We start from the raw sequence: 57,671 nt of genomic DNA on the forward strand, positions 1-57,671 counted from the left end.
GCGGCATCAAGCTGTACCGTAATGTTCTGGCATATGGCGTTAGGGCTAACGTTGTCCTCAACGGTCACAGTCGCGTTACAGGAATCAGTGTTCCCGTTGTTATCGGTTACAGTAAGCTCCACGGTGTTGTCGCCTACGTTAGCACAAGTAAAGTCGGTAACGTCAAGCGCAAGGGAGGCGATACCACAATTGTCGTTAGAGCCGTTGTCAACCTGAGCAGCGGTGATGGACGCATTACCTGCGGCATCAAGCTGTACCGTAATGTTCTGGCATATGGCGTTAGGGCTAACGTTGTCCTCAACGGTCACAGTCGCGTTACAGGAATCCGTATTGCCATTGTTATCGGTTACAGTAAGCTCCACGGTGTTGTCGCCTACGTTAGCACAAGTAAAGTCGGTAACGTCAAGCGCAAGGGAGGCGATACCACAATTGTCGTTAGAGCCGTTGTCAACCTGAGCAGCGGTGATGGACGCATTACCTGCGGCATCAAGCTGTACCGTAATATTCTGGCATATGGCGTTAGGGCTAACGTTGTCCTCAACGGTCACAGTCGCGTTACAGGAATCCGTATTGCCATTGTTATCGGTTACAGTAAGCTCCACGGTGTTGTTGCCAATGTTAGCACAAGTAAAGTCGGTAACATCAAGCGCAAGGGAGGCGATACCACAATTGTCGTTAGAGCCGTTGTCAATTTGAGCAGCGGTGATGGATGCATTACCTGCGGCATCAAGCTGTACCGTAATGTTCTGGCATATGGCGTTAGGGCTAATGTTGTCCTCAACGGTCACGGTGGCGCTACAGGAATCAGTGTTCCCGTTGTTATCGGTTACAGTAAGCTCCACGGTGTTGTCGCCAATGTTAGCACAAGTAAAGTCGGTAACATCAAGCGCAAGGGAGGCGATACCACAATTGTCGTTAGAGCCGTTGTCAATTTGAGCAGCGGTGATGGATGCATTACCTGCGGCATCAAGCTGTACCGTAATGTTCTGGCATATGGCGTTAGGGTTTATGTTGTCCTCAACGGTCACGGTGGCGTTACAAGAATCCGTATTGCCATTGTTATCGGTTACAGTAAGCTCCACGGTGTTGTCGCCAATGTTAGCACAAGTAAAGTCGGTAACATCAAGCGCAAGGGAGGCGATACCACAATTGTCGTTAGAGCCGTTGTCAACCTGAGCAGCGGTGATGGACGCATTACCTGCGGCATCAAGCTGTACCGTAATGTTCTGGCATATGGCGTTAGGGCTAACGTTGTCCTCAACGGTCACGGTAGCGTTACAAGAATCCGTATTGCCATTGTTATCGGTTACAATAAGCTCCACGGTGTTGTCGCCTACGTTAGCACAAGTAAAGTCGGTAACATCAAGCGCAAGGGAGGCGATGCCACAATTGTCGTTAGAGCCGTTGTCAATCTGAGCAGCGGTGATGGACGCATTACCTGCGGCATCAAGCTGTACCGTAATATTTTGGCAGATAGCGGTGGGAGGTATTGCATCAGCACCATCTGTTAGTGTAGTATTAACAGTTGTAGAACAACCTAAGCTATCTAAAATATTTATGGTATATGAACCAGCGGTAAGATTAGGGAAGGTTCCTGAAGGCTGATAATTACTGCCTCCATCAATTGAATATGAATATGGAGGAGTTCCATTAATTCCTTCAACAACAATTTCACCATTATTTCCGCCAACACAATCTGCATTTGTTTGCGAGATGATATTACCATCTAAAACGCTTGATAGTGTAATAGTATTAGAGTTTTCTGTAACATTTGGTAGTATACATCCAGTACCATAAGTACCTGTATATGTTAACGTAGCCGTAAAGTCACCTTGAAAAGGTGGAGTCCCTGTATAATTAAACGTTCCATTAAGAGTATTTGAGGTTCCAATTGAATTGCCATCCAAAAAGAATTCCCAAGCATAAGAATCTGCCATTGAAGAACAGCCACCTTGATTTACTGTGCTTGAATAGTCAATACTTGCACAGCCATTTTGTGTAATAGTAGGATTAATTTCAGGACATGGCAAACAAACAGTTGGGTTATTAAAAGTTATAGATGCGGTATTACAAGATGAATCTTGATAGTTAATGGTTGAAGCCCCAGAAGGATTAACACCACAAACAGTTGGTGTTCCTTCTATTGTATAATTGAGGGTAATTGTTTCGTTCGATACACTATTCACATCCCATGATAATGTTTGTCCAGAAACAGATCCACTTCCCTTGCTAGCGACTATTGAGCCAGGAACTACTGAATATCCTGTTTGGATAATATCTGTAACTAGCGCCTGACTTGGTAATTGAGTTGCCGCCGCAACTAGCTGCCCAAGAATAGTATTGTAAATGCCAGTAAGGTCAGCATTATTTTCAGTTGTAAAAGCACCAGCATTTTGCATCTGGTTTAGAGTACTTACACCTATAGTTTGTGTAGCACCATTAATGGCCCCAATTAAACCAATAGTAAAGAAGTTTTGATTATATACTTCTCCAGCAACAGTAGTAGTCCATGAGTTTTGTGCTGCTTGAATTGCATCTGTTTGGCAATTCGTAACGGTTGTTATAGAAGAGCAAAAGTTCAAATCGTTATCATAGGTAGGTACACCATCAGACAATAAAATAATACTTCTACTGGTTTTGCAATCAAAAGTACCATTATTGGTCAGTTCGTTATCGGCAACGATAACAGCTTGTTCTGTGTTTGTGAAACTTATAAAACCACTTGTTGGTATCGTTGATATGTTGTTTATCGCAGTTATTAAGTCTCCTTGACCACTACTATCGGTTAATGGTTCGTCTAAAGAGGCTGTAGTCCCAAAAGAAACAATGGCAACTCTATTTAAACCTGTTGGGTTGTTGGCAGGCAAGAAGAATTGATTTATAAAGTCAATAGCAGCATCCTGTGCATATTCAATAGGTAATGGCGTAGCGGGGTTACCATCATCATCATCCATACTACCAGATCTATCAATTACTAGAATAACCTCTTGCGGTTGAGTAGGCGGATCGCCAATTACCTCTAATGTAATATCAAATTGATTACAATTAGTTGGATTATCAACGGCATATTTATTTACTATAACTTCTTGCGAGTACAGAGAGTTTAGGGATATAATAAAACACAATACAAATAGTAGTTGTAATGGATTTTTTTTGTTGATTCTATGAAATAGTAATGGATTTTTCATAAAGCTTTTTTTAAAGTCTTTAAATAATGAGTAACAGAAGGTTTAAACTATTCTTCAGATGGATTAGTTATATACACACTTAAAACAGTTTTAGCGCTACTTGAGCTACAATTTTCAGATTTAGCACTAACTTCTAAGCAACTCCATGAATAGTAAGGTGTTCCATTTGGTACGTTTACTTTAACATAAAATTTTTGGGATCCTCCTCCATTAATAGTTATTGTTGTATCTGATGATTTTGAAGTAAGATTATCTGGCAATATAATAGAAAGATCTAATTCAGGATTTATACTAGCCTCTTTGGAAGTAATATTATTACTTTTTTTACAAGACTGTTTTGTTTTATCAACATTAACAGTATAAGTTTTAGTAGTACTAGATGTATTCTTTAAAATTAAATTGAAGAAAGCGCCATTCTCTCCAACAGATTTTATATTCCTATTTTTTTCTACAGTTAGTTCTGCATTACAACCAGTATTGTTTTGTGAAAAGCCTTTGTTGTTGCCAGCAAAGAAACTAATGAAACATATTAATAGTATTAATGTTTTTCTCATGATTACGTTTAGTTATCTTATTTAATATTTCTTTCAATTTTGACTGTACAAATCAAACATATGCTACACAAGGCCAATAGGCCTAAAGTGTAAAACAAAAATCGTAACGTTTTTGAGGGAAAAACAGAGAGAAGTAATTATGGTTTTGTAAACCGTATTACTATTTGAAGTTTGATTTGGGGTCATTTTCTCAAGTTTATAGGTATCACAAATAGACATATAACTTCAATGTTTTTCAAAAAAAAATGTTAAACCACGCTTTTATTCGACAAAGAGATTTATACTGTTTTCTTATCGGTATTATATACCATTCATCGGTCAAAATGGTGCTGTATTTAATGTTTCATACTCAAGATTCATTTTTATGTTGTTTTTTGTTAATTTACATTAGTTTAATTTAGCAAATAAATTGAATTTTATCGATAAAAACAACATTTTATCGAACAAAAATGCTTTTAATCGAAAACAAATGAAAAAACTTATTTTAATAAGACATGCAAAATCATCTTGGAAATATGATGTTACAGACCATGAAAGACCCTTAAAAACAAGAGGGATAAACGATGCTAATCTTATTGCGGATTACTTAAAGTCTTTAAATTTGAATGTAGACCATGTATTAGTTAGTGATGCTACACGTACTAAACTTACCGCTGGCATAATATTGCCAGCATTAAAAATTCCTGAAAACATAATATCTTTTAAGCACAAACTATATGATTTTTCAGGAGAATCCTTAATAGAAGTCATAAAAAGCGCTAATGATGCTATAAACACTCTTATGGTTTTTGGCCATAACCATGCTATTACGGCGTTTGTAAATACGTTTGGCGATAGGTATATAGAAAATGTACCCACGTGTGGCGTTGTTATCATAGAGTTTAAAGAAAGAAAGTGGTCTCAAATTAATCCAGGTAAAACAGCACACACTATATTTCCAAGAGATTTAAAAGTGTAAATTATAAAGTATATTTCTTTTAATTAAATACTATTATTGAGGTTTAAAATCTCAATGTTTAACCAAATTTTAATGAATTGTAGAATTATTTTTCAGTCTAAATAGAATATATTTGTTGGTATAATAATTTTTAGAAAATGACCAAAGCAGAAATTGCAGAACATAGATATATAAATAGAGAAATAAGCTGGTTACAATTTAATGCAAGGGTTTTACAAGAGGCAACCGATATAAGCGTACCACTCATAGAAAGATTAAGGTTTCTTGGTATCTTTTCTAACAATTTAGATGAATTTTTTAAAGTAAGATATGCTACCGTAAAGCGTATAGTTGAAGCAGGTAAAGGCGGTAAAAACGAACTTGGAGGAATTAGGGCTAAAGAGTTGCTAGAAATTATTACTAAAATAGTAATAGATCAACAGGCTGAAAGCTTAAGGGTTTTAGATGAAATTGATAAGTCCTTACGAGAAGAGGATATTTTCGTTATAAATGAGTCTGATCTTAACGAGAATCAAAAAGCATTTGTTAGAGATTATTATTTCCAGAATATAAGTACAGCATTAGTAACTATTATTTTAAATGATTTGGTGGTACTGCCCAATCTTAAAGATAGTGCTGCCTATTTAGCTGTAAAAATGCAAATGAATGATGGTACAAAACAGTTTGCCCTTGTTGAAATACCAAAAACTGTAGATCGTTTTGTTGTGCTTCCTAAAGAAGACGACAAAAACTATATTATTATGGTAGATGATTTGTTAAGGTATTGTTTGAGTGATATTTTTAATATTTTCGACTATAAATCTGTCTCTGCACACATGATTAAAATTACCAGGGATGGTGAGTTGGATTTTGATAGTGACTTAAGTAAGAGTTTTATTGAAAAAATCTCCGATAGTGTGAAACATAGAGAAGTGGGAGAACCTGTTCGCTTTGTATATGATAAAACCATAGATACAGATACCCTAGAATATCTAATGGAAAAAATGGGTATAGATAATACCGATAGTATAATTCCAGGAGGCAGATATCATAATAAAAGAGATTATATGGGCTTTCCTAGTTTGGGAAGAACAGATTTACTATACGATAAAATAGCTCCTTTAGAAGTTAAAGGCTTGAGCTTACAAACAAGTATTTTCGATGCTATTTCTAAAAAAGACTACATGGTACATGCGCCATACCATACATTTTCTTATGTAGTGAAGTTTTTAAGAGAAGCAGCTCTAGATCCTAAAGTAAAAACTATAAAAATCACCATTTACAGGCTAGCACAAATTTCTCATGTTGCCAGCTCTTTAATAAACGCAGCCATAAACGGTAAAACGGTTACAGTATCTATAGAACTCCGTGCACGGTTTGATGAGCGAGCAAACATTCGCTATGCACAACAAATGAAGAAAGAGGGAGTTAACCTTATTTTTGGCGTACCTGGGCTTAAAGTACACAGTAAAATGTGTGTAATAGAAAGAGAAGAAGGAAAGAAGTTAAAGCGTTATGGTTTTATTAGTACAGGTAATTTTAACGAATCAACAGCAAAAATTTATACAGACTACACACTTTTTACTTCAAAACAACCTATTTTAAAGGAAGTAAACAAAGTATTTAATTTTTTCGAAACAAATTATAGAATTTATGATTACAAGCATTTAATCGTCTCGCCACATTACACTAAAAAGGCTTTTTTTAAGCTTATAGACCAACAAATTGAAGCCAGTAAAAATGGTACAGGTGGATATATGAGGCTAAAAATGAACAGCCTTTCTAGCTACGAAATGGTAGATAAACTATATGAAGCTAGTTGTGCGGGAGTAAAAATAGATATGATTGTTAGAGGGATTTGTTGTTTAATTCCTGGTGTTAAGGGTATGAGCGAAAATATTAACGTTATAAGTATTGTAGATAAGTTTTTAGAGCATCCAAGAGTGTATATTTTTGGTAAAGATGAAAATTCCAAAATATACATTTCCTCTGCCGACTGGATGACACGAAATATAGAAAATAGAGTAGAGGTAAGTTGTCCTATTTACAGTGAAGAATTAAAACAAGAAATAATCGATAACTTCAATATTTGTTGGAAAGACAATGTAAAGGCTAGATTAATAAACACCGAAAACGAAAACGAATACCGTATTGATGATAATCCAAAAGTAAGATCGCAAATTGCGTTGTACGATTATTATTTAGACAAGCTAAACAATTAATATGCTCTCAATAAAAAAATATGCAGCAATAGACATTGGATCAAATGCTGTAAGACTTTTAATTTCTAATGTTATAGAACAAAAGGATAAGCCTGTTGTTTTTAAAAAAAATTCTTTAGTTAGGGTGCCTATTCGCTTGGGAGCAGATGTTTTTATAAAAGGTCGTATTTCAAAAGAAAACACACAACGCATGCTAGATACCATGCTAGCTTTTAAGTTGCTTATGAAATCTCATAAAGTAGTTAAGTACAAAGCTTGTGCTACATCTGCAATGCGCGAATCTAAAAACGGCAGCGATGTAGTTGATGCCATTTTAGAACACTCTGGTATAAGTATCGATATAATTGATGGAGAAGAAGAAGCAGCAATTATAGCTGCTACAGACTTGAATAAATTTATAGATCCTGAAAAAGTGTATTTGTACGTTGACGTTGGTGGCGGCAGTACAGAGTTTTCGGTAATTAACAAGGGGCAACAAATAGCGTCTCGCTCTTTTAAAATTGGTACAGTACGTTTATTGAACGACATGGTTAAAAAAGAAGCATGGTCTGAACTTAACCAATGGATAAAAGAAAATACCAGCGAATACGATAAAATAAGCGTTATTGGTTCTGGTGGAAACATAAATAAAATATTTAAGGTTTCTGGAAAAGCTTTAGGCAAACCATTAACATACTTTTATTTAACTACATACTACAATACTTTGCAAAGTTATTCTTATGAAGAAAGAATTACAGAGTTAGCCTTAAACCAAGATAGAGCCGATGTTATTATTCCTGCAATGCGTATTTATTTATTTGCTATGAAATGGAGTGGTGCAAAGCATATTTATGTGCCTAAAATAGGGCTTGCCGATGGTATTATAAAAAGCATATATTTTAATACCGTTTCTAGTAATACACAGTAAAATTCTGCAATTCAACTACAATATCTACTGTATTTTAAATTTATAATATATATTCGTGAACGTATATTTAGTATATAGAATATAAACCCAAAACTATTTAAAATGAAAAGATTAGCACTTATAGCTTTTTTACTTAGCCTATCGTTTCAAGGATTTTCTCAGGCCGGCACTTATGGTGTTCGTGCCGGTTATACCATATCTAATTTAGATTTTAAAGAAACGCCTACCGTGGTAAACGAGCATAGAAACAGTTTTTATATTGGTTTTTATGGCGATTTTAGATTGTCAAATGCAATTTCGGTAGTGCCAGAGCTTCAATTTTCCCCTGAAGGAGCAAATGATGAAGATTTACATTTAGACTTAATACAAATGCCAATATTTTTTAAATTTAGATTGAATGAAAAATGGCGATTAGGTGCAGGACCACAAGTTGCATTAAAGTCTCATAAAGCTAATGATAGCATGAGAAATTTCCATTACTCAGCTATTGGAGGTTTAGAATATAAATTCAACCAAATGTTTTTTATGGATTTACGCTATAGCTATGGTTTATCCAATATATTTGATGATAATTTAGGCGTTGAAGCTATAAATACCAACATTCAATTTGGTATTGGATATCAATTTTAACCGTGAATTGCCTCTGAAGTTCCTAAATTAGACATTATTTTTGCTTCATAATCAAGAAGTTGCTGCCATTTAGTATCAACTTCTTTTTTATTACCATATTGTCTGGCAAAACCTAAAAACATGGTATAATGGTTGGCTTCACTTACCATTAAGTTTCTGTAAAAGGTACGTAGTTCCTCATCTTCCAGTTCTTCAGATAATAACCTAAAGCGCTCACAGCTTCTAGCTTCAATTAAAGCAGCGTATAATAGTCTGTGCACCAACTGCGTTGTTCTGCTACCTCCTTTAGGAAAAAATTTCATGAGTTCTATTACATATTCGTCTTTGCGATCTCTCCCTAAAGTCCAACCACGTTCAATAATTTTGTCGTGAACCATTTTAAAATGACTAATTTCTTCCTTTACCAAGGCTGTCATCTCCTGTACCAAATCGGTATATTCTGGGAAACTTACAATTAAAGAAATCGCTGTACTCGTTGCTTTTTGCTCACAAAACGCATGATCGGTTAGTATTTCTTCAATATTTTTTTCTACAATATTTACCCAACGTGGGTCTGTTGGCAATTTAAGTCCTAGCATCTTCTATTTCTTTAAAGTTAGAATTTCCGTATTCATCAATAATTATTTTGTAGTAACTACTGTAGCTACTTTTTGGAACGACATTAGAGGTAATTAATACCACTTTATTTAGTTTTAAAGAAGCTAATTCGTCTACACTAATACCATTGTTAAGATATTGCTGTATGTTAAATTTTTCTCGAATATGATATTCTGAAAACGCATTATTGATTATATTTCTATAAATAAGTTTATCGTTTTTATAAACTGTAATTTCAGAGTCTATTCTCCTAAATTTTAGAGTTTCGTCAAACAAATTAGATGTTGTATGGTCTATCAATTTATTCATATTCGTAAAATTTTTAATCTTTACGCGATAGCCATTGCTTAAAATAGTGTCATTTTCAACTTCAGCATACGTTTCTGGAAATATCTTATTAGTTTTTACAGCATGTTTAGCGTTTCTAAATGTTTCAATCGATTCTTTTAAAGCCTCTTTTTTGCTCATTCTCCCATCGCAACTTAATATTGCAACACAACCAATACATAGTAAAAGTAGAAGGTGTTTCATAATTAAATATCTAAATCGAAAGTTTTTCGCAATGCTTCAATAGCTGCATTTTTCTCCTTTAATTTCTCGAATTTTTCACGGGTTGTATACGCATATTTTTTACTTTTTTCCTCGTTAACGGTTATAGAAAGGTTAATCTCAAAATTATTAAGAGATTTTCTTAAATAGCCCATTAATTCATATTGCTGACGCTCTAATTCTATTTTGTTTGTTTCGTTAGGAAACACTAAATGTATGGTAGTGCCTTTAACTTTAGGTATATCTATAGCCAGAATGGATGCTAAATTGTGCTTACCTTGTTCTTGTGTTTTATTTGTAAATTTATTCCAGTAAGTAATTAATTCTTTTTCGGTAAAAGGTTCTTTAGGTAAATCTTCCTCATCAACAACAACATCTATTTTTCTTGTTTCGTGCTCTTTTTTTTCTTTTATACTTTTTAAGGACAGTCCGGAAGTACGCTTTGTGTCTGCCTTTAATTCAATTTTTGGAGGTTCATTTACTTGAAACTTTTGAATTACCTCGGCTTTTCCAGAAACTGTTGTTTTTTCTAAGGAATCTTCTTTATTAATTTGGGGAACAGTAGTTTCAACTGTTAAAGGTTTGTTTACGGGAATAGGGGTAATACCCTTTTTTTGAAAGTAAGATGCAGGAATTATGAAACGTTTATTGTTTTTTTTTTCTCCATCATAAGTGATAGAGGCAAGTTGCATAAGGCATAATTCAACCAATAAGCGTTGATTTTTACTGGTTTTGTATTTGAGGTCGCACTCGTTTGCCATTTCTATACCCTGTAATAGAAATTCTTGAGAGGCTTTTTTGGATTGCTCTAAATATTTTTGCTTTATTTGGTCGCCAACCTCTAAAAGCTCTATTGTGCTTTGTGTTTTGCTTACCAGTAAATCTCTAAAGTGTGATGCTAAACCAGCAATATAGTGGTGCCCATCAAAGCCTTTGGAGAGGGTGTTATTAAACTGTAGTAACAGTTCTGGAATTTTATTATCTAAGATAAAATCTGTACTTGTAAAATAAGTTTCGTAGTCTAATACGTTTAAGTTTTCGGTAACTGCTTGTCGTGTAAGGTTTTTTCCAGAAAAACTTACCACACGGTCAAAAATCGATAATGCATCACGCATTGCACCATCTGCTTTTTGGGCAATAATATGGAGTGCATCATCTTCGGCAGTTATACTTTGTTCTTCAGCGATATATTTTAAGTATTCTTTGGCATCTTTTACAGTAATGCGCTTAAAATCAAAAATTTGGCAACGCGATAAAATAGTGGGGATTATTTTATGCTTTTCGGTAGTTGCAAGTATAAAAATGCAGTGTTTAGGTGGTTCTTCTAGGGTTTTTAAAAATGCATTAAACGCCGCTTGTGAGAGCATATGTACCTCATCAATAATGTATACTTTATATTTCCCTACTTGTGGTGGTATGCGAACTTGGTCGGTGAGGTTTCTAATATCATCAACCGAGTTGTTTGATGCTGCATCTAGTTCAAAAATATTAAAGGCAAAATCTTCATCTTCAGTTTCTGAACCATCACTATTAATCATTTTCGCTAAAATACGGGCACAGGTAGTTTTGCCAACACCACGCGGACCAGTAAATAACAAGGCCTGTGCTAAATGATTATTTTCAATGGCATTTAAAAGCGTATTTGTAATAGCCTGTTGCCCCACAACATCCTTAAAGGTTTGTGGTCGGTACTTTCTGGCTGATACTACAAAGTGTTCCATGGCATTTACTTAGAAAACAAATTTAATTATATACATTCAAAATTCAGAATTCAGAATTCAGAATTTGATAGGAGTTATTAACAAAAACTAACGATACGCTTTATTTTACATTGTTATATAAATATCGAACTTCGTTTAATAATCGTTAGACTTCATTAAAAACTCAAGCTTATCTTAAGCGTTAAACTAAACTTCAAGAAGAAAGTCGTGTTATTTTATCATAACTAAGTTAGCAAATACACCTGTATTAAGGATTGAGGTCACGAAGCTTCGGGATTAAAGCTCCCTTATGTAGTAAGGAGCGACTTCCAAAAGCCTAACCCGATAGGGGAGGACGTCCAATTTTATTATTATTTATGTTTTTACATTTTAGTAGTTGTATCTTTGCATTTGAGTAAATCGCCTTATCGCTTTTTTGCTGAATTTATTTCAGTATTTACCAATGTAGTCTACAACTATCTTGAAAAAGGTACTGAAACAAGTTCAGCACTAAGGAGGAAAGTCCGAACACCGTAGTGCAACATAGTGGTTAATAGCCACCGGCCGAAAGGTTAGGAAAAGTGCAACAGAAAGAATGTACGGGTAATGCCGTAGTGAAATCAGGTAAACTCTATGTGGTGCAATGCCATGTATACCAGCGTTTGAAGGCGGCACGTTTGATTGCTGGAGGGTAGGCAGCTAGAGTGTTTTGGTAACAAAGCACCGAGATAAATGATAAGGGCTTTTTATTTTAAGAATTCTTTTCTTAAATAAAAAAGGTACAGAATTCGGCTTATAGATTTGCTTTATTATAATAAACCCTTCCTGATGTTTTTTAGGAAGGGTTTATCGTTAAAAATGGTTGGTTCTAATTAAATAATTAATCTTCTTTAGGAGCATAAGATAAGTCTGGTCGCATTTCGCCAACATATTCTTCCATTCTAGAGGCGTAATTCATAACTTGACTAAATGCTTCCCAACGCTCTTCGAATGAGCCTAATACCTTTTCGTTTTCTTTTCCTGTTGTTGCAAAATCTACCTCATCTTTTGCAGATGCGGAAACTAAATAATAATGTTCCATTTGCCCAAAACCATCATGATATACTCTGTAATAGGCTTCAGAGTTCTTTTTTTCGTAAAGTGCCTTTACAGCTTTCATGCCATCTCTAACAGCTTTCGCATTTTCAGGTGTGTAGTAAATATAAAACCATCTTCTATAATTGTGGTCTTCTGGAATGGTTATATCATCTGGCATATACGATAGTTCTTTGTCGTTCACTATAATATAAGACCCATGGGAATCGTAGCATTTATCAAACTCTTTAAACATTGCCCCAAATTTATCTCCCATAGCGTCTGCCATTGCTGCCATTGGGTTTTCATCTAATTCGGCCATATTTTTTATGGGAGTAATGTAGAAATACTTAAAATCGTTGCTGGAGGCAGTAACCCAGGTTGTATTTGGTTGATGTTCTAAAGCGGCTTCGTGGAATTCTTTAGCAATTTTTTCATATTGCATAAGTTTTGAAGGTTTTACATTGTCTTGGTGTACTAAATAGGCTTGTTGTGCATAAACTTGTACCGAGAAGCATACAATTACAATAAACGCTAAAATTGGTTTGATGTGTTTCATTTTTTATGGTTTTAAAAAGTTAGTATTCAAATTAAACCATAAGCAAGTGCAAAAAAGTTTTCCTTTTTTGAAAGAAAATGAGAAGTAAATTATAGAGCCTGGGACTCTTAGAGAGATTTCTAAAGTACTGAAAAAAAAGCAATTAATAATTAACTTTTGTTAATTTTTTGCTTTAATAAAAAAACTGAACACACAACCACCATAATTTTTTTGGTGTGAAAAGTTGGGTAGCTCTGAAAGATTGGTATGTTTGGAGTGTTCTATAATTAACATACCATCGTCGAGCAATAACGTGTTTTTAAATACGAGTTCTGGTATTTTACCAAACTCATCTAAAGAGAAATTGTAGGGTGGGTCTGCAAATATAATATTTGCTTTTATGTTAGAATGTTCTAAGAACTTAAAAACATCGCTCTTTATAGTTTCTATGGGCATTTTAAAGGTTTGCGCAGTTTGGTTGATAAATTTAACACAATTAAAATTTTGGTCTACACAGATAATGGATTTTGTACCTCTAGATGCAAATTCGTAGCTTATGTTACCGGTTCCTGCAAATAAATCTAAAACAGAAAGTTCATCAAAATAATAATGGTTGTTTAAAATATTAAACAACGATTCTTTTGCCATATCTGTAGTAGGGCGTACTGGCAAATTTTTTGGTGCTACTATCTTTCTACTTTTGTATTGTCCTGAAATTATTCGCATTAAAAGCTATGTGCTATAATATAGTTGGAGTGGTTAGACTCTGTATCGTTAATCAATCTGTTTCTACTTACTCCAAAAGAGATATTTCTAATGTAGGTGTATGCCATTTTATACAAACTATCGTCTTTACTAATATTTCCTATTAATACAACGTTAATATGCTCTGGGTTGTAATTAAGTTGCTCTAAGGTAAATAATAAATAATAAATAAAGTCTTCGGCATTTTTATATTCAAAGGTGTTGTAAAGTTTAAGTTTGCCAGAGTTTACAGCAACAATTTCAAAATGTTGTTCGCTTACATGTACATATACTTTATTAACGCTACTGTTTTTTTCGTTTTTTAATATTTCGTCTATTAAAATGGTGGAAAAATGCTTAAATGTAAATTCGCCAAATGCATCGTAAATAAAATTGTTAATATTTACGTAGGGTACATAAACATTTACGCTTTCATTATTATCTAAAGTATCATAATTTATATAGTCAGACTTTAATATTTTAGAGTTAAATTTTAAATAATCTGCTAAATAATCTTTATTAAATAAAGGCTTTGGTACTAGTGTAGATAAATCGTTTTCATGAATTACCAATATATCATTAAATGTTTTTTGTAAATATTCCCTAGTATCAAAATAATGCATTAGTCGTTCTAAGGCAACAAACGGATTTACTTTTTTGTTAAACGGAATATACTCAAAGTTTTCAAAAGTATTAGTATTAATATTTAGGATACAAAAAGAAAGTCCACTCAAACTAATTTGAATGGACAGTTTTTGATTGGTAATTGTATCTAAATTTTTAGTCTTTTTTAGTGCCATAAGTTTTCGGCCAGTTTCCTATAGTTTTTACTTCTTCCATAGAACCCACTTTAATTTCGTCGCCATTAACACCTTCAACCGAAACTACTTCATTTTCTTGCATTACTAAATCTTTTGGCTGGTCGAATAAAACTACTGATTTTTTCACTGAGGCTTCAAAAACAGGAATATTAATATCGTTTTGTTCTAGGAACCCAGCTTGTAGTTTAAATTTGGCGCCTTCTTCACCTACAGGAACATTCATCATGTTTTTGTATTTGTCTGAGCCTTTAAACAGGGAATCTTTTACAGACCTAAATCCAAGGGTATCGATAATTACAATATCTTTAAACGTTTCAACCCCTCCGTAACGTCTTGTTAATTCTTCATCTACAACACTAGAATCCCTACGTTGTGTTAATGTGAATTGTGCCGTATCTATAAATTTTACAAGGTTATCCCAGTTTCCAGCAAATTTTCCAGTAACAGTTCTATGTGCTAACTGCGCATCTCTAATGTCTTCTAAACTTTTTATTACCTTAGCATAGCGCTTTTCTTTTTCCTGATTGAAAAGAATAGGGTTATAAATAGACATAAAAGTTTGATAGCCTAAAAAGCCAATTAAAACCCAAAGGGCAATCATTAAAACAGGTTTTAATTTTGAAGGTATAAATTTATCAACTAGCTTAACTAAAGCAATGGTTAGTAATATTACACCAACTACAACGAGAATTACTGTTAACATAGTATTTTAATTTGTTATAAGTTTAATAATGGTATTCAGCAAATCTACAATTTTTTTTTAATGGTTAAAACTATCTTAATAAAAATCATTTCTATATTTGAATAATTTATAAACCGTTTTGCAATTTAATGACCTCAGCAGAATTTTATTCTCTAGTAAAGCAGCATTTTCCGTTTCAACCTACTTTAAAGCAAGACATTGTTTTACAGCAACTTTCGCAGTATATTTTTAGTAAAACCCCTAATTCTATTTATTTGCTTAAAGGTTATGCGGGTACTGGTAAAACAACTATTGTTAGTACGATTGTTAATAACTTATGGAAAGCAAAAATGAGTGCAGTGTTATTGGCACCAACGGGTAGAGCCGCAAAGGTAATTTCTAATTATTCCAAAAAGGAAGCTTTTACAATCCACAAAAAGATTTATTTTCCAAAAAAAAGTTCTGGTGGCGGCGTTAAGTTTGTATTGCAACCAAACAAACATAAAAATACAATTTTTATAGTAGATGAGGCTTCTATGATTCCTGATACTCCTGGTGATTCTAAGCTTTTTGAAAACGGCTCCCTGCTAGACGATTTAATGCAATATGTGTATTCTGGACATAAATGTAAATTATTACTTATTGGCGATACTGCGCAACTGCCTCCGGTAAAATTAGATGTTAGTCCTGCTTTAGATGAAAATAAACTTGCACTAAACTACAATAAAGAGGTTACTAAAATGGAGTTGGATGAAGTAGTGCGACAAGAGCAAGACTCTGGAATTTTAGTAAATGCTACGACATTGAGGGAGACATTGGCAAGTGATTTTTTTGACACCTTTAAGTTTGAATTAAAAGGTTTTAAAGATATTGTAAGGTTAATAGACGGCTATGAAATTATGGATGCTATTAATGATGCCTACAGTAGTTTAGGCAACGAAGAAACCGCCATAATTGTACGTAGTAACAAACGGGCCAATATGTACAATCAGCAAATTAGAAGTAGAATTTTGTTTAATGAGAACGAATTATCCTCTGGTGATTACCTCATGGTGGTAAAGAATAATTATTTTTGGATTAAGCCTACAACTGAAGCTGGCTTTATTGCAAATGGCGACATTATTGAAATTCTGGAAATATTTAACATTATAGAATTATATGGATTTCGCTTCGCGGAAGTAAAAGTACGTATGGTAGATTACCCAAGAATGCGACCATTTGAAACAGTACTGCTTTTAGACACTATTGATGCAGAAACACCATCTTTGTCCTACGAAGATTCCAACCGGTTGTACCAAGAGGTTATGAAGGATTATGAAAACGAAACCAGTAATTACAAAAAATTTCTTAAAGTAAAGAACAATAAACACTTTAATGCGCTACAGGTTAAGTTTTCTTATGCAATAACTTGTCATAAATCCCAAGGCGGCCAATGGCATACCGTTTTTGTAGAACAACCTTATTTACCTAACGGAATAGATGTTGATTACCTACGTTGGTTGTATACCGCTGTAACAAGAGCTAAAGAACAACTGTACCTCATTGGGTTTAAAGACGATTTTTTTGAAGAATAATTAGGCGTACAGTGGCAGTTTGCTACAAATTAATGTTAGCTTTTTTAATTGAAGCCATAACTTAACAGACCTGTAAATTTTTAGAGTTGTATAACTTAATGTTTGTGTAATCAACTTTTTAGATTAATTTGTAACTTGTTAGGCAAACAAAACCTAAACTATTAATATTAAATATGTCACCAGAAACAGTACTTAGTATTTGCTTAGGCATTGGTTTATCCGCTTCGGTAGGGTTTCGTGTGTTTTTACCTTTGTTTGCCCTTAGTTTAGCAGCGTATTTTAATGTTTGGGAACTTAACGAATCTTGGCAGTGGGTGGGCAGTGTGCCAGCACTTATTACCTTAGGTGTAGCTACAATAGTAGAAATTTTTGCTTATTTTATTCCTTATGTAGATAATTTATTAGACAGTATTGCGGTACCATTGGCCGCTATAGCTGGTACTGCGGTAATGCTTTCTACGGTTGCAGATTTAAATGAAGTTACCACTTGGGCCTTAGCCATAATTGCTGGTGGCGGTACCGCAGCAGCCATTGCAGGTACTTCTGGTACAACACGTTTAGCTTCTACGGCAACTACAGGTGGCATTGCAAACCCCGTTGTCTCAACTATAGAAACGGGTACTTCTGTAATCATGTCCACACTTTCTATTTTTGTACCAATTATAGCTATTGTTTTGGTAGTTATTATCTTAATCATCATTTTTAAATTATTTATTCGTTTCAAACGAAAGAAAGCGCCAATTGGATAAATATTTGGTATTTTTGAACCTTAAATTACAACCGCTAGATGAAAATAATCTCAATGATTCCTGCACGTTACAGTGCTACTAGATTTCCAGGTAAATTAATGCAAGACTTGGGCGGTAAAACGGTTATTCTTAGAACTTACGAAGCCACAGTTGCAACTAAACTGTTTGATGATGTTATTGTAGTAACAGACAGCGACATTATATATAACGAGATTACAAGCAATGGAGGTAAGGCAATGATGAGCAAAAAGCAACACGACTGCGGTAGCGATAGAATTGCCGAAGCTGTTGAAAACTTAGATGTTGATGTGGTAATAAATGTTCAAGGAGACGAACCCTTTACCGATGAAGTATCATTAAGCAAGCTAATAGATGTTTTTAAAGCAGATGCCAAAAAGGAAGTAGATTTAGCGTCTCTAATGGTGCATATTAAAGATGAAAACGAGATTAATAATCCAAATACGGTTAAGGTTGTTTTAGACCAGTATAATTTTGCATTGTATTTCTCCCGAAGCCCCATCCCGTTTCGTAGAGACAAAACTGTAGATGTTAAATATTACAAGCATAAAGGCGTATATGCTTTTAGAAAAGAAGCACTTTTAGACTTTTATAGATGGCCAATGTTGCCATTAGAAGCATCAGAAAAGCTAGAGCAACTTAGATATTTAGAATACGGTAAGCGTATTAAAATGGTTGAAACCAATGTTGAGGGTGTTGAAATTGATACGCCAGAAGATTTAGAACGTGCAAAAAAACTATGGAAATAGCCTACACTGATCTTGCTTCGTTAACTATTACAAACAATTAAGTGGAAATAAACTATAACAACATAAAAGTAATTGGTTTTGATGCCGATGATACGCTTTGGGTAAACGAAACCTATTTTCGTGAAGCAGAACAGGAGTTTGCTAAATTATTGTCAGAGTTTGAAACCCCTAACAAAATAGATCAAGAACTATTTAAGAAAGAAATAGGAAACTTGCCTTTATATGGTTATGGCGTTAAGGCTTTTACTTTATCTATGGTAGAAAGCGCTTTAGAACTGTCAAATTACACCATCTCTAATAAAACTATCCAAAAAATATTAAATATTGGTAAAAATATGCTAAACGCTCCAGTAGAGCTGCTTGATGGTGTAGAAGAGGTTTTAGAAAAATTATCTAAAAAGTACAGGCTTATTCTAGCAACCAAGGGCGATTTACTAGACCAAGAGCGTAAATTAGAAAAATCTGGTTTAACCTCATACTTTCACCACATTGAAGTATTAAGCGACAAGCAAGACACTAATTATTCAAAACTATTGAATCACTTAGATATTAATCCATCAGAATTTTTAATGATTGGCAATTCTTTAAAATCTGATGTTTTACCATTAATAAACATTAAGGCAAATGCTATACATGTGCCGTTCCATACCACTTGGGCGCACGAATTGGTAACCGAAAAGGAAACTAATGGTAAACAGTATAAAACAATAAAAACCCTGAGAGACCTTTTAAAAATAGTGCCATAGTTTTACAGGCACTCTTATAAAAGTTTCATAATAATTTAAATACGTAAAAATAAAATAATACTATTTTTACATTTTGTAAAAGAAAATACACTGCATGAGTTATAAAAACTTTCCAATGGTACCAAGAGTTATTTTTGGTAGAGGTAGTTTCAATCAGTTAAGTGAATTGTTGGCCCCAAATCGCTTAAGCAATAATGCGCCATTTATTTTTTTGGTAGATGATGTGTTTAGAACAAACGTAAACATTACTTCTAGAATACCTATTGCTTATCAGGATAAAATAATACTAGTATCTACAGCCGAAGAGCCTAAAACATCCCAAGTAGACGAACTGGTAGAGGATATTATTTTAACATCAAAAGAAAGACCCTCTGGAATAATTGGTATTGGAGGGGGCTCTATTTTAGATTTAGCTAAAGCAGTTGCCATTATGTTAACAAACGAAGGTAATGCTGAAGATTACCAAGGCTGGGATTTGGTTAAAAATAAGGCGCTATACCATGTGGGTATACCTACAATTTCTGGAACAGGAGCAGAGGTTTCCAGAACTACAGTTTTAACAGGCCCTAAGCGAAAACTAGGAATAAATTCAGATTTTACACCTTTCGATCAGGTAGTTTTAGACCCAGAGCTCACTAATGGCGCACCAAAAGACCAGTGGTTTTACACTGGTATGGATTGTTTTATTCATTGTGTGGAATCGCTAAATGGCACATATTTAAATGCGTTTAGTAAAACTTATGGCGATACAGCTTACGGCTTATGCAAAGAAATATATTTAGACGGCAATTTAACCAAAAAAGAAGCGCAAGATAAATTAATGATGGCCTCATGGCATGGAGGTATGAGTATTGCATACTCTCAGGTAGGTGTGGCACATGCAATGAGTTATGGTTTGTCTTACTTATTGGGCACAAAGCACGGTATAGGTAATTGCATTGTGTTTAATCATCTAGAGGAGTTTTACCCAAACGATGTTAAGCTGTTTAAAGAAATGTTGGAAAAGCATAACATTAATATGCCCGTAGGTATTTGTAAGGATTTAAGTAAAAAAGACTTCGATACTATGATAGACGTGGCTTTAGGGCTAGAACCTTTATGGGAAAATGCTATTGGTAAAAACTGGAAAAAAACCATAACTCGAAAAAAACTTAAGGAACTTTATTCAAAAATGTAGTATGATACGTTGGCTCGCTAAATTCATTTATTTTAAGGTATTGGGTTGGCAGGTAGACGGGTATTATAAAACGCTACAAAACGATATTAAAAAAGCTGTAATAATAGCTGCACCACACACTAGCTGGCACGATTTTTACATTGGTGTTTTAGTAAGAACTGTATTAGGGATTAAAGTAAATTTTATAGGAAAAAAAGAGTTGTTTGTTTTTCCGTTCGGATATTTTTTTAGAGCCTTGGGTGGTAGGCCTATAGATAGGAAAAACAACCAAAATAAAGTGGAAGCCATTGCAAAGTTGTTTGAAGAAAATGACACCTTTAGAATAGCTTTAGCACCAGAAGGCACAAGAAAAAGAGTAGAGGAATGGCGTACTGGCTTCTACTACATAGCCAAAGCAGCTAAAGTGCCAATAATAATGTTTACTTTAGATTTTGAAAATAAACGTAATACATTTTCTAAACCGTTTTACACTACTGATGACGTAACGTCAGACTTCAAACAATTACATGCATTTTATAAAGGTGTTAAAGGAAAAATCCCTGAATACTCGTAGTAAATTCTAAAATGGCACGGGTTTTGCGTATAAATAAGTGCTGGTTCATGAAACATAAAGTAAACAATTAGTTGTCCCTAAAAAGAAACATAAACCGCCTCATAATAAAAAAGCTACTTCAATTGAAGTAGCTTTTTTAGTTTGTAAAAACGTAAGTTCTTATTTCAGCTCTTTCAATCCATTATCAATTAGAGTTCTTAAATGTTCCTTATGTGCTCTAGAGGCTATATTTCCTGATGGAGCAGCCATTGTTCTAATACGTTTTAAGTTATAAAGAGCCATAGATTTTGCATTGTGCGTGTATTTGGTACTTATTTTACCCGTTAGCATATCCAGTAACATTTCTGTGTATTCTAATTGTAGGTTCTGTCTAAACGAATTAACGCTACCGCTAATATCAGCTTTAAAAATAGCATTGTTTAAATCTGTCATCATAGAGGAAAGCTTATAATCGTTACCATAAAGTTCAGAATCTGTAATTCTTTGTAAGGTGTTGTAATGTAATAGGTGACTAAGCACGCGTTTTTGGTAGTCTAAAACCTGATTATGAATTTTTGGATCTTCTGGAGATCTAAAATTAAAACCTCTACGTTGGCTCGCTAAATAATTGTATAGTTCATTTGGTGCTTCAAAGGCATTTGGTGCAAAAACATATTTGCTTAGAGCGTTCATAGCTTTTTTCTGATCTTCTAAACTCACAGGTGTATAAGGTTGGTTTGCATCAGTTTGTCCAGCCATGGCTCTATCAACATAAACCCCGCCAATAAACCTTGAAATTGTATTTGCAGCACTACCTTTTTGTCCTGTTAAAATAAAGTATACACGTTTTAGCTCTTCATAAGAATCACCTTCTTTTGCGAAATTAGTTTTAATGTCCTTTAAAAGTTGGTCAGATAATTCTATTCTATCAATAGACCATTCTATTTGTTCGTTAGATTGGTCTGATACATTTACTCTAGGGTCTATTGCTTTTCCCGGACTTCGCATGTCATCTGCATCGTTTCCAAAAATGTGTTCTGGTTTTGTAGATTCATTCAACAAGGCTTGTCTTTCGCTTTCAGATTTAAATGGCTTATATCCCAATTGAATAGCCCAAACATCGTAAGGGCCAACGGCAACATCGTCATATTGTCCTTGTTTGCTTCTATCTTTAGTAACATTTAATGCAGCATAATCCATAACTGAGGCAGTTAAACACTTTCCTTCAATAAAACTAGCGTCATTTAATTGCGCCCTAGAGAAAAGTTGACTAGCCTTCATGTTGTGGTTTAAACCTAAAGTATGGCCAACTTCATGCATTATCAAAGCCGTCATAGATTCTTTTTTAATACGCTCCATTTCCAAATCAGATGCCCCAGTGGCTGTAACAACAGCATTAGCAAACATAAGTTCTTGGTGTAATTCGTGCCCAAGGCTACAATACTTAAAATCTTCATTAATAGTCATGCTAGCATTATTGTAGATTTTATCGTAAAGTACTCTATTAGTAAAATGTACATACTCTAACATTATATCAGCTCCTAGTATTTGTCCTGTTCTAGGGTTTACAAAGCTAGGGCCATAACCTCCAAACGGTGGGCGAGGTGATGAGGTCCAACGTAAAACATTATATCTAATATCTCCTGCATCCCAATCGGCATCATCTGGCTGTATTTTTACTACCATTGCATTTTTAAAACCTGCTTTTTCAAACGCCTTGTTCCATTGTAAAACTCCGTTTTTTATAGTTTCTCTCCATTGTATAGGTGTAGTGTTTTCAATCCACCAAGTTATGGGTTCTACGGGTTCAGATAATTCAGCATTAGGATCTTTTTTCTTTAAATGCCATCTATGAATTAAATCTCTGTAGGCTGTAGTTTTTGTACTTGTTTGGTCATCTACTTGTCTTGTAAAATAGCCAACTCTAGGGTCGTCAAACCTAACCTCATAATCATTATCGGGCATTGCTATTAAACTGTGGTTTACTTTTATACTAACATTTCTGCCATCGGTTACAGCATTAGAGCCACGATTTAGCACAGAAGGACTAGAATACACATATTCAGCAGTAATATTAACATTGTCAGGATAGTTTTTAATAGCATTAACTTTGGTTTTGTTTTTATCTAAACTACCTAACGAGAACGATGTTGGTGAACTACCAGGAAATCTTGGAGGTTTTATTTGTCCAAATGTTTCTTTTAAAAATAAATCGCTTGCCTTTATAAGATATAGCCCCTTTTTAGAATCGTGAGCCTCAATTTTTAAACTAGCTATATTTCCGTTAGAAATATTAGCATCTTTAGCTTTTGAAAGCGGGCTGTTAGGATCAAAGTAAAACGACGTATTCTGTTTAATAAATTCAATTTTATTAAAGTGTTTTGTAATTTTTATAACCTGGGTAGGGTTGTAAGCGCCTCTAAATCTACCAGCTTCTAAAACGCCGTCTGCTATTTGCGCAAAGTGGATAAATTCTTTATTTAAATCGCTTTCTGATATAAGCATTTGAAGATCGCCAGTAATAGTATCTTGGTAAATTGTAAAAAGGCCATCCATTTTTTTGCTCGATTTGGTTAAAGCTGCAATGGTCTTTTTTTCTGATGCTTTCTTTACAGGAGCAGCGGTTTCGGTTTTGTCTTTCTTTTTCTTGTCTTTCTTCCTGTTTTGTGCATCGGTATTTAGGGGCATTACGAAAATAGCAACTAAAAGCAATAAAAGAGCTCTTAATCGCCAGATGGAAATTGTCTTCATAAAATTTTTTTAAGATGAATGAATTGTTTTTTGATTTAAAAATTAATGTTGCTAAAGTTAAGTATTAATTAGTTTTTAATTATAAATCAAAATGTTAAATGACGTTAAATTGAATAAAAATAGGTGTAATACTATCTTTTATTAATTTTTTAGAAGCAATAAATGGTTAAAGGGTTTTAATTTGAAAGGAGAAAAATGTTTGTAGATGTGCCCTCATGAAGTGTATATAGCATTACTGCTTAAAACGCCAAGTTCTAGTGCTTATTTTTTCAGTATCAGGAAAATCCTTTGGCAATTTTTGTGTAACTTTCCCAGTGGCTGCCCATTCTGCTCCGCGTTGCAGTGTGGTTATAAAACCTACAGATTCCATTGAATAATCCATGTGTCCTAATGTGGTATGAAATGTTCTGCCTTTTCCGTATTTAACTGTTAAGAGTATAGGTTCATGCCTTTGGGTTCTTTTTTCGCCATATTCTGAACTTGAATAAGCCGTAGCTAAAATTGTCATATTTTTAGCAGGGCCTCTTAAACGTTCGTAAAGTTCGTCTTTACCGTGTAACCATTCTATTGGTAAACCTTTCATAATTGGGTGTTCTGGAGTACGGGTTTTTACAATAAAATTATGCTGAGCGCCGTGTGAGGCACATATACCATCAGAAGTGTCTTTCACTATTTTATTATCATTATTGTAATACACATATGGGCCATTTTCCTTAGTTCTACCACCCCATCCGCCAAGACCAATAATTTCATTATATGCTTCCCAATTACCCCAAGCATTATTAGCAGCATGAACGGTTACAAAGCCACCGCCATTTTTTATATAATTGATAAAATTTGTTTTGGTTTGTTCTGGCCATTCAGAGGATTTCCATCCTAAATTGCTAACTACAACATCGTAATCGCTAAAATTTGGACTAAAATCTGGATCAAATTTAGGGGCATCTAGAAGTATTCTCTCTGTGCCATCTTTTAAAGGAAATATGTTAATGAGTTCTTTAACATCATCGGTTTCTTTTATTGTATTGTGATGCGGCCCAATCCAATTGAATTTTTTTCTAGCAATGTCTACAGTAAATAAGCCTGTTTGTTCTAGATAGTCCTTCATCATAAACGTACTTTTTGGCCAAATACCATGGCTGTTTTCACCATCAATTATTAAAGCCTTTAGTTTTGGTTTAACTTCGGTTTTTTCAGCTAGTTTAGATTTGCAATTTAAAAGCGTGAGGATGCAACAAAAAAAAATGCTTAAGAGGTAAGACTTCATAAAAAATGGCTTGATAATATTTTCGTTAAGATAAATAAAACTTACGAAACTGAATAAATGAAATGCAAGCAGCAAAGTATAATAAACGAAACTTTTAAGTGTATTGTTAAATGTTGCCTAAAATTTTATCCATAACCCAACTGGTGTGTAACGCTGTTTTTCCAGTTGAGGGGTGTTTAAAATTTTGTAATAACAATTCGTCTCGCATACCTTTTACATGATACAACTGTACGTGTTTAGGGTGGTCTATAACAAGTTGTTCTTCTGCCTGTGGTGTTTTTAAATAAATGGGATTTTCGTTAAAAACTGAGAATTTAATATGGCCTTTGCTTCCAATTATCTTAACACCGTCTATATGTGCATTGCTTCCAAAATGCCAACTTGCAGAACCTGTAATATTGTTTTTATGTATCCAAGATGCAGTTATGGCATCATGTGCATCATAAAGGTGCTGTTGGTTGGTGCAAAACCCATTGGCATCTTTAAATTCGCCTAATAAAAACGCAAACAAGTCTAATCCGTGGCTTGCCAAATCATCAAAATAACCACCCGGTGCAACTTTAGCATCGGTACGCCAGTTATAAGTTTTATTTAAATCTAGAGTATTTGGAGGTTTACAGAACGTCCAATTAATATGGCGAATTTCTCCAATTTCATGGTTTTCTAACCAAGACTTTACTTTTAAAAAACGAGGCAACGACCGCCTGTAATAAGCAACAAACAATGGTATATTTCTTTTTTCGAAAGCTAGTTGAATAGCCAAACTATCTTTATAGCTTGGTGTTAAGGGTTTTTCTATACAACATGGTTTGCCTGCTTCGGCTACTTTTAGAGCATATGCTTTATGACTATCAGGGGGAGTGGCTATATAAACAGCGTCAACATTTTTATCATTTATTAAGGATTCTGCATCGTTGTAATAGGTATCTATATTATGTCGTTTGGCATAATCTTCAGCTTTTTCTAAATTTCGTCGCATTACTGCGGTAACTTCAAAGCCTTCGGTTAACTGGTATGCGGGGCCACTTTTAACTTCTGTTACACTGCCACAGCCAATAAATCCCCATTTTATTATCTTCATATTGTTCTTGTTAATAGCAAAGTATCAAATATAACTTACTTCGTATTTTTTAAAAAATATTAGGCATAAAAAAACCACCTAACTAGGTGGTTTTATAGACATATCTTTTGTTTTATTAAAAGCGATAGCGAATACTTAATGCTATATCAAAATCCAAATCGTCTCTGTAATCTCCAAAACCGAATTCTGGTCTTGCATCAATGGCGAGTTGAAGAGGGATATCAAAGTTGTATTCAATACCAATATCTCCTGCGGCAAAAATAAAGGTTTCGCTGTCATCTCCAGATGGAAAAGGTCTATCAAAGCTGTAAGACCCAAGACCACCACCAACACCAGCGTACCAGTTAAAATTTCCATCTAGTAGCCACACCCATTGGTATAGACCTGCTAGTTTAAAACCGTCGTAACCATTGCCACTTCTTAAACCCAAATCTAGTTCTAATCTATTATTATCCCCTAATGCACGTTGATAAGAAATCTCAGCACCAAAGCCGTCACTATCGCCTAAACGAAGCCCTATAGCGTTATCTGAAATTTGTTGAGCGTTTGATGTGATGGTAAATCCTACTAAAGCTACTGCCAATACAAATAATTTTTTCATAAGTTTTTAGTTTTAATTTGATTAATGAATATACGATCTTATTATTAAAAAAAGATCGTGTTTGTTATTCTGTACAACTTTACAAAAATAACGCCAAAAATGTATTTATATTTATCGCTTTAAAGCAATTCGTAACTTAATCCATGCAAAATCAATTAAAAACCTTACAATCAAAGTTATCAGGTGAATTATTTTTTGATGATTTAGTAAAATCTATTTATGCCACAGATGCCTCCGTATATCGCATGTTGCCCTTGGCGGTAGCCTACCCTAAAACTACCAATGATATTAAGGTGTTGATTGAATTTGCAAAAGCCCACAAAACATCCTTAATTCCTAGAACTGCTGGAACTTCCTTAGCGGGACAATGTGTTGGAAAAGGCATTGTGGTTGATGTTTCTAAATACTTCACAAAAATTATAGCTATTGATGAAAAGGCCAAAACCGTAACGGTACAACCGGGTGTTGTTCGAGATGCATTAAATAACTACTTAAAACCGTACGGGTTGTTCTTTGGTCCAAATACGTCAACGTCAAACCGGTGTATGATTGGTGGCATGGTCGGTAATAATTCTTCAGGCACAACGTCTATAAAATATGGCGTTACCCGCGACAAGATTGTAGCACTACAAACCATTTTAAGCGATGGGAGCGAAGTTGTTTTTGAAGCGTTAACAGCTAGTGAGTTTGAAGAAAAATTAAATTTAAGCACTTTAGAAGGTAAAATTTATAATACCATTTACAAGGAGTTAAACGATAAAAGCGTTCAAAATGCAATAAGAGAAAAGTTTCCAAAACCCGAAATACACAGAAGGAATACAGGTTATGCCATAGATGAATTGATAAAAGCCGATGTGTTTTCAGCTTCATCTGAAAAATTTAACATGTGCAAGTTATTGTCTGGGAGCGAAGGTACTTTGGCGTTTACAACACAAATCACACTGCAGCTTGATGATTTACCGCCAGAACATAGGGTAATGGTAGCTGCACATTTTGATAGTATTGAAAAATGCTTACAAGCTGTAGTTCCAGCAATGCAACATAATTTGTTTACTTGCGAAATGATGGATAAAACCATTTTAGATTGCACAAAACGAAACAAAACCCAGCAAGAAAATAGGCAGTTTTTAGTAGAGGATCCTGAAGCTATTTTAATGTGTGAAGTTAGATCTAAAACCCTACAGGATGCTAAAGCACAATCGCAATTGCTAATAGAAACTCTAGAAAATTCTGGATTAAGTTATGCAAACCCTATATTGGCAGGCAATGATATAGATAAAGCAAATAATTTACGAAGCGCAGGACTTGGGCTTTTAGGTAATATTATTGGTGATGAAAAATCTGCTGCTTGTATTGAAGATACTGCCGTATCGTTAACAGATTTGGAGAATTACATCTCGGAGTTTACCGCCTTAATGAAAGGTTACAACCAAAAAGCCATTTATTATGCACATGCCGGGGCAGGAGAATTGCATTTACGCCCTATTTTAAATTTAAAGAAAAAAGAAGGCGTAGCCCTTTTTAGAAAAATAACGACCGATGTTGCGCATTTAGTAAAAAAATACAACGGATCGTTTAGTGGGGAACATGGCGATGGTATAGTGCGCGCGGAGTTTATTCCTTTAATGATAGGTGAAAATAATTATGGCATATTAAAACGCATAAAACAGGTTTTTGATCCTAATACTATTTTTAACCCTGGCAAAATTGTGGATGCATTTCCAATGGACGCGTCCTTACGTTATGAAGCCGATAGGGAAGAACCACAAATAGCAACGATGCTGGATTTTTCTAAATCCCAAGGAATTTTACGAGAAGCTGAAAAGTGTAATGGATCTGGCGACTGTAGAAAATTTCCAGAATTTGGTGGCACCATGTGCCCAAGTTATAGGGCTACCCGAAACGAAAAAGATACCACGAGAGCTAGAGCCAACGCACTACGTGAGTTTTTAACCAATAGTGAGAAATCTAATAAATTTAACCACAAAGCACTCAAAGAGGTTTTCGATTTATGTTTAAGCTGTAAAGCCTGTTCTAGCGAGTGCCCAAGTAGTGTAGATGTGGCAAGTTTAAAAGCAGAGTTTCTATACCAATATCAAAAAGCAAATGGTGTTTCATTTAGAACTAAATTATTTGCTTACAACAACACATTTAATAATGTTGGCAGTAAATTTCCAAAACTCACAAACTTTGTGTTTTCCAACAGAATTACAGCATCAATTTTAAAGACATCTTTTGGAATAGCTAAAGAACGCAGTTTGCCAAAACTATCAAATAAAAGTTTAAATAATATTATTAAAAGTATTGGTTCAGAGGGTGTTAAAAATTTAAAAATAAAAACTGTCTACTTGTTTAATGATGAGTTTACTAACCATTTGGATACCTCAATTGGTGTTGATGCTTTAAAACTACTAAAAGCCTTAAACTATGATGTTGTGGTACTAAACCATTCAGAATCTGGACGTGCATTTTTATCTAAAGGGTTGTTGGAACAAGCAAAGACATTAGCGAACAAAAATGTTGATGTCTTTAAAACTAAAATTTCAGAAAGCACACCATTAATTGGCATTGAGCCATCGGCCATTTTAACGTTTAAGGATGAATATTTAAAACTAGCCGACGATAAAGCTTCGGCAGAACAAATAGCAGCATATACTTTTCTAATTGAAGAATTTCTTCAAAACGAAATTGAACTAGGCCATATAAAGCCGGAACAATTTACCTTAGAAGCAAAAGAGGTTAAATTTCACGGGCATTGCCATCAAAAAGCAATGCGTAACCAGCTCTCTAGTTTTTCAATTTTAAATTTGCCTAAAAATTATAAAGTTACCATTATCCCTAGTGGCTGTTGTGGTATGGCAGGTAGTTTTGGATACGAAAAAGAACATTACAATGTGAGTATGCAAGTTGGTGAACAAACCTTGTTTCCAGCTGTTAGAAAAGCTAAGAAAGAGACCATTATTGCTGCCAATGGCACAAGTTGTAGGCATCAAATAAAAGACGGTACAGGACGAGTAGCGAAACATCCAGTAACTATTTTAAGGGAAGCGCTTGTTCAGTAGGCTGTTGGCAGAAACAGTATGCAATAATTGGGTATAACTGTGATTTTTCAGTGTGTTTTGTGAGTCTTTTTCTGAGAATCCCTGTTTTTCCAACTGATTATCAGTATCATAGCAAACCCTATTTCTGTTTCTTATCCACAATAGTTATTGCTGCAATTAAGTCTTTAAGTTCCATTTCTTTTATCTGTTCATCAGCAAAGAAGGGTGATAATTTGTCATTATTGTAATTATAGATTTTCCAACGTTTAAACTGATATTCCAAGGCGGTAAAATTTTCTATCCAGTCTCCAGAATTCAAATACATGGTTTTACCATTTTTATTTTCTCTAAATTCCATTTTTGGTTGGTGAATGTGTCCACAAACCACATAATCATAACCATTCTCAATAGCTAAATCTGTAATTACTTTTTCGTAATCATCAATAAATTTTACAGCTCCTTTTACGCTATCCTTTATTTTTTTTGAGAGCGAATAACGTTCTCTCCCTAGTTTTTCTAAAAACCAATTGGTAAATCGGTTTAGTAAAATTAGTAAATCGTAACCGTAACCACCTAATTTGGCTATCCATTTTGCATTTTGCACAGAAATATCAAAAACGTCACCGTGAAAAAACCATGCCTTTTTGCCATCTAAATTTAAAACCAACTTATCTACTATAGAAATATTACCAATGCTGGTATCGCTAAACTTTCGTAACATTTCGTCGTGGTTGCCAGTAATATAAATAACTTCAACGCCGTTAGCCGCAAAATCCATTATCTTTTTAATAACTTTTAAATGCGATTTAGGAAAATACCGTTTACTAAATTGCCAAATATCTATAATATCGCCGTTTAGTATTAACTTCCTGGGGTTTATGCTATTTAAGTATGTTAGCAATTGTATAGCATTACAGCCATAAGTGCCCAAGTGTACATCAGAGATTACGGCAATTTCAACTTTGCGCTTTGTTTTCAAAATAATATAAGTAGTTTGTAAGTTCGCATGTTTTTGGCACTACAAATAACCACTATTACTATTAAGTAATTATTAATGTTTAATTAATTAATTATGAGCATATTGTTATGTTAATGTTATGAAATAATACAGGTAACAAATAATTTTAACTTTAATTTGATTTTATAGAAATTAGCGTATTTAAAGGCTAAAGTTTATTTTAGCAAAAAATTAAAAAAATGGCTGGAAATTCCTTTGGTAGACTATTTAATCTTACCACTTATGGAGAATCGCACGGACCTGCTCTGGGTGGCGTAATAGATGGTTGTCCATCTGGTATTACTTTAGATTTAGATGAAATTCAAAACGAACTTAATCGAAGAAAACCAGGGCAATCTTCCATTGTAACACAACGTAAAGAACCAGATACCGTAACGTTTTATTCTGGGATTTTTGAAGGTGTAACTACCGGAACTTCCATAGGATTTGTTATAGAAAACACCAATCAAAAGTCTCACGACTATTCGCATATTAAAGACACCTACCGCCCAAGTCATGCCGATTATACATACGACAAAAAATATGGCGTAAGAGATTATCGTGGTGGTGGTCGTAGTTCTGCGCGCGAAACCGCGTGTAGGGTAGTGGCAGGCGCTGTTGCAAAACAAATGCTAAAGGGTATTGAGATAAAAGCATACGTGTCTAGCGTTGGTACAATAAAGCTAAATAAACCGCATACAGAATTAGACCTAACACAAATAGAAGCTAACATAGTTCGTTGCCCAGACCAAGATATGGCCACTAAAATGGAGCAATATATTAAAGAAGTACGCAGCAAAGGCGATACTGTTGGCGGTGTAGTAAGTTGTGTTATTAAAAATGTACCGGTTGGTTTAGGAGAACCAGTTTTCGATAAATTACACGCCGAATTAGGGAAAGCCATGTTATCAATAAACGCTGTAAAAGGTTTTGAATATGGTAGCGGTTTTCATGGCAGTACCATGTACGGTAGCGACCATAACGACGCTTTTAATACCGATGGTTCAACCAAAACCAACTATTCTGGAGGCATACAAGGCGGAATTAGCAATGGTATGGATATTTATTTTAATGTGGCATTTAAGCCCGTTGCAACCCTTATCCAGAAATACGAAACTATCGATAAAAAAGGTGATATTGTAGAAATGCAAGGTAAGGGGCGTCACGACCCATGTGTTGTTCCAAGGGCGGTACCTATTGTAGAAGCTATGGCAGCGTTGGTAATTGCAGATTTTTACCTTATTAATAAATTGTATTCTTAGTTTTTAAGGAGCTATTTCCCGCTTTCTGCTATATCTTTTTTGTGCTAATTATATTTAAGTATGTCCTATGGTATAATGCCTAAGATGGAGTTTTGGGTAATACTAAGTTGTAGATTCTACACAAAAAAGGATGCCGCTTCAATCGGGGCTAAACTATCAGCTAACTTTTAGTAAGTTCCGTAGTTACAAAACTCCTTTAAAAACAAAAGTCCACTTTGTAACTATTAAGATTTATAGTATTTCAGCACATTAGTTTTAAAAATTGAACTTATTTTTAAAACTTAAAGTTCTATCGGGCAGTTATGATTAAACTTCTTATAATCTTTATAAAAAAGCTAAAAGTATTTTTAAGCAAAAAACTTAGCCATTACAATGTTACTTTACCATATGCAATAGCCTTGGTTTTAGCGTTATTAATAGGTGTTTTTGGAATAAACATTTTTGTAGAATTAACAGAGGTATTGTCTACAGAAACCTTGTCAAACTACGATACAAAAATTACTAGTGCAGTACTGTCGCACCGTTCTACATCTCTAACTAAATATTTTACTTTTATAACCCATGTAGGCGATGTGTATGGCTATTTGGTAGTGCTTATATTAAGTGCTATAATCTCCCTAGTTGTTTTTAAGCGATGGAAATACATGGTGCAAATTACCCTGGTTTTGTTTCTTTCTGCGCTTTCCAACGTAGTTTTAAAACGTGTTATTAATAGAGCCAGACCAGATTTAGAGCATTTAGTAGCTGTAGAAACATTAAGTTATCCTAGTGGTCATGCAATGTCGGCTATGGCTTTTTACGGTTTTTTAATTTATTTGTTTTACAGGTTTAAAATGAACAGATATATAAAAATTGGTACTATACTAGTATTAGCCTTTTTAATATTAAGCATAGGTGTAAGTCGTATTTATTTGGGTGTTCATTACCCTTCAGATATTTTAGGTGGATTTATAGCTGGCGCCATTTGGGTTGTTTTCTGTATTGTGCTTTTTAATCTCATTGAGGTTTTTAGAAGCGACCCAAAAACACCAAACAATATTTAGCTTGTATTTTTTACAAACTTTCAAAATGTGTATCTTGTCCGCATAATACTAAAGAAACAACTCTTTTTTTTTTTTTGAGAAGTTACAAAAGGCTTATGAAGAAATTAGCATTGCATTGGAAGATTATAATAGGAATGGTTCTTGGAATCATTTTTGGTTTTATTATGAATAGTATAAATGGCGGAAAAGGTTTTGTAACAGACTGGATTGCGCCATTTGGTACCATATTCATTAATCTTCTAAAACTTATTGCTGTACCTTTAATTTTAGCATCTTTAATTAAAGGAATTTCAGACTTAAAAGACATATCAAAAATAAAATCGATGGGTCTGCGAACCATAGGTATTTACATAGGTACAACCTTAGTAGCTATTGTTATTGGGTTAAGCATTGTAAATTTTATAAAACCAGGTGAAGGTATGCCGCAAGATACCATTGAAAAAATTAAGGAAAAGTATGAAAACGATGCAGGTGTAACTGATAAATTAACAAAAGCAGCAGCCCAAAAGGATGCTGGCCCACTACAAGCTTTAGTTGATATTTTTCCAAGTAATATATTTAAAGCATTTGCAGAAGCATCTATGTTACAAGTAATATTTTTTGCACTCTTTGTTGGCATTTGTTTGTTGTTAATAGGGGAAAAAAGTGCAGAACCCCTTGTAAAGTTCTTTGATTCGTTGAACGAAGTCGTAATGAAAATGGTAGATTTAATTATGCTTTTTGCACCATACGCTGTTTTTGCGTTATTGGCTAACGTAATTATTGCTTTTGATGATACGGAAATACTAATTAAATTACTTTTTTATGCCTTTTGTGTTGTAGGTGGTTTAATGCTTATGATTGGTTTTTATTTAAGCCTAGTATGGTTTTATACAAAAAAATCGCCGCTTTGGTTTTTAAAGGAAATAAGTCCTGCGCAACTGTTGGCGTTTTCAACAAGTAGTAGTGCTGCAACATTACCGGTAACCATGGAGCGCGTTGAAGAGCATTTGGGTGTAGATAAAGAAGTATCTGGGTTTGTACTGCCAGTAGGTGCTACGGTTAATATGGATGGAACTAGTTTGTACCAAGGTATTGCTGCGGTATTTATTATGCAAGTTATTTGGCCAGAAGGTTTAACGTTTACCAATCAGTTAGTAATTGTTGCCACGGCACTATTAGCCTCTATTGGTAGTGCGGCTGTACCTAGTGCCGGTATGGTTATGTTGGTTATAGTTTTAGAATCTATTGGGTTTCCTGCAGAATTATTACCTATTGGTCTTGCATTAATTTTTGCGGTAGATAGACCTTTAGATATGTGCAGAACCGTTGTAAACGTAACTGGTGATGCTACTGTATCTATGTTAGTTGCTAAGTCTTTAGATAAACTCCACGACCCAAAACCCAAAGAATGGGATGATAATTATGATGCTGTTAAATAGCACTTGCCTTGGCAGCTAATTGCGTTAGGGATTGTAGTGGAAAGCCCACAGCGAGGAACGAGCGAGGACTTGTAGCGTAAAGCCCGACGCCGAGGATAGGAGGCGTAACGCCAAAAAAGAACCTGTAATAGATTTTGGGGTGTACTTAAAATCGTTTAAATTTATAACAACCGAAAAACTACAATATGAATATTTGTTTCATAATGTATCCTTGGGAAGAGATTGACCCAGATAACGATACAACTTTAGCCCTAATAAAAGAATGTGTAAAACGTAAGCATGGTGTTGCCATGTGTGTGCCAGCTGCTTTAACAATTCGCAATAGTGTAACTACTGCTAATTGTTCAGTTATAAACCGCATGGACAAAACACCATCGTCTTTAAAATCGTTTTACAATAAAGTTAAGATAAGGGAGGAAATGTTGCCCCTTGCAGGGTTTGATGTTATTTTTTTTAGGGCAAATCCGCCATTAGATCCCATTATGCTTAATTTTTTAGATTCTGTAAAGGATGATGTGTTTATTATGAATTCTCTAGAAGGTATGCGGGAAGCCAATAACAAGCTGTATACGGCAGCTTTTGGAGACGCGCATAGCAATATTATTCCTGCTACACATGTATCGAAAAGTAAGCGTTATTTAATTAAGCAGATTAAGGAATCTAAAGCTGATAAAATGATTTTAAAACCATTAAATGGTTTTGGAGGGTCTGGTGTTATACTTATCGAGAAATCGGCTATGAGCAATATTAATTCATTGCTGGATTTTTATATAACAAACAGTGATGGCACCTCTAGTTATGTAATTTTACAAGATTATATTGAAGGGGCAGACCAAGGCGATGTGCGTATTTTAATTTTAAATGGCGAACCTGTTGGCGCTATGAAACGTGTGCCGGGGAACGATGATCACCGTTCTAATGTTTCGGCAGGAGGCAGTGTGCAAAAGCATACGCTTACCAAAGAAGAAAAAGCATTATGCAAGCAAATAGGCCCTAAGTTGGTGAATGACGGTCTTTATTTTGTAGGTATTGATGTAATTGGGGGGAAATTGGTTGAGGTAAACGTGATGTCTCCAGGAGGTATTACCTATATTAACAAAGTATATAAATTAAAGACAAAAATAGAAGAAAAGGTTATTGATTTTTTAGAAATGAAAGTAGTTGATAAGCTACAAGCTTTTGATAGGCGCACTAGGTTGCGAAAAGCTGTAGAAGACGCTTAATAGTTTTAATTACAGCAGTAATTTTTTAGTAAAAACAATTCTATTTTAAAACAAAGTATTTTGCGTTTTTAGATAATAATGAACATTATATTAACATCACCTTTGGTTTCGGTAAACTGGCTTCACGAAAAACTGGGAGCCAACAACCTTGTTGTGCTAGATGGCACAATAGCAAAAACTTTTAATGCACTTTCGCAACAAATACCAACAGCACGATTTTTTGATATTAAGCAAAAATTTAGCGATACATCCAATGCTTTTCCTAGCGCGTTTCCTTCGGAGCACCAGTTTCAAACAGAAGCGCAAAACCTGGGTATTAACCAAGATAGTGCTATAGTGGTTTATGATGATAAAGGCATATATTCTAGTGCGCGTGTATGGTGGCTATTTAAAGCCTTTGGGTTTAGTAACATCGCTGTATTAGATGGTGGATTTCCTGAGTGGAAAAAGGCTGGTTTCCCAATTGAAAATGCAGCACCTTATAATGGCAATAAAGGTAGCTTTAAGGCATCGCTTCAGCCAAATTACATGAAGTTTTTCGATGATATTAAAACAGCCTCAGAACATAAAACCCATAAAATAATTGATGCACGTTCTTCCGATAGATTTAATTGTAAAGTACCAGAACCAAGAGAGGGTTTACGCCGAGGTACTATTCCAAATTCGGTAAACTTGCCCTTTACTAATTTGTTAGAGCATGGTAGATTTAAGTCTAAAAAAGAAATAGCAAAAGCGTTTTATATGTTGGCAGAACCAGACGAGGCTATAATTTTTTCATGTGGCTCTGGTATTACTGCATGTGTTTTAGCTTTGGGCGCAGAACTATCGGGCTATAAAAACATTTCGGTGTACGATGGGTCTTGGACAGAATATGGTACTTTAACCTCTGGTAATATGGAACAACCCAAAACATGGACAAAAGACGAGCTATTGGCATATATTTTAATTTACGTGTCGCATTCAGATTTAAATGAATCACGAAAAGAAACGGCATATATTTTAAGTCGTGTAGATAAAAATGTTTACCAACGTGTTTATGAGCAGTTTGAAAAAGATAACGATTACCAAAGCATTCAAAACATTATAGAGGCTGTAAACACGCACGACTATTACAGGAATGATTTAGCAGATTTATTTGCCGATATTAAATTATTGGCTTTCGCCGACGGTGGTTATAATGAGATGGAAAAGGCTGTATATTCAAATTTAAAAAAGATTTTGAAGGATGCATAAGCTTTCTGTTTCTGAAATAATCTCTAAAATAAAAGTACTGGAAACTTTTGAAGCCGTAGCAGCCGATTATTCATTCACAATAAAAATTGACGCATATGTACCTTATGCCTGTGCTGCAATACACAACGGCCATCAATTCAGAAAGGAATTATGGGATAACTGCATGCACACCGAGTATGAGCGTTGGTACGAAGAGGATCCTGAAACGAAAACCATGGTACAGTCGCATCCCATTGTTATTGCTGGGTGCGATTCTCGTTTTGAGTACGATTTAAATCGCGCACCAGAGGATGCTGTGTTTGTAACCGCTTGGGGAAAGCAATTGTGGCATCAACCACTTTCTAAAGCTATGAAAGCCAAAAGCTTAGAAAAACATGCTAACTTTTACAAGGTAACACATGCATTAATTGAAACTCTTGAGCAAAAATTTGGATTTTGCACCGTTTACGATATGCACAGTTACAATTGGAAACGATGGGATAGAGAAGTGCCAACTTGGAATTTAGGTACAAGTAACGTAGATAATAAACGGTTTGGAAATGTTATTGAAGAATGGCGACAGGACTTGTCTGAAATTAAGTTTCCTTATGGCATAAAATCTACTTCTAAAATTAATGATACGTTTCAAGGTAATGGATATTTCTTAAAATATATAACAAAGAATTTTAAAAATACCTTAGTTTTGGCAACCGAAATAGCAAAAGTGTATTGTGATGAATACGAGTATGTTATGTTTCCAGAGGTAATAAAAACCGTAGAACAAGAATTAAAGCTTCGTATTCCAAAACATGCATTAAGCGTATACAACAGGTTTAAATGATAATTTTATGAAGATTGATGACAGTGTAACCACCAAAACACTTTTAGAAATAGATAAAAATATTGATGCGCTAGTAAAGCAAATAGAATTGTTGAGCTATGTTAATCCAACAAATATAGAAGAAGAGAAGGCACGTTTTTTTGCCTCTAAATACTTAACAGACCCTATTTTTAAATACCCCAATATTAATTTTGATAAGTTTAAACTTCACAGAAAGTTATTTACGCAACCTATAGAACGTATAGAGGACGAAGATGTTAGAAACCTCTACGAAGACGTTATTTATACCTATTCTGGGTTAATACAATGTATAGAGAACATTGGTAATGGTAAGGATTTTTACTTTAATAGTTTACACTGTTTTGGAACACCAACTGAAAATGACGTAGAAAACGCTAAGTTTATCTTGCATTTTGAAGATGAAAACAGAGAATTAGAGCAATTTCAACCTAAATACAGTGCCAAAGATTCTGAAATCTTTTTTAAGGAATTTTCCAAAAAGTACAATTTTGATTACCATATTGAGTATTCTGATAAGATTTCTGCCATTGCCATGGTTTTAAATAACGTTAAAACCTTAGTGCTAAATACCAACCACACCTATTCTGAAAACGAAATAGCAGTATTAACCAATCACGAAATAGGAGTACACATGGTAACTACCATGAATGGATTGTTGCATCCGTTAAAAATATTTTCGCACGGGCTCCCAAATAACGAGGAAACCCAAGAAGGGCTTGCTGTGTTTTCAGAATATATGAGCAATAATTTAACCGTTACACGGCTTAAAGAACTTGCATACCGTGTAATTGCTGTAGACAGTTTAGCTAAAGGGTATCCGTTTTCAAGAACTTTTAGGTTACTGCACAACCAATACGATTTGGATAGGGAAAGTGCTTTTTATATTACCATTAGGGCGCATCGTGGTGGTGGGTTTACCAAAGATTACTTATACCTTTCGGGTTTAAAAAAAGTATACGATTATTACCATTCTGGAAAAGATTTAAGCCTCCTCTTAACAGGAAAAGTATCTATAGAATACGCACAAGACATAAAGTCTTTAATAAAAAAAGGGTATGCAGTTCCTGCAAAACATATTACAGACTCTTACGCTGAGAATAAAAATGCCAACAAAAAGGTAGATTTTATCTTGCGGAGTTTAAAATAGGATTTTGCAAGATTTATATTATATTTATACTTGTAGTATATTGTAAATAAAATGATTATACTTTTTTTTTATACTTAAATTTATAATCTAAAAAAACATGTTTATTCAGGTTTATTTTTAGTTTTATATACAAGTTGGCAACAAGCTCAAAAAAGAAAAAATGTTACCAATTTGGTAATATTTTTTGTTGTATTTGCGACAATTAACTATAATGTGAGGGCAATAGCGAAATGAACTTTAAGAGATTTTTGGGAAAAACACGCTGATTGTGAAGAGTAACTAAAATCTTGGTTTTGAGAAACTGAAAAATCCGAATGGAAAAATATTAATGAATTAAAAAATGATTCTCCAAGTGCAAGTATTCTAACGGACAATAGAATTGTTTACAATATTAAAAGAAATAACTACAGATTAATTGTAAAATTCAACTTTGAACATCAAATATGCTGGATAAGATTCATCGGAACTCACGCAGAATACGACAAAATAGACGCAAATAATATCTGATCATGAAAATAACACCAATAAGAAACGAAAAAGACTATCAAAACGCCATAAACAGACTTGAAGAGATTTTTGATGCAAAAAAAGGAACTGAAGAAGGCGACGAATTGGAAATCCTTTCAATCTTAATTGATAGATATGAAAATGAGAATTTTCCAATTGAAATGCCAGACCCAATTGAGGCAATCAAATTCAGAATGGAACAAATGGGAATGAAACAAAAAGATTTAGCCGAAGTTGTCGGATTTAAAAGCAGAGTAAGCGAAATTTTGAGTAAAAAACGTAAACTGACTTTAGGTATGATAAGAAAATTGAATTCAACTCTTCACATTCCGACTGAAGTTTTGATTCAAGATTATTAATAAATAAAAGCCAGTTGCCAACAATTTATAACTACAATTACGGAGGATTCGACTACGTCCGATACACTCGGAATTGTTAAGGCTGCTGTATAATCCGAAAATAATCGTTAATTTAATTCGTAACTGATCGTCATGTGAGACCGTTTTACCCAACATTGCCCCGTCCTAAATAAAGGTTACATAATTTTAAACAATGATGTACAAAAATGAGAAACTAAGTAGACGATATTGTACTTTTTTTAAATGGAAAATTTACAACAACTAACTTGAGCATATGTATGGACAGTCGTTTTTATTAAAGTAATTAACAAGTTAAGAATATAAACGAAACCACTGTAAAAACATGATGCTTACTTAAAAAAGCAGCATATGAAAAATTGGGACACTTTCACGAAAAGAATTTTGATAAATAAGCCAATAGAAGAGGTTTATCGCTGTTGGTCTACCAAATCGAAAATTGAAACTTGGTTTCTTGAAAAAGCTGATTTTACATCAAATAATGGCCAAAGGGAACCAGATGAGTTGGTACAAAAAGGCGACAAGTTCTATTGGAAATGGAACAACTGGGATATTACTGAAAAAGGTGAAATTTTAGAAGCCAATGGTAAAGATTCCATATCGTTTACTTTTGGTTCTGGCGGTAATGTACATATACGTTTAAAACCAATGAGTTCCAATACAGAAATTACGCTTGTTCAAAATGAGATACCAACGGACGAGAATAGCAAAATGGATATTTATGTGGGCTGTATAACGGGTTGGACGTTTTGGCTAACCAATTTAAAAGCTTATTTGGAATACGGTATTACGCTTCATTCCAAAGGCCTTAAACAAGAGGATACTACAGATTTGGTAAATAGTTGATTATGAAAAAAATTAAGTATTACATAATAATCTGCCTTCTTATTGTAAGTTGTAAGAAAACAAACAAAGCTGCACAAGCTGAAAATAGCAATTTGGAATTGGAAACTTTTATTGCCAACTATTATTCCGTAATGTCTCAAAGAGATTGGGTTGCTTACAAATCTTTTTTTACCGATAAAGCAATACTAACAACTATATGGCAAGAGGCGAATGATTTAGCACCAAAACTGCATACAAACTCCATAACAGAATTTTTAGCCCAAACAGAAAACGGACCAGACAGTCAGCCTATTTTTGAAGAAAGACCAATTAAAATAAACATAATCAAAGAAAAGAACCTAGCTAGTGCTTGGGTGTATTACGAGGCTGAGTTTGGAACGGAAGATAATTTAATACAATGGAAAGGTTATGATGTATTTAGTCTTTTAAAATTTAAAGACAAATGGCATATAATATCAATAACTTATATATCTGATAATTAATAAAAACAACCCTGATATACTAGTATAGTTTATTAGAAATTTGAAGCTATTTTACTAAATTTAAGATTATAGCGTATTAGGGCTTGCATACCATTTCCTTATAAAACCATTACGAACAGTTAAAACTTGTCTTTTTCTCTAATAATAAATGCTTTTAGTGTAGTTGGTTGTTTGCCGGTAAGTTTGTAAAAATTATTTGAAATTTTTGGTGCTTTTTGTAGCCTTGGTAAAAAGTGCAGTAATGTCATTACAATAGCAAACCCACGTTCAACACCATTTTTTCTTTTTTTTAAATAAAAACATATTGGGTTAACGCTTTTATAATTGTATGTTCTATTTGTAATCTCACTTATTATTTCACATACCTGAGTAAAGTTTTTGTTTTCTGTTCCAGTTATTTCGTAGGCCTTATTTTGGTAATTTTCGAAAGACTGAATTAATACAGCAGTCACCGCTCCAATATTTTTTAAATCTATCCAGTTAAATTTTGCCTGCCCCGAAGGAAGTATAATAGTTTGGTTTTTTTGTAGTTCGGGGAGTAATACGGTTGTTAAGTTTTGCATAAAGTAGCTGGGTCGAATAAATATGTATTTAAAACCAATAGACTTTATTAATTGCTCTATTTTATGGTGTGGAATAACGTTGCTCTTTTCTGCTCCTTGAACCGAAAGGAACACCACTTTTTCAATGCCGTTAGTTTTAGCCGACTTTAATAGCGGTTGAAAATAGGTGTGTACTGCAGAAATATGAGGAGGTCTAAGCAAAAACAGTACGTTAATATCTTTAAATGCTGTAGAAAAGGAATTTTGGTCTTCAAAATCAAAAAATCTGTAAGATACACGCGAAAGGTTAACAAATTTTGCTTTTGATTTTTCTAGGTTTCTTACAGCAACAATTATTTCAGATGTGTTGTCATTTAACTCGTAAAGCTTATGTACTACTTCTGTCCCTACGTTTCCTGTGGCGCCCGTTACTAGTATTCGCTTCATTTTCTAATACAATCAAATTCTAACATTACAAGTTAATTAGCGTACTTAAAAATACCCTAAAATTTTTAAAGAATTAATACTGTTTTGCTATTATTTAAATAAAAAAACCATCTCGTTTTCACAAGATGGTTTTTAGCATTTGTTTGAGTTAGTCACTCCTCGTTTTAAGCCTTTTTAGCGGTTACATTAACCCTTAGCTCTATTTCATCATTTATAAATTTATCACCTAAATCTCCAAAGATAGATTTAGACTTATATTTAATGTCCCATTTTGTTCTATCTATAGTAAACGCTTCACTAGTCAACATCATTGTGTCACCATCCATAGTTACATTTACAGGAAATGTTACGTTTTGCTTAATTCCTTTTATCGCTAAGTTTCCAGAAAGCATGGTTTTGCCTTCAACTTCGCTAATTCCAGTTACTTCAAAAGCAGCATTGGCATGGTTTTCAACATCAAAAAAATCAGGACTTTTTAAATGTCCTAAAAGTTTTCCGTTGCCTTCATCTTCAGCAGGAATGTCTAGTACCTGGATAGAGCCCATATCCACTAAAAAAGAACCACTTTCAATAGCATCTCCGTTAACGTTAATAACACCAGATTCTAGTTTAATGTCACCGTTGTGAGTACCTGTTGGCTTAAAGCCTTTCCATTCAATAATAGATGCATTTGCATCGGCAATATATTTTACTGCAGTTGCTTGTGCTTCAGCAGCAGCCTCGGCGTTAGAGGTTTCAGCTTCTTTGGCTTTGTCCTTACAACCTACAAGAGCAATTGCAAGAACGCCGGTAAATAATATAGTTTTTAAATTTAATTTCATTGTTATTAATTTTTAGTGTTATGGCATCAAAAGTACGTAATTTGTTTCATAGAATAAATAAAAAGTTAAACAAAAATTTTGTTAAAATTTTTAATGACAATATGGCATTTTAATAATAATGGCAGTACTTTTGCCAACCGAAATGTACAAGTATTAACGCAATACAAAAATGAGCAAGAAAAATAAAGATAAAGAGATAAAGGAAGAACAAAACAACAGTTTAGAGAATGAAACTGTGGCAGTTGAGGAACAGCAAGAGCAAGAGGAGAAAAAAAATGAGTTATCTGCTGAAGAAAAGCTTAAAGAAGAACTTCAAAACGAAAAAGATAAGTTTTTACGCTTATTTGCTGAGTTTGAAAACTACAAGAAGCGCACTTCTAGAGAACGTATAGAATTGTTTAAAACCGCAGCAAAAGAGCTAATGCTAGAGCTATTGCCTGTTCTTGACGATTTTGAGCGTGCACTTTTACATATAGAAGAGGATAAAGAAGCCGAAGAATTGCGCAAAGGTGTACTTTTAATCTACCAGAAGTTAGTATCTACCTTAGAGAAAAAAGGACTTACGGTTGTTAAAGTATCTAAAGGCGACACATTTGATGCTGAGGTACACACCGCAATTACACAAATTCCTGCACCAAGTGATGATTTAAAAGGTAAAGTTGTTGATGTTGTGGAGAAAGGCTATAAATTGGGAGACACCATTATTCGTTTTCCTAAAGTGGTTGTGGGGCAATAAAAATATAAATTTAAAAATCCGTTATTTTAAAAAAGGATTTATAATAGGAATATGGCAAAGAGAGATTATTACGAAGTTTTAGGAATTAATAAAGGGGCAAATGCCAGTGAAATAAAAAAAGCCTACAGAAAAAAGGCCATAGAATTTCACCCAGATAAGAATCCAGACAATAAGGAGGCAGAGGCGAAATTTAAGGAAGCAGCCGAAGCATACGAAGTATTAAGTGATCCCGATAAAAAAGCGCGATACGACCAGTTTGGTCACCAAGCCTTTGAAGGTGGCGGTGGCTTTGGCGGTGGCGGCATGAATATGGACGATATCTTCAGTCAATTTGGAGATATTTTTGGTGGCGGTTTTGGTGGCGGCTTCTCTGGCTTTGGTGGCGGAGGCGGACAGCGCCGTGTTAAAGGGAGCAACCTTCGTATTCGTGTTAAATTAACCTTAGAAGAAGTTGCCAATGGTGTAGAAAAGAAAATTAAGGTAAAGCGCAAAATACAAGCTCCAGGAACCACTTATAAAACCTGTTCCACTTGCCATGGCACTGGGCAAGTAACACGTATTACAAATACAATTTTAGGTAGAATGCAAACCTCGGCACCATGTAATGCATGTGGAGGTGCAGGACAAACTATTGATAAAAAGCCCGCCGATGCCGATGCACAGGGCTTAAAAGTAGCAGAGGAAACCGTATCTATTAAAATACCTGCTGGTGTTGTAGATGGTATGCAGCTAAAAGTATCTGGAAAAGGTAATGAAGCCCCAGGAAACGGTATTTCTGGCGATTTATTAGTGGCCATCGAGGAAATAGATCATGAGCGTTTACAGCGCGAAGGCGATAATTTGCACTACGATTTGTACGTGAGTTTCCCCGAAGCGGTTTTAGGAACTTCTAAGGAAATTGATACCGTTACCGGAAAAGTACGTATTAAAGTAGAAGCTGGCGTACAATCTGGTAAAATTTTACGCTTACGCGGAAAGGGAATTCCAAGTTTAAACGGTTATGGTAAAGGCGATTTATTGGTACACGTTAACGTTTGGACACCCAAAACTTTAAATAAACAACAAAAAGAGTTTTTTGAGGATATGTTGGAAGATGACCATTTCTCACCAAAACCGGAAAGTTCAGATAAATCGTTTTTCGAGAAAGTTAAAGATATGTTTTCTTAGTGAAACTCAAATTTATACAGCTTTTATAAAAACAGAACTTGTAAATTGAGCTCATTAAGGTATAAAGTAACTTCTAAAATTAATTTTATTCAGCTTATTTATTCAATATTTTCATAATATTTAATTTAAGATTGAAAATAATGTAACATATTAAGAATTTCTGTTACAAAACAAAATTTCTTAATGTTACTGTCAACTTATTCTAATAGTTTTGCTATTAGTTAAGAAAAAAAAACTATCTTTGATTATCGCTAATGAACATTAGTGATAATTTTTCTTTTTCATAGCAATTTTTTTCCCATCCTTAATTAACATTGAGGGTGGGTTTTGTTTTTTTAGTAAGATTCTATATTTTAAATTGCAAAGTAACACCTAAAATATAGTTTATTGAACTCATCTCGCCATACTGTGGTATTACATTTTTAGCCGCTTCCTAATATTAAAAAACCTATAAATCCGTTCCTGAATATTTACTCCCTTTACACTTAATCAACTCATATACATTTAATATCTTTACCATTAGTTATAACTAAAACATTTGAATGGATAACCTATTAGAAGTTAATGGTGTAAGTAAGAAATTTGGAAGTTTTACAGCTTTAAACAATGTTTCTATCACAGTGCCAAAAGGAAGTATTTATGGCCTTTTAGGGCCAAATGGTGCAGGAAAAACAACTTTAATTAGAATTATAAACCAAATTACACTACCAGATTCTGGTGCGGTAATTTTAGACGGGGAACCGCTTAATGAATCCCACATAAAAGATATTGGTTATTTACCTGAAGAACGGGGCCTGTATAAATCTATGAAAGTAGGAGAGCAAGCACTTTACTTAGCGCAATTAAAAGGGTTAAGTAAATCTGTAGCTAAAGAACGATTACAATATTGGTTTAAACGTTTGGATATTGAAGATTGGTGGAACAAAAAAATACAAGAGCTATCCAAAGGAATGGCACAAAAAATACAATTTGTGGTTACGGTGTTACACGAGCCTAAATTGTTGATTTTTGATGAGCCTTTTTCTGGTTTCGATCCCATTAATGCTAATTTAATTAAAGACGAAATTTTAAGGTTGCGCGACAATGGTGCTACCGTAATTTTTTCAACACACAGAATGGAATCCGTAGAAGAACTATGCGATGATATAGCCCTTATTCATAAATCTAATAAAATATTAGATGGCAAAATTTTGGATGTAAAACGCGCTTATAAATCCAATACGTTTGAGGTTGGAGTAAAAACATCAAATAATACAGTTTTAGAACAAGAACTTTCAGAAACATTTAAAATTACACCTGCTAATTTTAAAACCTTAAATAATGAGTTAAAGTTGAATATTCAAATTTCTGAAAATCAAACTCCTAACGATTTATTAAACTATTTAACATCAAAAGGGGAAGTGTCTCATTTTGTAGAGTTAATACCAAGTGTAAACGATATTTTTATTCAAACTGTAACCAATAATAACTTGCAATAAATTATGAATCATTTACCTTTAATTATAAAGCGAGAATATTTATCAAAGGTTAAGAATAAATCCTTTATTGTAATGACGATTTTAAGTCCTATCATTATGATAGTGCTTATAAGCGTTGTGGCATACTTGTCTCAATTAAATAATGATAAAGTTAGGGTAATTTCTGTTTTAGACGCCTCAGAAAAAGTAAAAGATATCTTTACAAATACCGATAATACGACGTATAATATTCTAGAAGACATATCTTTAGAAGATGCTAAGGCTTTGGTTGCCGAAACCTCGGGATACGGACTTTTATATATACAGGATAAAGAAAATGTAGAGGAAATTTCAAAAGGGATAAAATTTTATTCAGAAGAATCACCATCATTAACCGTAATTTCTAAATTAGAAAATAAGTTAGAAAAACGCTTAACGCTTATGAACTACCAAGATGTAGGCATTGATGTAAATAAAATTGAAACTTCACAAGTAAATATAGATATTTTTCAAGAGAATTTTGTGGGTGAAACATCATCAAAAACCGATAATATTATCAAATTAATATTTGGTGGTGCAGCTGGTTATTTGCTGTTTATGTTTATAATTATTTACGGCAATATGATTATGAGAAGTGTTATAGAAGAGAAAACCAGCAGAATTATAGAGGTAATTGTATCTTCTGTAAAACCTATACAATTAATGCTTGGTAAAATTATTGGAACATCATTAGCAGGATTAACCCAGTTTGCTATTTGGTTGGCTTTAGGAAGTATATTATTAGTGGTTGTTTCGGCTATTTTTGGTATAGATATAGCCCATATGCAAACACCCCAACAGGCAGCAATTCAGCAGGCTATGGAAAACCCCGATGTAAATAACCAAATACAAAATGCTATGCAGGGCTTTTTTAATTTGCCATTAACCAATTTAATTGTTGCGTTTATTTTGTTTTTTATAAGCGGTTATTTGTTGTACAGTTCACTATATGCCGCTATTGGTGCAGCTGTAGATAATGAAACTGATACACAACAGTTTATGTTGCCTATAATTATGCCATTAATTTTAGCAGTTTATATTGGTATTTTTACGGTTATAGAAGATCCCCATGGTACGGTTTCTACAGTATTTTCGTTTATACCTTTTACCTCGCCTGTAGTTATGCTAATGCGTATACCTTTTGGTGTGCCCATTTGGCAGCAATTACTATCTTTAGGATTATTAATAGGCACATTTATATTTACGGTTTGGGTTGCCGCTAAAATATACCGCGTAGGTATTTTAATGTACGGTAAAAAACCAACGTATAAGGAATTGATTAAATGGATTAAATATTAAAATGCAAGATCAGGTAAACCATATAAAAAACGACGTTGATAATGTAGAAAAGGTGTTTAAGGAAACATCGGTAGGGCAGGCTATAATTGATTTTCTTGAGTATAAAATAATAGACTTCCAGTACGGCTCTGGTGAGGACACTAGCCAAATTGTGCTAAAAGTAAAATACCTGTTGCTTGTAATTTTGGTAATGGTTTTAACCACTTATGTATTAAGGTGGGTAAAGAAACTGGTAACCAGACATATGCCCAAGGAAGATAAAGTTAAGTTTACTACCGTATTTTCTTTTGCAAGGTGGGTAATTTATATTATTGTAATTCTCATTGTTTTCGATTCTATTGGCATTAATGTTACTGCGGTTTTTGCAGCCTCCGCAGCCTTATTAATTGGTATTGGTTTAGCATTACAAACCTTGTTTCAAGATATCATATCTGGAATTTTTATTTTGGTAGACCAATCGGTACACGTAGGCGACATTATAGAGTTAGAAGGTAAAGTTGGGCGCGTAGAAGAGATAAAGTTGCGTACTACAAGAGCTGTTACTATAGATAATAAAGTGCTTGTAATTCCAAATCACCTTTATTTAACCAATAGTTTGTATAATTGGACCCAAAACGGAAAAACAACTAGAGAAAGTGTTTCTGTAGGAGTAGCTTATGGTAGCGACGTTAAATTGGTAAAAGAGCTATTACTTAAAGCTGCTAACGAGCACGAACTTATATTAAAACATCCTGCACCTTTGGTATTATTTACAAATTTTGGAGATAGTGCTTTAGAGTTTAGACTCGTTTTTACACTAAATGATAGTTTTCAAGGTGTTATACCGCAAAGCGATTTACGTTTTGAGATAGATAGACTTTTTAGAGCGCACAATATTACCATTCCATTCCCTCAGCGCGACGTTCATTTGTACCAAACCCAACCCGTTTTAAAAACGGAACAATCGGAAACTAAAAAATAAGATGCTAAAAAACTTATCAATTTCCCTGTGTTTGTTCTTGGGCGTAAATGTTTGTTTTGCACAATTAACAGATTTAGCTCGTTTGGAATATTCGTTTATTCCCCAAAGCAAATCAGAAGATCAATACACAAGGTTAAGAGCTTTATTAAATTATCCTATAGAAGTAAAAGAAGATACTTATTTGGTAATTGGTGCAGAGTATAACAACGTTATACTAAACTTAGAAGAAAATTACCCTTTTGATACGTCTGGTTTAAACAACATTCATGTTATAGACCTTAATTTAGGGTACACATTTAAGTGGAACGAGAAGTGGCGTTTGGGTCTAAAATTTAATCCTAGAATAGCTTCAACACTTACAAAAAGTATAGTGTCAGACGATTTCTTTTTAAACGGCGGTGTTTATATTATAAACGACAGAACCGATGATACTTCCCTTAAAAGGCCATTTCGTTTAATTTTGGGGCTTACCTATAATGCAACCACAGGAATACCATTTCCTTTGCCCTTTGTAAGTTATTATAGGGAAGTTAATGAAAGGTGGAGTTTTAATGCTGGTGTACCAAAATCTAACATAAAGTATGCCTTAAATGCCAATAATAACATTCAAGCATTTGTTGGTTTAGATGGGTACTTGGCGCATTTACAAGAACCCTCATTAATTAATGGAAATCGTGTAGATCACATCTCACTATCAGTCGCCTTAGGGGGCTTAGGTTACGAATATTTATTTTCTAAACATTTGGTAGCATATTTGTATTCAGGTTACACGTTTAGATTAAATAACGTTTTACGCAATGAAAATAGAGATGAAGTTTTTAAATTAGACGATGTAAATGCATTTTATTTAAGAACCGGACTAAAATTTAAAATTTAGAATATGCCAAAAATATTAATTATTGAAGATGAAGCTGCCATTAGGAGAGTATTGGTTAAAATCCTTTCAGAGGAAAATGATACCTATGAAGTTGAAGAAGCCGAAGATGGTTTAGCAGGAATGGAAAAAATTAAGAAAGAGGATTACGATTTGGTACTTTGTGATATAAAAATGCCTAAAATGGATGGTGTTGAAGTATTGGAAGCCACCAGAAAAATAAAACCAGAAATACCAATAGTCATGATTTCTGGCCACGGCGACTTAGATACCGCCGTAAATACTATGCGCTTGGGCGCTTTCGATTATATTTCTAAACCACCAGATTTAAACAGGTTATTAAATACCGTAAGGCATGCGCTAGATAGAAAAGAACTTGTAGTAGAAAACAAAATTCTAAAGAAAAAAGTAAGCAAGAAATATGAAATGATTGGTGAAAGTGCATCTATTACGCAAATTAAGGACATGATAGATAAGGTAGCGCCTACCGATGCTAGAGTACTAATTACCGGTCCTAATGGCACAGGTAAAGAACTGGTAGCACACTGGTTACATGAAAAAAGCGAACGCGTTAAAGGACCTATGATAGAAGTAAACTGTGCCGCGATACCCAGCGAACTTATAGAAAGCGAGTTGTTTGGCCATGTAAAGGGCGCCTTTACAAGTGCTAATAAAGATAGGGCAGGTAAGTTTGAAGCTGCCAATAGAGGTACTATTTTTTTAGATGAAATAGGAGACATGAGTCTTTCTGCCCAAGCAAAAGTACTTAGAGCGTTGCAAGAAAACAGAATTCAGCGTGTTGGTAGCGACAAGGATATTAAAGTAGATGTTCGCGTAATAGCTGCAACAAATAAAAACTTAAAAAAAGAAATTGAAGATGGCAAATTTCGTGAAGATTTATACCATAGACTTGCAGTAATTTTAATTAAAGTACCTGCTTTAAACGAAAGGCGCGATGATATTCCGCTTTTAGTGAATCATTTTGCCGAAAAAATAGCAGGCGAACATGGTACCGCACAAAAAAGTTTTTCAGATAAAGCTATAAAACTATTACAAGATTATGAATGGACAGGGAACATTCGCGAGTTAAGAAATGTTGTAGAACGCCTTATTATTCTTGGAGGCACAGAAGTTAGCGAGCAAGATGTAAAATTATTTGCTTCAAAATAAAAACACTAAAACATGAATCAAATTAAAGAAAGTGATTTTAAAATTTCCTCAAAAATCAATATTAGCGAATTGCCTACTTCTTACGATTTAGGAGTTCCTGAAAAAGATGTAAAAAAGGCATTAAAAAAAACAAGAAAATTATTAAGTAGCATACAAAATACCATGTATGCTCACGATAAATACTCGGTTTTAGTCTGTTTACAAGGTATGGATACCTCTGGTAAAGATAGTTTGGTACGCGAAGTATTTAAAAGCTTCAATGTAAGGGGAGTAGAGGTACATAGCTTTAAGGTTCCTACCGATTTAGAGTTGAGTCACGATTATCTTTGGCGCCATTATATAGCCTTACCACAACGTGGGAAATTTGGTGTTTTTAATCGCACACATTACGAAAATGTTTTAGTAACACGAGTACATCCTTATTATATTTTAGGTGAAAATTTACCAGATATAAACTCAGTTGAAGATATAGATAATGCGTTTTGGGATAAGCGTTTTGAGCAAATTAATAATTTTGAAAAGCATATAGCAGAGAACGGCACTATTATTTTTAAGTTCTTTTTGAATTTATCAAAAGATGAGCAAAAATACCGACTTTTAAGACGCTTGCGCAAACAGGAAAAAAACTGGAAATTCTCAGCGGGCGATTTAGAAGAGCGCAAACTATGGGATAAATACCAAGAATGTTACCAAGATGCTATGAATAGAACATCTAAAACGCATGCGCCCTGGTACAATATTCCAGCAGACGATAAACCCACAGCACGTTATATTGTAGCTAAAATAATGTACGATGTGCTAAGTAAGTTTACCGATATTAAGGAACCAGAACTAGATGAAGAGACCAAGGCAAACATAGATTTGTATAAAGCACAATTAGAAAACGAGTAATACTTACTTTAATGGTTTAGGCTATACCTTCTGTTTGTTAATAACTGTCTTACATCTTATAAATGCATTGTTTAAGTACCTTATTTTGAAAATAAAAACCGAATAAAAAATCTGCTGGTTTTTTCGTAGGTAGGCGACAACTAGCCATTAATTATATTCATCGTTGTAGCTAGTTTTTCTCTGTACTGTTGTTCTATAACTCTGGTAAATTCTGCTTTATCGCGTCTTAATAATTCTATACCGCCTTCATTCACGATAGTAGGATTAAAATCCCTTAAATGATTGTCGCTCCAAATCCCCAATTCTACAATTATGGGTGTCATTGCTAATCCTTTCTCGGTTAAAAGGTAGATGTTCGATTTATTATTGTTTGGAAGTTTTGTTTTAGTAATAATTCCAAATGCTTCAAGCTGTTTCAATTTTGTGGTCAGTATGTTGGTCGCAATGCCTTCATCACTTTCTGTAAAGTCCTTAAAGGTCTGCTTATTTTCCATAAGCATTTGTTTTACAATTACCAACATCCATTTATCACCTAGAATATCTAAAGCCGACGTAAAGGGGCAATTACATCTAAATTTTGTTTCCATTCTCTTTTATTCCTCTTAATAGCTACAAAGTTAACAAAATATTATTTTCACTTGCACTTTGCAATTTATTTAAAAAATTACTTGCAAAATAAAAGTATTATTGTAATTTTACTTGCATAATACAAGTAATAAAAAACTCATAACATGAAAAACGTATTCATAGTATTAGTGATTGCTAGTGCATTTGCAAGTTGTAAGTCAACTAAAACAAATTCAAATAGCGACAAATCAACACAAACTTCTAATTCAAAAACATTAAAAATGAACAAAAAAGAAACCGCTGTGGCTTTTGTAAAAGCCGTAACCTCGCAAGATGTAGATAAGGTAAGAGCATTAGCCAATCCAGATTACATTCAACACAATCCATTTCTTCCCACAGGATTAGAACCTTTTATTCAACTGTTTCCTATGCTAAAAGAAAATGAAACCAAAGCCGAAGCAGTCCGTGTCATCGAAGACGGAAACTTTGTAGTGCTACATCAATTATGGACAGGTGCCAAGCCTTTTGGTGCAGATCAAATGGTGTCTTTCGATATTTTGCGATTCGATGAAAATGGCAAAATAGGCGAACATTGGGATGCGCTACAACCTTTCGAAGCAGAAACGGCAAGCGGAAGAACTCAAGTAGATGGTGCAACTGATATTGTAGATTTAGACAAAACCGAAGCAAACAAAGCCTTGGCAAAGTCTATGGTAGAAGATATTTTGATGGGTAAAAATCCGAATAAAATTACCGAATACATCAGTACCGAGCAATACGACCAACACAACCCTAACATCAAAGATGGACTCAATGGAATAGTAGAAGCTGTTCAGTATCTCACTTCACAGGACAATATGTTTCAATACACTAAAATTCATAAAGTTTTGGGAGAAGGCAATTTTGTACTTACGGTAAGTGAAGGCCAATGGAATGGCACAAACAATGTTTTCTACGATTTGTTACGTTTTGAAAACGGAAAAGCAGTTGAACATTGGGATGTTATACAAGAAATTCCAACTGAAAATCTAGCGAACGATAACGGAATGTTTGGATTTTAAAAATGTAAATAATTATGAAAAAAGCACTTATTATAAACGCTCACCAGGAATATCCATTTGCCAAAGGCGAATTGAACAAAGAAATCGCTAAGCGTATTGAAAACTATTTAAAAAGTATTGGCTATGAAATTAAAACGACCACGATGAAAGACGAATGGAATGCAGATGAAGAGGTAAACAAACATACTTGGGCTGATGTCGTTGTTTTACAATCGCCTACCAATTGGATGGGTTTTCCTTGGATTTTCAAGAAGTATATGGATGAAGTTTATACGGCCGGTATGTTTGGTAAAATGAGCCAGAATGATGGAAGAACTGCAGAAACACCAAAGAAGAATTATGGGGCTGGTGGTTTAATGCAAAACACCAAATATATGTTGTCATTAACGTTTAATGCACCAGAAGAGTCATTTAATGACGCAAATGAATTTTTATTTGCAGGTAAATCAGTTGATGATTTATACTTCGCACAGCATATGAATTTTAAATTTTTTGGTATGCAACCATTGCCAACCTTCGCTTGCTTTGATGTCATGAAAAACCCGAATATTGAGAATGATTTTAAAAGATTAGAAGCACATCTTGTGACTAATTTTAGCGATTAGTTGATATAACGGTTTATACAAAATATGAAATCACAAGGGTTTTGGCCCTTGTGATTTTTATCCGAAATTTTCGGTCAAATTACACCCGACGTTCTTGGCTATGAGCAGTTGGAGATTTTAGGCCTTAACTTTTCAATTTAGCACCGAACTTTATTTTATGTTTATTATGTGGTTTTATTACTTTATCCCCAATTGCTTATAGCCGTTGTTTGCAACTGGCTTTTATTTATTTCCTGTTTTAAATTCAATCAAAAACGGTTTTAAAGGAATCCAATCGTTTGTTCTAAAGTTATTTTCTAATTGAATTTGATAATGCTTATTAGGTTCTAATTCTACATTTATTGTCCAAGTTTTATTGTCTTCTGAAAAGACTCTGTTGTTTGGGCTTATTTTGGGTAAATAGTTTTTTCCTAATGGACCAGTATCTAGCCCTGTGTTGATGCCATTCAAAGGTTCCGAAAATTCCACTGTAATTTGTTTTATTCTAGGACTAACGTTATTACTGTTGTTCTTGAATTGCTTTATTCCAATTACACTTGGTCTTTTATTATCAAACTTTTGATAAAGTTCTTCGATAGATGATGAGAAAAATCTTGTTGATTGAACAAACTCTTCTATTTCGCTTTCATTTTCAAAGTCCAATTCAATTAGTTTTTTAATGGCTTCTTTTTTATTTTCTGATGTTTCATAATAGTTTTCTGCCATTTGATACCCGATATAATATGCCAAATCTCGTACTCCAAATTCATTAGACGAACCACTGTCCCATAACCATTTGAATCTATTGTTTGGATAGAACATTTCTTTTTCAAATTTTTCTCTCACCTTATCTGCGTTTTTCTTCCCATATTCAATAGCAGGTGCAGCAGAAGGAACACCCATTGCTTTTACTGAAACAAATTCTGCAACACCCTCATAAATTGCTAGAGAAAGTAAATTATGAACCATTGGTTTTTGTTGTGTATGAACATACTCGTGAATGTTCAATAAGACAAGGTTTTCAATGGGATTGCTGTCAAAAAATGTTCGTCTATCTTCTTGCTCTTCTTCAGGGAATTCTGTTGAAATTGAGCTTTTATCTGTCAATGCTAATTCGCTACCTATAAGCACTAAATTATCTAATGTAGTTCCACCTGTTCTAAATGCTCCAATAGTAAAATAGATTTTTGCAGGTTTCAACTCGGGGTAGATTTCTCTGAATTTTTCAATTCCATCTTGTAATTCAGAACTAAATTGGTCTATTTTTAATGTGTTTTCTCGAATCGATTCCCAAAATTTTGGATAGCTATTTATTGCTCGTATATAATCTTCTGGCGTATAATTCCTAACTTGTCTTATAGCGTTTAGTCCTGCCGTTCCTCTTTGTAGATAAAGACTGTCAAGATATTTGTATTGTAAGATAGAGTCTTGGGTTGGAGTGATTTTATCATAAGCTTCCCAAAAGTGTGTTATGTCAGTTGTTACAATGTTTTTGTAGCTCTTATTTTCTGTTTTACAACTCACTATAATCATTACAGTTGTAAGTAAACCTAAAAGTTTTTTCATCTTTATTTCTGTGTTTTATTCAGGACGGGTCAAGCTTGCATACAACGGTTTTGTGTATGGTTAGTTGCGTGCTTGTGTGCGAGGATTTTCCGAAGGAAAATCAGATGCAAGCAAGCAAAGCAACTCACATTGGTTAAGCTAAAAATAGCAATTTTTTATACACGGTGTTACCCAACGTTTTTTATTTTATTTTTCCGATTTTCTTTAAAATCAGTAATGTTATAGCTAGCAAAATCCCGACTCCAATAGCTAAATATCCACCGTATTTATCTTTATTCCCACGAATAAAATATGCTTCTCCATTTTTGTCAATAAATTGTACAGTCTTATTAAATCTTAAATCTCGGTTTTTCTGTAAAGGAGTTTTGTCATCGTAAAAAACTGTAATTTCATCTCCGAGTTTTAGTTTATCTAATTGTTCAAATTTTGGTCCGAAATCGCCAGAAGCTTGTCCCACAAAAACATCAAAAATAAGAGGAAAATCCGCAATGTGAATAAATCGATGGTCTCCTTTATTTCTATAATTTATTTCTTGAAATGTTTTATCAAAATAGTCGATTTGACCTGTCACATTATTAAATTCTGTTTTCTCTTTTGTTCCACGAATTGAAAGATATATTCCAAATCCGACGATTAATAAACAGGCGAGAAGTGATTTTTTAAAAATTGGTTGTTGCTCTTTTTTTGTCATATGGGATGTTGTTGTTCAAATGTTGGGTAACTAAGATATAGCAATAGTTTTTTAGTCATCTTCCGGAAATGTAATGTGCTGATAGGCACCCAAATCAGGAGTTTTTGTTCTGTTTATATTTAAAATATCGGTTGGTACTTGGTTGGCAAAAAATGCGTTTCCTTGCCCATTGGCAGCAGAGTTATCTCCAATAATTAGCATATTGGCCTCAGGATCCTTAAAATCGGGGTCTTGGTTAAAAATAACATTTTCGTATAAAGTTGTATTTTCAAAATCAAAATTGTTGCCCGTAAAATTATTGTTTCTATCATCAAAACGTACCAAACAATTGGTAAATTTAAAGTTAAAACTTACCGCATTGTCTTCAACTTCGTCTAAAATAAACTCAGGGTTATCATTACCATAAATAATACAATTATTAAAATTGGCTTCTACTAAATCTGTTACAATGGTAGTGTCATCTTCATCAACAATAAAATTATTTACAAGTAATGCAGGCAATGGTCTTGGGCCATTGTTCCAATAATTGGCTATGGTGCAATGTGTAAAATTGTATTTTCCGCCAAAAGTTGTTGCCAAAACAGACTGTCCCGCATTATTTAGTACCACATTTTCAGCTTCTATTGAGGTGTTTCTACCTAAAATACCAAAACTTGCTGAGTTATAAATTTGCGAATTAGAGATGGTTAATTTATCTGCGGTAGCGTTGCCGTCGGATAGAATACCTACTAATGCGTTTTTTATGGTAGCGTAGCTAAATGTATTGTTTACACTGCCATCGAGCAGCCAAATGGTGCCCCATTGGCCTGGGCGTTCAGAAAAATTTGGTTCTAACCGGTCGCCTTCAAAAATTACTTCGTTTTCTAGTGTTTCTTGGTCTGGGCTAAATGCGCCATTTACATTTATAGATGCTCCTGATTGAACAATAATACCCGAATTTTCGTGAAAATGCAAGCGTGCACCAGCTTCGATGGTTAGTGTTTCTCCTGTAGGAACTCCAGCAAACCCATAAATTACATAGGGTTTTTCGTTGGTAAAGGTCAGTTCTTCGGGTAATAGTTCTCGCCCTTGTAGGTCTGTTTCTACAAGGTCTCCATCTATATTTAGCGTTAAGGTTTCAATAATTTTAGTTGTATTGTCTCGGTCTGGGTAAATAAAAATAGCATCTTTTATTAAGGTTACAAGCTGAACTTCTTGCAGGTTGTTTCCAGAGTCAAACTCAATTTGGTCTGTATATAAATATTCGCCGTTGGGGTTTGGGAAATTATTAATATCAACTGTAGTTTCAACAAAAATAAAGAGGCTATCGTTGGCCAATAGTTCTATGTTTTCAAAGGTTTTTCCTGTAAGGCCATCAACGCTTAATCGGTATTGAGAGGCATCTCCCAAGCCTAATTTTAGTGTAGGAATTAAAATATCGTCGTCGCTGTTGTTGTACACTTTTAAATTATAGGTGCTAGAGCCAATATTTGTAAATATGGTGTCTAAATACACGGTGTCTTTAGAAAATGCTAGATTGCCAGTGCTTGGGGAAAATTCAAAATCTTTTCTACAGGAGCTCCAAAGTATTAAAAAACAAATTGTAAGTACGGGGTAGATGTAGTTCTTCATTCGGTTTCAAAATAAATATGGTTAAAAATATAACTTTTGAAACGAAGAATTAGTATGATATTAATTTTTTAAGCGCAATGTGTCTTTTGAGGCCTCAAACTCGTGTGTAATCTTTAAAAATTCTTTGCTAAATTCTACAAGGGAATCTAACAGGATAACTTTGTTTTCTTTAGAAATTAATTCCTTGTTTAGGTTTTTGCTGTCGCAGTAATCTAAAAATAGATGTGCATATGCTTCGGGAATATTTAAATCGTCTTTAATTAATTTTAAATTAAATAAGTCATCTTTTTTAAATAGCGAATCTAAATGCTTGTATTCTATAAATTCTATAGGTTTTGGCTTATTTTTCCTTTTGAATAATTTCCCTATCATTTGTGCT

Annotated in this window: 52 protein-coding genes, 1 other RNA gene and 1 pseudogene (1 of these 54 running past the window's edge); 33 read left to right on the forward strand and 21 right to left on the reverse strand. The window is 34.1% G+C overall.

The window, feature by feature from the left end; translation table 11 throughout:
• Window positions 1-3,188: VWA domain-containing protein (locus CLV33_RS14295; protein ID WP_146109748.1), on the reverse strand; the 3,188-nt coding region annotated here is incomplete at its 3' end.
• Window positions 3,189-3,235: 47 nt separating this feature from the next.
• A complete protein-coding gene (locus CLV33_RS14300; RefSeq protein ID WP_105474483.1) occupies window positions 3,236-3,742 on the reverse strand; it encodes an Fn3-like domain-containing protein in 507 nt (168 codons plus the stop codon).
• A 469-nt stretch (window positions 3,743-4,211) separates the two neighbouring features.
• On the opposite strand from CLV33_RS14300, the gene CLV33_RS14305 reads away from it, so the two are divergent.
• The 4 genes from CLV33_RS14305 (at window position 4,212) to CLV33_RS14320 (ending at window position 8,438) form a co-directional block, all read left to right on the forward strand.
• Window positions 4,212-4,700 carry a SixA phosphatase family protein gene (locus CLV33_RS14305; RefSeq protein WP_105474577.1) on the forward strand — a complete coding sequence of 163 codons (489 nt, stop codon included), beginning with the start codon at window positions 4,212-4,214 and terminating at the stop codon, window positions 4,698-4,700.
• A 137-nt stretch (window positions 4,701-4,837) separates the two neighbouring features.
• Complete coding sequence (gene ppk1 / locus CLV33_RS14310; RefSeq protein WP_042243973.1) at window positions 4,838-6,901, forward strand: polyphosphate kinase 1; 2,064 nt, start codon at window positions 4,838-4,840, stop codon at window positions 6,899-6,901.
• A gap of 1 nt (window position 6,902) precedes the next feature.
• Window positions 6,903-7,808 (forward strand): Ppx/GppA phosphatase family protein, encoded by a 906-nt coding sequence (locus CLV33_RS14315; protein WP_105474484.1) that lies wholly within the window; start codon window positions 6,903-6,905, stop codon window positions 7,806-7,808.
• Between the two features lie 102 nt (window positions 7,809-7,910).
• On the forward strand, window positions 7,911-8,438 hold the full coding sequence (locus CLV33_RS14320; RefSeq protein WP_042243969.1) for a porin family protein: 528 nt from the start codon (window positions 7,911-7,913) through the stop codon (window positions 8,436-8,438).
• Here the strand turns inward: CLV33_RS14320 and miaE are convergent.
• The 3 genes from miaE to CLV33_RS14335 are packed head-to-tail and all read right to left on the reverse strand — an operon-like array spanning window position 8,435 to window position 11,305.
• A complete protein-coding gene (gene miaE, locus CLV33_RS14325; protein WP_105474485.1) occupies window positions 8,435-9,016 on the reverse strand; it encodes a tRNA-(ms[2]io[6]A)-hydroxylase in 582 nt (193 codons plus the stop codon). The genes CLV33_RS14320 and miaE overlap by 4 nt on opposite strands.
• Window positions 9,003-9,566, reverse strand: a complete 564-nt coding sequence (locus tag CLV33_RS14330) for a hypothetical protein (RefSeq protein WP_146109749.1) — start codon at window positions 9,564-9,566, stop codon at window positions 9,003-9,005. The genes miaE and CLV33_RS14330 overlap by 14 nt, the downstream gene beginning before the upstream one ends.
• 2 nt (window positions 9,567-9,568) lie before the next feature.
• Window positions 9,569-11,305 (reverse strand): DNA polymerase III subunit gamma/tau, encoded by a 1,737-nt coding sequence (locus CLV33_RS14335; protein WP_105474487.1) that lies wholly within the window; start codon window positions 11,303-11,305, stop codon window positions 9,569-9,571.
• A gap of 391 nt (window positions 11,306-11,696) precedes the next feature.
• On the opposite strand from CLV33_RS14335, the gene rnpB reads away from it, so the two are divergent.
• An RNA gene (gene rnpB, locus CLV33_RS14340) (RNase P RNA component class A) lies at window positions 11,697-12,096 on the forward strand.
• Between the two features lie 68 nt (window positions 12,097-12,164).
• Here rnpB and CLV33_RS14345 read toward each other — a convergent pair.
• The 4 genes from CLV33_RS14345 to CLV33_RS14360 form a co-directional block, all read right to left on the reverse strand.
• Complete coding sequence (locus tag CLV33_RS14345; RefSeq protein ID WP_105474488.1) at window positions 12,165-12,917, reverse strand: hypothetical protein; 753 nt, start codon at window positions 12,915-12,917, stop codon at window positions 12,165-12,167.
• Window positions 12,918-13,076: 159 nt separating this feature from the next.
• Window positions 13,077-13,622, reverse strand: coding sequence for a 16S rRNA (guanine(966)-N(2))-methyltransferase RsmD (gene rsmD, locus CLV33_RS14350; RefSeq protein WP_105474489.1), 546 nt, complete (start codon window positions 13,620-13,622; stop codon window positions 13,077-13,079).
• A complete protein-coding gene (locus CLV33_RS14355; protein WP_105474490.1) occupies window positions 13,622-14,440 on the reverse strand; it encodes a DUF3822 family protein in 819 nt (272 codons plus the stop codon). Before CLV33_RS14355 ends, rsmD begins: the two co-directional genes overlap by 1 nt.
• Window positions 14,421-15,164 (reverse strand): hypothetical protein, encoded by a 744-nt coding sequence (locus CLV33_RS14360; RefSeq protein WP_105474491.1) that lies wholly within the window; start codon window positions 15,162-15,164, stop codon window positions 14,421-14,423. The genes CLV33_RS14355 and CLV33_RS14360 overlap by 20 nt, the downstream gene beginning before the upstream one ends.
• 128 nt (window positions 15,165-15,292) lie before the next feature.
• Between CLV33_RS14360 and CLV33_RS14365 the strand changes: the two genes are divergently transcribed.
• The 6 genes from CLV33_RS14365 to CLV33_RS14390 all read left to right on the forward strand — a co-directional run bounded on the left by CLV33_RS14365 (window position 15,293) and on the right by CLV33_RS14390 (window position 20,709).
• A complete protein-coding gene (locus CLV33_RS14365) occupies window positions 15,293-16,717 on the forward strand; it encodes an ATP-dependent DNA helicase (RefSeq protein ID WP_105474492.1) in 1,425 nt (474 codons plus the stop codon).
• A gap of 173 nt (window positions 16,718-16,890) precedes the next feature.
• A complete protein-coding gene (locus CLV33_RS14370) occupies window positions 16,891-17,466 on the forward strand; it encodes a DUF4126 domain-containing protein (protein ID WP_105474493.1) in 576 nt (191 codons plus the stop codon).
• A 38-nt stretch (window positions 17,467-17,504) separates the two neighbouring features.
• On the forward strand, window positions 17,505-18,233 hold the full coding sequence (gene kdsB, locus CLV33_RS14375; RefSeq protein WP_105474494.1) for a 3-deoxy-manno-octulosonate cytidylyltransferase: 729 nt from the start codon (window positions 17,505-17,507) through the stop codon (window positions 18,231-18,233).
• Between the two features lie 41 nt (window positions 18,234-18,274).
• On the forward strand, window positions 18,275-18,979 hold the full coding sequence (locus CLV33_RS14380; protein WP_105474495.1) for an HAD family hydrolase: 705 nt from the start codon (window positions 18,275-18,277) through the stop codon (window positions 18,977-18,979).
• Window positions 18,980-19,073: 94 nt separating this feature from the next.
• Window positions 19,074-20,156: an iron-containing alcohol dehydrogenase family protein gene (locus CLV33_RS14385; protein WP_244906441.1), complete on the forward strand. Its 1,083-nt coding sequence runs from the start codon at window positions 19,074-19,076 to the stop codon at window positions 20,154-20,156.
• 4 nt (window positions 20,157-20,160) lie between these two features.
• On the forward strand, window positions 20,161-20,709 hold the full coding sequence (locus CLV33_RS14390; RefSeq protein ID WP_105474579.1) for a 1-acyl-sn-glycerol-3-phosphate acyltransferase: 549 nt from the start codon (window positions 20,161-20,163) through the stop codon (window positions 20,707-20,709).
• Between the two features lie 159 nt (window positions 20,710-20,868).
• On the opposite strand, the gene CLV33_RS14395 is transcribed toward CLV33_RS14390, so the two are convergent.
• The 4 genes from CLV33_RS14395 to CLV33_RS14410 all read right to left on the reverse strand — a co-directional run bounded on the left by CLV33_RS14395 (window position 20,869) and on the right by CLV33_RS14410 (window position 26,388).
• Window positions 20,869-23,439, reverse strand: a complete 2,571-nt coding sequence (locus CLV33_RS14395; RefSeq protein WP_105474496.1) for a zinc-dependent metalloprotease — start codon at window positions 23,437-23,439, stop codon at window positions 20,869-20,871.
• A gap of 232 nt (window positions 23,440-23,671) precedes the next feature.
• Window positions 23,672-24,706 (reverse strand): ThuA domain-containing protein, encoded by a 1,035-nt coding sequence (locus CLV33_RS14400; RefSeq protein ID WP_105474497.1) that lies wholly within the window; start codon window positions 24,704-24,706, stop codon window positions 23,672-23,674.
• A 106-nt stretch (window positions 24,707-24,812) separates the two neighbouring features.
• Window positions 24,813-25,787, reverse strand: a complete 975-nt coding sequence (locus CLV33_RS14405) for a Gfo/Idh/MocA family protein (protein WP_105474498.1) — start codon at window positions 25,785-25,787, stop codon at window positions 24,813-24,815.
• A 115-nt stretch (window positions 25,788-25,902) separates the two neighbouring features.
• Window positions 25,903-26,388, reverse strand: coding sequence for a hypothetical protein (locus CLV33_RS14410; protein ID WP_105474499.1), 486 nt, complete (start codon window positions 26,386-26,388; stop codon window positions 25,903-25,905).
• A 143-nt stretch (window positions 26,389-26,531) separates the two neighbouring features.
• Here CLV33_RS14410 and CLV33_RS14415 point away from each other — a divergent pair, with 143 nt between their 5' ends.
• On the forward strand, window positions 26,532-29,450 hold the full coding sequence (locus CLV33_RS14415) for an FAD-binding and (Fe-S)-binding domain-containing protein (protein ID WP_105474500.1): 2,919 nt from the start codon (window positions 26,532-26,534) through the stop codon (window positions 29,448-29,450).
• Window positions 29,451-29,568: 118 nt separating this feature from the next.
• On the opposite strand, the gene CLV33_RS14420 is transcribed toward CLV33_RS14415, so the two are convergent.
• Window positions 29,569-30,408 carry a UDP-2,3-diacylglucosamine diphosphatase gene (locus CLV33_RS14420; protein WP_105474501.1) on the reverse strand — a complete coding sequence of 280 codons (840 nt, stop codon included), beginning with the start codon at window positions 30,406-30,408 and terminating at the stop codon, window positions 29,569-29,571.
• A 218-nt stretch (window positions 30,409-30,626) separates the two neighbouring features.
• Between CLV33_RS14420 and aroC the strand changes: the two genes are divergently transcribed.
• The 11 genes and pseudogenes from aroC to CLV33_RS14475 all read left to right on the forward strand — a co-directional run bounded on the left by aroC (window position 30,627) and on the right by CLV33_RS14475 (window position 40,808).
• On the forward strand, window positions 30,627-31,688 hold the full coding sequence (aroC, locus tag CLV33_RS14425; protein ID WP_105474502.1) for a chorismate synthase: 1,062 nt from the start codon (window positions 30,627-30,629) through the stop codon (window positions 31,686-31,688).
• Window positions 31,689-31,990: 302 nt separating this feature from the next.
• Entirely contained in the window at window positions 31,991-32,731 is a 741-nt protein-coding gene (locus CLV33_RS14430) for a phosphatase PAP2 family protein (protein ID WP_105474503.1), read from the forward strand.
• A 95-nt stretch (window positions 32,732-32,826) separates the two neighbouring features.
• A complete protein-coding gene (locus CLV33_RS14435) occupies window positions 32,827-34,152 on the forward strand; it encodes a dicarboxylate/amino acid:cation symporter (RefSeq protein ID WP_105474504.1) in 1,326 nt (441 codons plus the stop codon).
• 185 nt (window positions 34,153-34,337) lie between these two features.
• Window positions 34,338-35,375, forward strand: coding sequence for a glutathione synthase (gene gshB / locus CLV33_RS14440; protein ID WP_105474505.1), 1,038 nt, complete (start codon window positions 34,338-34,340; stop codon window positions 35,373-35,375).
• Between the two features lie 78 nt (window positions 35,376-35,453).
• A complete protein-coding gene (locus CLV33_RS14445; RefSeq protein WP_105474506.1) occupies window positions 35,454-36,608 on the forward strand; it encodes a sulfurtransferase in 1,155 nt (384 codons plus the stop codon).
• Window positions 36,601-37,428: an N-formylglutamate amidohydrolase gene (locus CLV33_RS14450; RefSeq protein ID WP_105474507.1), complete on the forward strand. Its 828-nt coding sequence runs from the start codon at window positions 36,601-36,603 to the stop codon at window positions 37,426-37,428. The genes CLV33_RS14445 and CLV33_RS14450 overlap by 8 nt, the downstream gene beginning before the upstream one ends.
• A gap of 7 nt (window positions 37,429-37,435) precedes the next feature.
• Window positions 37,436-38,596, forward strand: coding sequence for a flavohemoglobin expression-modulating QEGLA motif protein (locus CLV33_RS14455; protein WP_105474508.1), 1,161 nt, complete (start codon window positions 37,436-37,438; stop codon window positions 38,594-38,596).
• A gap of 213 nt (window positions 38,597-38,809) precedes the next feature.
• Window positions 38,810-39,103 (forward strand): annotated as a pseudogene (locus CLV33_RS17815) (type II toxin-antitoxin system HigB family toxin).
• Window positions 39,104-39,105: 2 nt separating this feature from the next.
• A complete protein-coding gene (locus CLV33_RS14465; RefSeq protein WP_042243937.1) occupies window positions 39,106-39,462 on the forward strand; it encodes a helix-turn-helix domain-containing protein in 357 nt (118 codons plus the stop codon).
• Window positions 39,463-39,831: 369 nt separating this feature from the next.
• Window positions 39,832-40,326, forward strand: a complete 495-nt coding sequence (locus CLV33_RS14470; protein ID WP_105474509.1) for an SRPBCC family protein — start codon at window positions 39,832-39,834, stop codon at window positions 40,324-40,326.
• A 2-nt stretch (window positions 40,327-40,328) separates the two neighbouring features.
• Window positions 40,329-40,808, forward strand: a complete 480-nt coding sequence (locus CLV33_RS14475) for a nuclear transport factor 2 family protein (RefSeq protein ID WP_105474510.1) — start codon at window positions 40,329-40,331, stop codon at window positions 40,806-40,808.
• 119 nt (window positions 40,809-40,927) lie between these two features.
• Here CLV33_RS14475 and CLV33_RS14480 read toward each other — a convergent pair whose 3' ends face one another.
• The gene (locus CLV33_RS14480) at window positions 40,928-41,797 is read right to left on the reverse strand and encodes an NmrA family NAD(P)-binding protein (RefSeq protein WP_105474511.1); all 870 of its coding nucleotides are present in this window, start codon (window positions 41,795-41,797) and stop codon (window positions 40,928-40,930) included.
• A 164-nt stretch (window positions 41,798-41,961) separates the two neighbouring features.
• The gene (locus CLV33_RS14485; protein ID WP_105474512.1) at window positions 41,962-42,618 is read right to left on the reverse strand and encodes a YceI family protein; all 657 of its coding nucleotides are present in this window, start codon (window positions 42,616-42,618) and stop codon (window positions 41,962-41,964) included.
• Between the two features lie 169 nt (window positions 42,619-42,787).
• Between CLV33_RS14485 and CLV33_RS14490 the strand changes: the two genes are divergently transcribed.
• From CLV33_RS14490 to CLV33_RS14525, 8 genes are all read left to right on the forward strand, one after another.
• On the forward strand, window positions 42,788-43,354 hold the full coding sequence (locus tag CLV33_RS14490; RefSeq protein ID WP_105474513.1) for a nucleotide exchange factor GrpE: 567 nt from the start codon (window positions 42,788-42,790) through the stop codon (window positions 43,352-43,354).
• Window positions 43,355-43,405: 51 nt separating this feature from the next.
• Complete coding sequence (gene dnaJ / locus CLV33_RS14495) at window positions 43,406-44,521, forward strand: molecular chaperone DnaJ (RefSeq protein WP_105474514.1); 1,116 nt, start codon at window positions 43,406-43,408, stop codon at window positions 44,519-44,521.
• A gap of 542 nt (window positions 44,522-45,063) precedes the next feature.
• Window positions 45,064-45,999, forward strand: coding sequence for an ABC transporter ATP-binding protein (locus tag CLV33_RS14500; protein ID WP_105474515.1), 936 nt, complete (start codon window positions 45,064-45,066; stop codon window positions 45,997-45,999).
• Window positions 46,000-46,002: 3 nt separating this feature from the next.
• Entirely contained in the window at window positions 46,003-47,316 is a 1,314-nt protein-coding gene (locus tag CLV33_RS14505; RefSeq protein WP_105474516.1) for an ABC transporter permease, read from the forward strand.
• Between the two features lies 1 nt (window position 47,317).
• Entirely contained in the window at window positions 47,318-48,277 is a 960-nt protein-coding gene (locus CLV33_RS14510) for a mechanosensitive ion channel family protein (RefSeq protein WP_105474517.1), read from the forward strand.
• Window position 48,278: 1 nt separating this feature from the next.
• Window positions 48,279-49,154: a DUF6268 family outer membrane beta-barrel protein gene (locus CLV33_RS14515; protein WP_105474518.1), complete on the forward strand. Its 876-nt coding sequence runs from the start codon at window positions 48,279-48,281 to the stop codon at window positions 49,152-49,154.
• A gap of 3 nt (window positions 49,155-49,157) precedes the next feature.
• Window positions 49,158-50,321: a sigma-54-dependent transcriptional regulator gene (locus tag CLV33_RS14520; protein WP_045372288.1), complete on the forward strand. Its 1,164-nt coding sequence runs from the start codon at window positions 49,158-49,160 to the stop codon at window positions 50,319-50,321.
• A 12-nt stretch (window positions 50,322-50,333) separates the two neighbouring features.
• Window positions 50,334-51,212 carry a PPK2 family polyphosphate kinase gene (locus CLV33_RS14525; RefSeq protein ID WP_105474519.1) on the forward strand — a complete coding sequence of 293 codons (879 nt, stop codon included), beginning with the start codon at window positions 50,334-50,336 and terminating at the stop codon, window positions 51,210-51,212.
• Between the two features lie 140 nt (window positions 51,213-51,352).
• Here the strand turns inward: CLV33_RS14525 and CLV33_RS14530 are convergent, their stop codons facing one another.
• Complete coding sequence (locus tag CLV33_RS14530) at window positions 51,353-51,799, reverse strand: winged helix-turn-helix transcriptional regulator (RefSeq protein ID WP_105474520.1); 447 nt, start codon at window positions 51,797-51,799, stop codon at window positions 51,353-51,355.
• A 144-nt stretch (window positions 51,800-51,943) separates the two neighbouring features.
• On the opposite strand from CLV33_RS14530, the gene CLV33_RS14535 reads away from it, so the two are divergent.
• Together CLV33_RS14535 and CLV33_RS14540 are read left to right on the forward strand one after the other, a co-directional pair.
• A complete protein-coding gene (locus CLV33_RS14535; RefSeq protein ID WP_105474521.1) occupies window positions 51,944-52,840 on the forward strand; it encodes a nuclear transport factor 2 family protein in 897 nt (298 codons plus the stop codon).
• A gap of 14 nt (window positions 52,841-52,854) precedes the next feature.
• Complete coding sequence (locus CLV33_RS14540; protein WP_105474522.1) at window positions 52,855-53,445, forward strand: NAD(P)H-dependent oxidoreductase; 591 nt, start codon at window positions 52,855-52,857, stop codon at window positions 53,443-53,445.
• Window positions 53,446-53,667: 222 nt separating this feature from the next.
• Here the strand turns inward: CLV33_RS14540 and CLV33_RS14545 are convergent, their stop codons facing one another.
• The 4 genes from CLV33_RS14545 to CLV33_RS14560 all read right to left on the reverse strand — a co-directional run.
• A complete protein-coding gene (locus CLV33_RS14545; RefSeq protein WP_146109750.1) occupies window positions 53,668-54,990 on the reverse strand; it encodes an Ig-like domain-containing protein in 1,323 nt (440 codons plus the stop codon).
• Between the two features lie 181 nt (window positions 54,991-55,171).
• Window positions 55,172-55,681, reverse strand: a complete 510-nt coding sequence (locus CLV33_RS14550) for a hypothetical protein (protein ID WP_105474524.1) — start codon at window positions 55,679-55,681, stop codon at window positions 55,172-55,174.
• A 51-nt stretch (window positions 55,682-55,732) separates the two neighbouring features.
• Window positions 55,733-57,292: a hypothetical protein gene (locus CLV33_RS14555; protein ID WP_105474525.1), complete on the reverse strand. Its 1,560-nt coding sequence runs from the start codon at window positions 57,290-57,292 to the stop codon at window positions 55,733-55,735.
• 60 nt (window positions 57,293-57,352) lie between these two features.
• Window positions 57,353-57,671 carry the end of a hypothetical protein gene (locus CLV33_RS14560; protein WP_042248376.1) on the reverse strand. Its footprint extends 437 nt past the window's final position, so 319 of the gene's 756 nt are visible here — the last part of the coding sequence; the start codon falls outside the window, past its right edge — the gene reads right to left on this strand; it ends in the stop codon at window positions 57,353-57,355.

The organism is Jejuia pallidilutea (assembly GCF_002973595.1).
In the GTDB taxonomy this organism is placed as follows: domain Bacteria; phylum Bacteroidota; class Bacteroidia; order Flavobacteriales; family Flavobacteriaceae; genus Jejuia; species Jejuia pallidilutea.

What these genes read in the sequence shown, in the direction of transcription:
- rsmD (WP_105474489.1), bottom strand. Translation starts at nt 13,622, where the DNA reads ATGCGAATAATTTCAGGACAATACAAAAGTAGAAAGATAGTAGCACCA.
- CLV33_RS14520 (WP_045372288.1), top strand. Translation starts at nt 49,158, where the DNA reads ATGCCAAAAATATTAATTATTGAAGATGAAGCTGCCATTAGGAGAGTA.
- CLV33_RS14445 (WP_105474506.1), top strand. Translation starts at nt 35,454, where the DNA reads ATGAACATTATATTAACATCACCTTTGGTTTCGGTAAACTGGCTTCAC.
- CLV33_RS14315 (WP_105474484.1), top strand. Translation starts at nt 6,903, where the DNA reads ATGCTCTCAATAAAAAAATATGCAGCAATAGACATTGGATCAAATGCT.
- CLV33_RS14475 (WP_105474510.1), top strand. Translation starts at nt 40,329, where the DNA reads ATGAAAAAAATTAAGTATTACATAATAATCTGCCTTCTTATTGTAAGT.
- CLV33_RS14530 (WP_105474520.1), bottom strand. Translation starts at nt 51,799, where the DNA reads ATGGAAACAAAATTTAGATGTAATTGCCCCTTTACGTCGGCTTTAGAT.
- dnaJ (WP_105474514.1), top strand. Translation starts at nt 43,406, where the DNA reads ATGGCAAAGAGAGATTATTACGAAGTTTTAGGAATTAATAAAGGGGCA.
- CLV33_RS14545 (WP_146109750.1), bottom strand. Translation starts at nt 54,990, where the DNA reads ATGAAAAAACTTTTAGGTTTACTTACAACTGTAATGATTATAGTGAGT.
- CLV33_RS14400 (WP_105474497.1), bottom strand. Translation starts at nt 24,706, where the DNA reads ATGAAGTCTTACCTCTTAAGCATTTTTTTTTGTTGCATCCTCACGCTT.
- CLV33_RS14365 (WP_105474492.1), top strand. Translation starts at nt 15,293, where the DNA reads ATGACCTCAGCAGAATTTTATTCTCTAGTAAAGCAGCATTTTCCGTTT.
- CLV33_RS14435 (WP_105474504.1), top strand. Translation starts at nt 32,827, where the DNA reads ATGAAGAAATTAGCATTGCATTGGAAGATTATAATAGGAATGGTTCTT.
- kdsB (WP_105474494.1), top strand. Translation starts at nt 17,505, where the DNA reads ATGAAAATAATCTCAATGATTCCTGCACGTTACAGTGCTACTAGATTT.
- miaE (WP_105474485.1), bottom strand. Translation starts at nt 9,016, where the DNA reads ATGCTAGGACTTAAATTGCCAACAGACCCACGTTGGGTAAATATTGTA.
- CLV33_RS14525 (WP_105474519.1), top strand. Translation starts at nt 50,334, where the DNA reads ATGAATCAAATTAAAGAAAGTGATTTTAAAATTTCCTCAAAAATCAAT.
- CLV33_RS14450 (WP_105474507.1), top strand. Translation starts at nt 36,601, where the DNA reads ATGCATAAGCTTTCTGTTTCTGAAATAATCTCTAAAATAAAAGTACTG.
- CLV33_RS14490 (WP_105474513.1), top strand. Translation starts at nt 42,788, where the DNA reads ATGAGCAAGAAAAATAAAGATAAAGAGATAAAGGAAGAACAAAACAAC.
- CLV33_RS14410 (WP_105474499.1), bottom strand. Translation starts at nt 26,388, where the DNA reads ATGAAAAAATTATTTGTATTGGCAGTAGCTTTAGTAGGATTTACCATC.
- CLV33_RS14320 (WP_042243969.1), top strand. Translation starts at nt 7,911, where the DNA reads ATGAAAAGATTAGCACTTATAGCTTTTTTACTTAGCCTATCGTTTCAA.
- CLV33_RS14405 (WP_105474498.1), bottom strand. Translation starts at nt 25,787, where the DNA reads ATGAAGATAATAAAATGGGGATTTATTGGCTGTGGCAGTGTAACAGAA.
- CLV33_RS14455 (WP_105474508.1), top strand. Translation starts at nt 37,436, where the DNA reads ATGAAGATTGATGACAGTGTAACCACCAAAACACTTTTAGAAATAGAT.
- CLV33_RS14345 (WP_105474488.1), bottom strand. Translation starts at nt 12,917, where the DNA reads ATGAAACACATCAAACCAATTTTAGCGTTTATTGTAATTGTATGCTTC.
- ppk1 (WP_042243973.1), top strand. Translation starts at nt 4,838, where the DNA reads ATGACCAAAGCAGAAATTGCAGAACATAGATATATAAATAGAGAAATA.
- CLV33_RS14485 (WP_105474512.1), bottom strand. Translation starts at nt 42,618, where the DNA reads ATGAAATTAAATTTAAAAACTATATTATTTACCGGCGTTCTTGCAATT.
- CLV33_RS14465 (WP_042243937.1), top strand. Translation starts at nt 39,106, where the DNA reads ATGAAAATAACACCAATAAGAAACGAAAAAGACTATCAAAACGCCATA.
- CLV33_RS14395 (WP_105474496.1), bottom strand. Translation starts at nt 23,439, where the DNA reads ATGAAGACAATTTCCATCTGGCGATTAAGAGCTCTTTTATTGCTTTTA.
- CLV33_RS14355 (WP_105474490.1), bottom strand. Translation starts at nt 14,440, where the DNA reads ATGGCACTAAAAAAGACTAAAAATTTAGATACAATTACCAATCAAAAA.
- CLV33_RS14555 (WP_105474525.1), bottom strand. Translation starts at nt 57,292, where the DNA reads ATGAAGAACTACATCTACCCCGTACTTACAATTTGTTTTTTAATACTT.
- CLV33_RS14540 (WP_105474522.1), top strand. Translation starts at nt 52,855, where the DNA reads ATGAAAAAAGCACTTATTATAAACGCTCACCAGGAATATCCATTTGCC.
- CLV33_RS14385 (WP_244906441.1), top strand. Translation starts at nt 19,074, where the DNA reads ATGAGTTATAAAAACTTTCCAATGGTACCAAGAGTTATTTTTGGTAGA.
- CLV33_RS14535 (WP_105474521.1), top strand. Translation starts at nt 51,944, where the DNA reads ATGAAAAACGTATTCATAGTATTAGTGATTGCTAGTGCATTTGCAAGT.
- CLV33_RS14505 (WP_105474516.1), top strand. Translation starts at nt 46,003, where the DNA reads ATGAATCATTTACCTTTAATTATAAAGCGAGAATATTTATCAAAGGTT.
- CLV33_RS14515 (WP_105474518.1), top strand. Translation starts at nt 48,279, where the DNA reads ATGCTAAAAAACTTATCAATTTCCCTGTGTTTGTTCTTGGGCGTAAAT.
- gshB (WP_105474505.1), top strand. Translation starts at nt 34,338, where the DNA reads ATGAATATTTGTTTCATAATGTATCCTTGGGAAGAGATTGACCCAGAT.
- CLV33_RS14480 (WP_105474511.1), bottom strand. Translation starts at nt 41,797, where the DNA reads ATGAAGCGAATACTAGTAACGGGCGCCACAGGAAACGTAGGGACAGAA.
- aroC (WP_105474502.1), top strand. Translation starts at nt 30,627, where the DNA reads ATGGCTGGAAATTCCTTTGGTAGACTATTTAATCTTACCACTTATGGA.
- CLV33_RS14470 (WP_105474509.1), top strand. Translation starts at nt 39,832, where the DNA reads ATGAAAAATTGGGACACTTTCACGAAAAGAATTTTGATAAATAAGCCA.
- CLV33_RS14430 (WP_105474503.1), top strand. Translation starts at nt 31,991, where the DNA reads ATGATTAAACTTCTTATAATCTTTATAAAAAAGCTAAAAGTATTTTTA.
- CLV33_RS14500 (WP_105474515.1), top strand. Translation starts at nt 45,064, where the DNA reads ATGGATAACCTATTAGAAGTTAATGGTGTAAGTAAGAAATTTGGAAGT.
- CLV33_RS14510 (WP_105474517.1), top strand. Translation starts at nt 47,318, where the DNA reads ATGCAAGATCAGGTAAACCATATAAAAAACGACGTTGATAATGTAGAA.
- CLV33_RS14330 (WP_146109749.1), bottom strand. Translation starts at nt 9,566, where the DNA reads ATGAAACACCTTCTACTTTTACTATGTATTGGTTGTGTTGCAATATTA.
- CLV33_RS14305 (WP_105474577.1), top strand. Translation starts at nt 4,212, where the DNA reads ATGAAAAAACTTATTTTAATAAGACATGCAAAATCATCTTGGAAATAT.
- CLV33_RS14360 (WP_105474491.1), bottom strand. Translation starts at nt 15,164, where the DNA reads ATGTTAACAGTAATTCTCGTTGTAGTTGGTGTAATATTACTAACCATT.
- CLV33_RS14370 (WP_105474493.1), top strand. Translation starts at nt 16,891, where the DNA reads ATGTCACCAGAAACAGTACTTAGTATTTGCTTAGGCATTGGTTTATCC.
- CLV33_RS14300 (WP_105474483.1), bottom strand. Translation starts at nt 3,742, where the DNA reads ATGAGAAAAACATTAATACTATTAATATGTTTCATTAGTTTCTTTGCT.
- CLV33_RS14335 (WP_105474487.1), bottom strand. Translation starts at nt 11,305, where the DNA reads ATGGAACACTTTGTAGTATCAGCCAGAAAGTACCGACCACAAACCTTT.
- CLV33_RS14550 (WP_105474524.1), bottom strand. Translation starts at nt 55,681, where the DNA reads ATGACAAAAAAAGAGCAACAACCAATTTTTAAAAAATCACTTCTCGCC.
- CLV33_RS14415 (WP_105474500.1), top strand. Translation starts at nt 26,532, where the DNA reads ATGCAAAATCAATTAAAAACCTTACAATCAAAGTTATCAGGTGAATTA.